This is a genomic window from Lacisediminihabitans sp. H27-G8, from assembly GCF_046156175.1.
Taxonomy (GTDB): domain Bacteria; phylum Actinomycetota; class Actinomycetes; order Actinomycetales; family Microbacteriaceae; genus Lacisediminihabitans.
Genome location: NZ_JAYLVL010000002.1, coordinates 688,498 through 744,997 on the forward strand (window position 1 = coordinate 688,498; position 56,500 = coordinate 744,997).

54 protein-coding genes and 1 pseudogene are annotated in these 56,500 nt (G+C 67.9%); 31 read left to right on the forward strand and 24 right to left on the reverse strand.

Going from position 1 to position 56,500, the window contains the following annotated elements:
* The 3 genes from VLI63_RS08075 to VLI63_RS08085 form a co-directional block, all read left to right on the forward strand.
* Positions 1-1,631: M13 family metallopeptidase (locus tag VLI63_RS08075; RefSeq protein WP_409156329.1), on the forward strand; the 1,631-nt coding region annotated here is incomplete at its 5' end.
* Positions 1,625-2,533 carry a serine hydrolase gene (locus VLI63_RS08080; protein WP_409156330.1) on the forward strand — a complete coding sequence of 303 codons (909 nt, stop codon included), beginning with the start codon at positions 1,625-1,627 and terminating at the stop codon, positions 2,531-2,533. The genes VLI63_RS08075 and VLI63_RS08080, both read left to right, overlap by 7 nt.
* Before the next feature lie 257 nt (positions 2,534-2,790).
* Positions 2,791-4,425, forward strand: a complete 1,635-nt coding sequence (locus VLI63_RS08085; RefSeq protein ID WP_409156331.1) for a hypothetical protein — start codon at positions 2,791-2,793, stop codon at positions 4,423-4,425.
* A 131-nt stretch (positions 4,426-4,556) separates the two neighbouring features.
* Here the strand turns inward: VLI63_RS08085 and VLI63_RS08090 are convergent, their stop codons facing one another.
* Positions 4,557-5,831 carry a glutamyl-tRNA reductase gene (locus tag VLI63_RS08090; protein WP_409156333.1) on the reverse strand — a complete coding sequence of 425 codons (1,275 nt, stop codon included), beginning with the start codon at positions 5,829-5,831 and terminating at the stop codon, positions 4,557-4,559.
* A 90-nt stretch (positions 5,832-5,921) separates the two neighbouring features.
* Here VLI63_RS08090 and hemE point away from each other — a divergent pair, with 90 nt between their 5' ends.
* From hemE to hemL, 11 genes are all read left to right on the forward strand, one after another.
* The gene (gene hemE / locus VLI63_RS08095) at positions 5,922-6,977 is read left to right on the forward strand and encodes a uroporphyrinogen decarboxylase (RefSeq protein ID WP_409156600.1); all 1,056 of its coding nucleotides are present in this window, start codon (positions 5,922-5,924) and stop codon (positions 6,975-6,977) included.
* Positions 6,970-8,250: a protoporphyrinogen/coproporphyrinogen oxidase gene (locus tag VLI63_RS08100; protein ID WP_409156334.1), complete on the forward strand. Its 1,281-nt coding sequence runs from the start codon at positions 6,970-6,972 to the stop codon at positions 8,248-8,250. Before hemE ends, VLI63_RS08100 begins: the two co-directional genes overlap by 8 nt.
* A gap of 71 nt (positions 8,251-8,321) precedes the next feature.
* Complete coding sequence (locus tag VLI63_RS08105; RefSeq protein ID WP_354573599.1) at positions 8,322-8,636, forward strand: YtxH domain-containing protein; 315 nt, start codon at positions 8,322-8,324, stop codon at positions 8,634-8,636.
* A 7-nt stretch (positions 8,637-8,643) separates the two neighbouring features.
* Positions 8,644-9,054, forward strand: a complete 411-nt coding sequence (locus tag VLI63_RS08110) for a phage holin family protein (RefSeq protein ID WP_409156335.1) — start codon at positions 8,644-8,646, stop codon at positions 9,052-9,054.
* On the forward strand, positions 9,051-9,290 hold the full coding sequence (locus VLI63_RS08115; RefSeq protein ID WP_409156336.1) for a DUF3618 domain-containing protein: 240 nt from the start codon (positions 9,051-9,053) through the stop codon (positions 9,288-9,290). The genes VLI63_RS08110 and VLI63_RS08115 overlap by 4 nt, the downstream gene beginning before the upstream one ends.
* A 105-nt stretch (positions 9,291-9,395) precedes the next feature.
* The gene (gene hemQ, locus VLI63_RS08120) at positions 9,396-10,112 is read left to right on the forward strand and encodes a hydrogen peroxide-dependent heme synthase (RefSeq protein ID WP_409156337.1); all 717 of its coding nucleotides are present in this window, start codon (positions 9,396-9,398) and stop codon (positions 10,110-10,112) included.
* Positions 10,109-11,341, forward strand: coding sequence for a ferrochelatase (locus VLI63_RS08125; RefSeq protein ID WP_409156339.1), 1,233 nt, complete (start codon positions 10,109-10,111; stop codon positions 11,339-11,341). Before hemQ ends, VLI63_RS08125 begins: the two co-directional genes overlap by 4 nt.
* The gene (hemC, locus tag VLI63_RS08130) at positions 11,338-12,294 is read left to right on the forward strand and encodes a hydroxymethylbilane synthase (RefSeq protein ID WP_409156341.1); all 957 of its coding nucleotides are present in this window, start codon (positions 11,338-11,340) and stop codon (positions 12,292-12,294) included. The genes VLI63_RS08125 and hemC overlap by 4 nt, the downstream gene beginning before the upstream one ends.
* Positions 12,291-13,082, forward strand: a complete 792-nt coding sequence (locus tag VLI63_RS08135; RefSeq protein ID WP_409156342.1) for a uroporphyrinogen-III synthase — start codon at positions 12,291-12,293, stop codon at positions 13,080-13,082. Before hemC ends, VLI63_RS08135 begins: the two co-directional genes overlap by 4 nt.
* On the forward strand, positions 13,079-14,053 hold the full coding sequence (gene hemB, locus VLI63_RS08140; RefSeq protein WP_409156343.1) for a porphobilinogen synthase: 975 nt from the start codon (positions 13,079-13,081) through the stop codon (positions 14,051-14,053). The genes VLI63_RS08135 and hemB overlap by 4 nt, the downstream gene beginning before the upstream one ends.
* Before the next feature lie 50 nt (positions 14,054-14,103).
* The gene (gene hemL, locus VLI63_RS08145; protein ID WP_409156344.1) at positions 14,104-15,471 is read left to right on the forward strand and encodes a glutamate-1-semialdehyde 2,1-aminomutase; all 1,368 of its coding nucleotides are present in this window, start codon (positions 14,104-14,106) and stop codon (positions 15,469-15,471) included.
* Positions 15,472-15,545: 74 nt separating this feature from the next.
* On the opposite strand, the gene VLI63_RS08150 is transcribed toward hemL, so the two are convergent.
* Both VLI63_RS08150 and VLI63_RS08155 read right to left on the reverse strand, forming a co-directional pair.
* Positions 15,546-15,947 (reverse strand): DUF1304 domain-containing protein, encoded by a 402-nt coding sequence (locus VLI63_RS08150; RefSeq protein WP_409156345.1) that lies wholly within the window; start codon positions 15,945-15,947, stop codon positions 15,546-15,548.
* A 42-nt stretch (positions 15,948-15,989) separates the two neighbouring features.
* The gene (locus tag VLI63_RS08155; RefSeq protein WP_185202120.1) at positions 15,990-17,015 is read right to left on the reverse strand and encodes a 6-phosphofructokinase; all 1,026 of its coding nucleotides are present in this window, start codon (positions 17,013-17,015) and stop codon (positions 15,990-15,992) included.
* A 118-nt stretch (positions 17,016-17,133) separates the two neighbouring features.
* On the opposite strand from VLI63_RS08155, the gene VLI63_RS08160 reads away from it, so the two are divergent.
* Positions 17,134-17,565 (forward strand): DUF4190 domain-containing protein, encoded by a 432-nt coding sequence (locus tag VLI63_RS08160; protein WP_409156346.1) that lies wholly within the window; start codon positions 17,134-17,136, stop codon positions 17,563-17,565.
* Positions 17,566-17,619: 54 nt separating this feature from the next.
* On the opposite strand, the gene VLI63_RS08165 is transcribed toward VLI63_RS08160, so the two are convergent.
* On the reverse strand, positions 17,620-18,105 hold the full coding sequence (locus VLI63_RS08165) for a pyridoxamine 5'-phosphate oxidase family protein (RefSeq protein WP_409156347.1): 486 nt from the start codon (positions 18,103-18,105) through the stop codon (positions 17,620-17,622).
* Between the two features lie 29 nt (positions 18,106-18,134).
* Positions 18,135-19,013, reverse strand: coding sequence for a rhodanese-related sulfurtransferase (locus VLI63_RS08170; protein WP_409156348.1), 879 nt, complete (start codon positions 19,011-19,013; stop codon positions 18,135-18,137).
* 59 nt (positions 19,014-19,072) lie between these two features.
* Between VLI63_RS08170 and VLI63_RS08175 the strand changes: the two genes are divergently transcribed.
* Complete coding sequence (locus tag VLI63_RS08175; protein WP_409156349.1) at positions 19,073-19,993, forward strand: DNA-3-methyladenine glycosylase family protein; 921 nt, start codon at positions 19,073-19,075, stop codon at positions 19,991-19,993.
* 9 nt (positions 19,994-20,002) lie between these two features.
* Complete coding sequence (locus tag VLI63_RS08180) at positions 20,003-20,548, forward strand: acyl-CoA thioesterase (RefSeq protein WP_409156350.1); 546 nt, start codon at positions 20,003-20,005, stop codon at positions 20,546-20,548.
* A gap of 43 nt (positions 20,549-20,591) precedes the next feature.
* Here the strand turns inward: VLI63_RS08180 and VLI63_RS08185 are convergent, their stop codons facing one another.
* From VLI63_RS08185 to VLI63_RS08195, 3 genes are all read right to left on the reverse strand, one after another.
* Positions 20,592-20,816, reverse strand: a complete 225-nt coding sequence (locus tag VLI63_RS08185) for a hypothetical protein (protein WP_409156351.1) — start codon at positions 20,814-20,816, stop codon at positions 20,592-20,594.
* An 86-nt stretch (positions 20,817-20,902) separates the two neighbouring features.
* Positions 20,903-22,453, reverse strand: coding sequence for a phytoene desaturase family protein (locus VLI63_RS08190; protein ID WP_409156352.1), 1,551 nt, complete (start codon positions 22,451-22,453; stop codon positions 20,903-20,905).
* A 262-nt stretch (positions 22,454-22,715) separates the two neighbouring features.
* Complete coding sequence (locus VLI63_RS08195; RefSeq protein WP_409156353.1) at positions 22,716-23,072, reverse strand: UBP-type zinc finger domain-containing protein; 357 nt, start codon at positions 23,070-23,072, stop codon at positions 22,716-22,718.
* Positions 23,073-23,123: 51 nt separating this feature from the next.
* Between VLI63_RS08195 and VLI63_RS08200 the strand changes: the two genes are divergently transcribed.
* The 4 genes from VLI63_RS08200 (at position 23,124) to VLI63_RS08215 (ending at position 30,121) form a co-directional block, all read left to right on the forward strand.
* Complete coding sequence (locus VLI63_RS08200; RefSeq protein ID WP_409156354.1) at positions 23,124-26,615, forward strand: bifunctional proline dehydrogenase/L-glutamate gamma-semialdehyde dehydrogenase; 3,492 nt, start codon at positions 23,124-23,126, stop codon at positions 26,613-26,615.
* A 222-nt stretch (positions 26,616-26,837) separates the two neighbouring features.
* Entirely contained in the window at positions 26,838-28,904 is a 2,067-nt protein-coding gene (locus VLI63_RS08205) for a CARDB domain-containing protein (RefSeq protein WP_409156355.1), read from the forward strand.
* A gap of 110 nt (positions 28,905-29,014) precedes the next feature.
* On the forward strand, positions 29,015-29,644 hold the full coding sequence (gene sigK / locus VLI63_RS08210) for an ECF RNA polymerase sigma factor SigK (protein ID WP_409156356.1): 630 nt from the start codon (positions 29,015-29,017) through the stop codon (positions 29,642-29,644).
* A gap of 72 nt (positions 29,645-29,716) precedes the next feature.
* Entirely contained in the window at positions 29,717-30,121 is a 405-nt protein-coding gene (locus VLI63_RS08215; RefSeq protein WP_409156357.1) for a GntR family transcriptional regulator, read from the forward strand.
* A gap of 34 nt (positions 30,122-30,155) precedes the next feature.
* On the opposite strand, the gene VLI63_RS08220 is transcribed toward VLI63_RS08215, so the two are convergent.
* Entirely contained in the window at positions 30,156-30,956 is an 801-nt protein-coding gene (locus VLI63_RS08220; protein ID WP_409156358.1) for an SDR family NAD(P)-dependent oxidoreductase, read from the reverse strand.
* Between the two features lie 48 nt (positions 30,957-31,004).
* Here VLI63_RS08220 and VLI63_RS08225 point away from each other — a divergent pair, with 48 nt between their 5' ends.
* Together VLI63_RS08225 and VLI63_RS08230 are read left to right on the forward strand one after the other, a co-directional pair.
* Positions 31,005-31,871: an SMP-30/gluconolactonase/LRE family protein gene (locus VLI63_RS08225; protein WP_409156359.1), complete on the forward strand. Its 867-nt coding sequence runs from the start codon at positions 31,005-31,007 to the stop codon at positions 31,869-31,871.
* Positions 31,868-33,673, forward strand: coding sequence for a glycoside hydrolase family 15 protein (locus VLI63_RS08230; RefSeq protein ID WP_409156360.1), 1,806 nt, complete (start codon positions 31,868-31,870; stop codon positions 33,671-33,673). Before VLI63_RS08225 ends, VLI63_RS08230 begins: the two co-directional genes overlap by 4 nt.
* Positions 33,674-33,733: 60 nt before the next feature.
* Here VLI63_RS08230 and VLI63_RS08235 read toward each other — a convergent pair whose 3' ends face one another.
* Positions 33,734-34,174: an Lrp/AsnC family transcriptional regulator gene (locus VLI63_RS08235; RefSeq protein ID WP_185202137.1), complete on the reverse strand. Its 441-nt coding sequence runs from the start codon at positions 34,172-34,174 to the stop codon at positions 33,734-33,736.
* Between the two features lie 134 nt (positions 34,175-34,308).
* Here VLI63_RS08235 and ddaH point away from each other — a divergent pair, with 134 nt between their 5' ends.
* The 4 genes from ddaH to VLI63_RS08255 all read left to right on the forward strand — a co-directional run bounded on the left by ddaH (position 34,309) and on the right by VLI63_RS08255 (position 38,763).
* A complete protein-coding gene (ddaH, locus tag VLI63_RS08240; protein WP_409156361.1) occupies positions 34,309-35,166 on the forward strand; it encodes a dimethylargininase in 858 nt (285 codons plus the stop codon).
* Positions 35,163-36,377 (forward strand): ornithine--oxo-acid transaminase, encoded by a 1,215-nt coding sequence (gene rocD / locus VLI63_RS08245; RefSeq protein WP_409156362.1) that lies wholly within the window; start codon positions 35,163-35,165, stop codon positions 36,375-36,377. Before ddaH ends, rocD begins: the two co-directional genes overlap by 4 nt.
* A 134-nt stretch (positions 36,378-36,511) precedes the next feature.
* Positions 36,512-37,738 (forward strand): low temperature requirement protein A, encoded by a 1,227-nt coding sequence (locus VLI63_RS08250; protein ID WP_409156363.1) that lies wholly within the window; start codon positions 36,512-36,514, stop codon positions 37,736-37,738.
* Positions 37,738-38,763 (forward strand): Gfo/Idh/MocA family protein, encoded by a 1,026-nt coding sequence (locus VLI63_RS08255; RefSeq protein WP_409156364.1) that lies wholly within the window; start codon positions 37,738-37,740, stop codon positions 38,761-38,763. Before VLI63_RS08250 ends, VLI63_RS08255 begins: the two co-directional genes overlap by 1 nt.
* Positions 38,764-38,842: 79 nt before the next feature.
* Here the strand turns inward: VLI63_RS08255 and VLI63_RS08260 are convergent, their stop codons facing one another.
* From VLI63_RS08260 to VLI63_RS08325, 14 genes and pseudogenes are all read right to left on the reverse strand, one after another.
* Positions 38,843-40,186, reverse strand: a complete 1,344-nt coding sequence (locus VLI63_RS08260) for an alpha-hydroxy-acid oxidizing protein (RefSeq protein ID WP_409156365.1) — start codon at positions 40,184-40,186, stop codon at positions 38,843-38,845.
* On the reverse strand, positions 40,183-41,115 hold the full coding sequence (locus VLI63_RS08265) for an NAD(P)-dependent oxidoreductase (protein WP_409156366.1): 933 nt from the start codon (positions 41,113-41,115) through the stop codon (positions 40,183-40,185). Before VLI63_RS08265 ends, VLI63_RS08260 begins: the two co-directional genes overlap by 4 nt.
* Positions 41,112-41,801, reverse strand: coding sequence for a GntR family transcriptional regulator (locus VLI63_RS08270; RefSeq protein ID WP_409156367.1), 690 nt, complete (start codon positions 41,799-41,801; stop codon positions 41,112-41,114). Before VLI63_RS08270 ends, VLI63_RS08265 begins: the two co-directional genes overlap by 4 nt.
* Before the next feature lie 72 nt (positions 41,802-41,873).
* Positions 41,874-42,179: a hypothetical protein gene (locus VLI63_RS08275; RefSeq protein ID WP_409156368.1), complete on the reverse strand. Its 306-nt coding sequence runs from the start codon at positions 42,177-42,179 to the stop codon at positions 41,874-41,876.
* Positions 42,180-42,220: 41 nt separating this feature from the next.
* Positions 42,221-42,355 (reverse strand): annotated as a pseudogene (locus VLI63_RS08280) (SDR family oxidoreductase); the annotation flags it as partial.
* 24 nt (positions 42,356-42,379) lie between these two features.
* Positions 42,380-43,219: a fumarylacetoacetate hydrolase family protein gene (locus VLI63_RS08285; protein WP_409156369.1), complete on the reverse strand. Its 840-nt coding sequence runs from the start codon at positions 43,217-43,219 to the stop codon at positions 42,380-42,382.
* A 65-nt stretch (positions 43,220-43,284) separates the two neighbouring features.
* Positions 43,285-44,703, reverse strand: coding sequence for a rhamnulokinase (locus VLI63_RS08290; protein ID WP_409156370.1), 1,419 nt, complete (start codon positions 44,701-44,703; stop codon positions 43,285-43,287).
* Positions 44,700-46,736 carry a bifunctional aldolase/short-chain dehydrogenase gene (locus tag VLI63_RS08295; protein WP_409156371.1) on the reverse strand — a complete coding sequence of 679 codons (2,037 nt, stop codon included), beginning with the start codon at positions 46,734-46,736 and terminating at the stop codon, positions 44,700-44,702. Before VLI63_RS08295 ends, VLI63_RS08290 begins: the two co-directional genes overlap by 4 nt.
* A 148-nt stretch (positions 46,737-46,884) precedes the next feature.
* Complete coding sequence (gene rhaI / locus VLI63_RS08300) at positions 46,885-48,051, reverse strand: L-rhamnose isomerase (RefSeq protein ID WP_409156373.1); 1,167 nt, start codon at positions 48,049-48,051, stop codon at positions 46,885-46,887.
* Positions 48,048-48,422, reverse strand: a complete 375-nt coding sequence (locus VLI63_RS08305; RefSeq protein ID WP_409156374.1) for an L-rhamnose mutarotase — start codon at positions 48,420-48,422, stop codon at positions 48,048-48,050. The genes rhaI and VLI63_RS08305 overlap by 4 nt, the downstream gene beginning before the upstream one ends.
* An 85-nt stretch (positions 48,423-48,507) precedes the next feature.
* Positions 48,508-49,560 carry a rhamnose ABC transporter substrate-binding protein gene (gene rhaS / locus VLI63_RS08310; protein ID WP_409156376.1) on the reverse strand — a complete coding sequence of 351 codons (1,053 nt, stop codon included), beginning with the start codon at positions 49,558-49,560 and terminating at the stop codon, positions 48,508-48,510.
* A 58-nt stretch (positions 49,561-49,618) separates the two neighbouring features.
* The gene (locus VLI63_RS08315; RefSeq protein WP_409156377.1) at positions 49,619-50,656 is read right to left on the reverse strand and encodes an ABC transporter permease; all 1,038 of its coding nucleotides are present in this window, start codon (positions 50,654-50,656) and stop codon (positions 49,619-49,621) included.
* On the reverse strand, positions 50,649-51,686 hold the full coding sequence (locus VLI63_RS08320; protein WP_409156378.1) for an ABC transporter permease: 1,038 nt from the start codon (positions 51,684-51,686) through the stop codon (positions 50,649-50,651). The genes VLI63_RS08315 and VLI63_RS08320 overlap by 8 nt, the downstream gene beginning before the upstream one ends.
* Positions 51,683-53,206 (reverse strand): sugar ABC transporter ATP-binding protein, encoded by a 1,524-nt coding sequence (locus VLI63_RS08325; RefSeq protein ID WP_409156379.1) that lies wholly within the window; start codon positions 53,204-53,206, stop codon positions 51,683-51,685. The genes VLI63_RS08320 and VLI63_RS08325 overlap by 4 nt, the downstream gene beginning before the upstream one ends.
* 194 nt (positions 53,207-53,400) lie before the next feature.
* Here VLI63_RS08325 and VLI63_RS08330 point away from each other — a divergent pair, with 194 nt between their 5' ends.
* The 4 genes from VLI63_RS08330 to VLI63_RS08345 are packed head-to-tail and all read left to right on the forward strand — an operon-like array spanning position 53,401 to position 56,248.
* Complete coding sequence (locus tag VLI63_RS08330) at positions 53,401-54,405, forward strand: LacI family DNA-binding transcriptional regulator (RefSeq protein ID WP_409156601.1); 1,005 nt, start codon at positions 53,401-53,403, stop codon at positions 54,403-54,405.
* Between the two features lie 5 nt (positions 54,406-54,410).
* Positions 54,411-55,394: a zinc-binding alcohol dehydrogenase gene (locus tag VLI63_RS08335; protein ID WP_354573641.1), complete on the forward strand. Its 984-nt coding sequence runs from the start codon at positions 54,411-54,413 to the stop codon at positions 55,392-55,394.
* Between the two features lie 2 nt (positions 55,395-55,396).
* Positions 55,397-55,837, forward strand: coding sequence for a nitroreductase family deazaflavin-dependent oxidoreductase (locus tag VLI63_RS08340; protein WP_409156380.1), 441 nt, complete (start codon positions 55,397-55,399; stop codon positions 55,835-55,837).
* A 6-nt stretch (positions 55,838-55,843) separates the two neighbouring features.
* Positions 55,844-56,248 (forward strand): hypothetical protein, encoded by a 405-nt coding sequence (locus tag VLI63_RS08345; RefSeq protein WP_409156382.1) that lies wholly within the window; start codon positions 55,844-55,846, stop codon positions 56,246-56,248.
* Positions 56,249-56,500 lie beyond the last annotated feature (252 nt).

A 56,500-nucleotide genomic window follows, 5' to 3' on the forward strand; every position in this document is an offset into this window, starting at 1 on the left:
TTCTCGAGACCCTCGGGCGCCTCGAACGTCAGGGAGTCAGCGGCTTCTTCCAGCTCTACATCGACAACGATCCGGGCAATCCGGAACGCTACATCGCGCTCTTCGAACAGGGCGGGCTCGGCCTCCCCGACGAGAGCTACTACCGCGAGGAGAAGTTCGCCGACATCCGAACCGCCTATGTCGGTTACCTGGAGAAGATGCTGTCCCTTGCCGGGCTGCAGGAGGCGCGGGATCGGGCCGGGCGCGTGCTCGCCCTCGAGACCGCAATCGCGGGGTTCCACTGGGACAATGTGACATCCCGCGACTCCGAGAAGACCTACAACCTCAGCACCTGGACGGCTCTCGTGACCACGGCCTCCGAGGCGACCGACGGCCCGGATCTCAACCGCTGGCTCGACGCGCTGGATGCCCCGGCCGGAGTCTTCGACGAGCTGGTGCTCCGGCAGCCGTCGTTCCTCGAGGGAGTCGCGTCGCTGCTCGATGCCGGCCACCTCGAGTCCTGGACCGACTGGCTGCGCTGGCAGGTCATCCGCTCCGCCGCCGCCTATCTGTCGGACGAATTCGTCGAGGCGAACTTCGACTTCTACGGGCGCACTCTCACCGGCACCCCCGAACTCCGCGACCGTTGGAAGCGGGGAGTCTCCCTCGTGGAGGGGGCGATGGGCGAGGCGGTCGGCCGCATCTACGTGGAGCGGCACTTTCCCCAGGGCGCTAAAGCCGCGATGGACGTGCTCGTCGGCAACCTGGTGGAGGCGTACCGCCAGAGCATCACCGGACTGGCCTGGATGACCGCGCCCACTCGCGTGCGGGCCATCGAGAAGCTCGACAAGTTCACGCCGAAGATCGGCTATCCCGTGAAGTGGCGCGACTACTCGTCGCTCGAGATCAGCGCCACCGATCTCATCGCGAACGTGCGGGCGACCAGCGAGTTCGAGTTCCAGCGAGAGCTCGGCAAGATCGGAACACCGCTCGATCGCGACGAGTGGTTCATGACCCCGCAGACCATCAACGCGTACTACAACCCCGGGTTCAACGAGATCGTGTTTCCCGCGGCCATCCTGCAGTACCCGTTCTTCGACGAGGCCCGAGATGCGGCAGCCAACTATGGCGCGATCGGAGCGGTGATCGGCCACGAGATCGGCCACGGATTCGACGACCAGGGCTCGAAGTACGACGGCGACGGCCGACTCACCGACTGGTGGACCGCGGCCGACCGCGACGCGTTCGAGAAGCTCACGGGTTCGCTGATCGAGCAGTACAACGAACTCGCCCCCCGCCAGGTGCCCGACCATCACGTGAATGGCGCTCTCACCATCGGCGAGAACATCGGCGACCTCGGCGGCCTGTCGATCGCGTGGAAGGCCTACCTGATCTCCCTCGACGGCGAGCAGCCCCCGGTGATCGACGGGTTGACTGGCGCGCAACGGTTCTTCCTCTCCTGGGCGCAGGCGTGGCAGCAGAAGGGGCGGGATGAGGAGGTCATCCGACTGATCTCGATCGACCCGCATTCGCCCAACGAGTTCCGCTGCAACCAGATCGTGCGCAACATCGACGGCTATTACGACACCTTCAGCGTCACCGCAACGGATGAACTCTGGCTCGACCCGGAAGACCGCGTGACCATTTGGTAGTTGGCACCCGGGATCACGAGCGCCGGGAGCGACTGCGCGCACCACGCGTCGGTCGCCACCGCGGAGTCGGCGGAGCCGAGAGCTTCTCCGGCGGCTTCACCGCGCTCGCCCAACTGGCCTACGCCGGGGCTACGGTCTCCGCCAGCGTCATCGACCTGCGCAGCGGTCTCACGCTGGTGTCGATCGACGATCGGGTCGCGATGCCCACCGCGAGCGTCGGCAAGATCCTGTTGCTCATCGAGGTCGCGGCGCGCATCACCGCCCGCGATGCGGCCGGCTTCGGCATCCTCGACAAGACGCCGGGGGATGCGGTCGGCGATTCCGGCATCTGGCAGCGGTTGCAGGCGCCCGCGCTGCCGGTGACCGACCTCGCGCTGCTCGTCGGCGCCACCAGTGACAACCTCGCGACGAATGTGCTGCTGCGGCAGGTGGGTCTCGACTCCGTGCGGGCGCGCGGCGAGCAACTCGGGCTCTCGCGCACGGCGCTACTCGATCTGGTGCGGGACCACCGCGGTCCGGATGATGCGCCGCAGTTGTCCATCGGATCCGCCGCCGAACTCTCGTGGTTGTTCTCCGCCCTCGCCCGCGGTCAGGTCGTGGACGCGGTCACGAGCAAGCGCGTACTCGGCTGGCTGTCTCACAACGCGGACCTCTCGATGGTCTCGAGCGCGTTCGGGCTCGATCCGCTCTCCCATCGCACGCCCGACTCGGGACTGCAACTGATCAATAAGACCGGCACCGACGCGGGAGTGCGGTCGGAGGCCGGTCTGCTGAGTGGATCCCGCACCGGAGTCGCCTACGCCGTCACGGTGCAATTCAGTGGTGCCGATCTCGCCGCGCGGCTCCGCGTGCTCGAGGCGATGCGCACTTTCGGATTCGATCTCCTGGAGTACGTGTTCTAGTACCCCCCGTTCGAGTGGTACTCATACGGGGCACAGTTCGTGTAACGTTCCCTGAAGAACAGCTGTCTGAACCCGAAATCCACGCTGTGCTGAAATAACAGAAGTCCCCCACCCGAAACCCATCGGTTACCCAGCCGAACTGACGCCCCCGACGTCTGCATGACAGCCTCTCGATCGCCCCCCGAAGCGTACAGAGGCAACACTGTAATGCTCCCTGCCGAAGGCCGACGTAAATCTCCATTACCCAGGAGCACGTCATGAAGAGAACCCTTGCCGCAATCACGACGATCGTGATCGCGGTCGGCCTTGCCATCACCGGAGTGTCCACCGCCAGTGCGGACGATGCTGTCCCTCCGGTCACCTCCGATGTGGCGCCGGTACCAGGTCCGGCGGCAACGGACGTCCCGGCCCCCACGCCGTCGCCATCGGTTGCGCCGACGGCCAAGACGTCCACGCCGTACCCCTCGGCATCGCCGAGCCCGAGCCCGTCGGCTTCGCCGAACCCGTATCCCACCCCTAGCCCGACGCCGACCTCCACGTCGATCCCGACCGCTGGCAATGGTCCCTGCCTCCCGGCATCCGCGGTGTCCTACACCTACGCCCCCGCCACGAACAGCGGGTCGGTGACCGTCACGGCTCAGCCGTACTTCAGCACGCTGCTGTGTGACCCCATCTTCATCACCGCCGCGAGCTGGAAGTACACGACGACGGCCTTCTGGCCACAGGTGCTCGACTCCTCGAAGACCAACAACGTGACCATCTCCAAGGTCGGCAGCTATGCGTACGGCGCCGAAGTGACCTGCGGCCAGGGTGACATCTACGCGCGCACCGGCTCCTACATCGTGCCGACACCCACCCTGGAAAGCCCTCAGGCCTGGGAGAAGTTCCTCAGCGGCATGGGTCTGAAGACGACCACTCCCGGCAACACCTACGTGCAGACGCCGGTCGGCTGCGCCGAGATCCCGACCCTTCCCCTGGTGGACCCCACGCCGGTCACCTTCGTCGACACCTGCGGCACCGAGGCTGACAGGGTGGTGATCCCCGCTCTCACCAGCGAGGACCACTTCACCTACTCGACCTCCGACGCCACGTCGGAGAGTGGCGTGCGCACGGTCACCGTCACTGCTGCGCCAGACAAGGGCTACGGCTTCAGCTTGGATGCCGTGACCTCGTGGTCCCACACCTTCAAGACCGACGCCCAGAACAACTGCGTGACGATCCCCGGTGACCCGGAGGCCGTCGGCCAGACCTGTGCCGTCTCCGCCGACGGAGTGGTCAGCGGCTACCTCACGGTCGCACCGGTCACGGGCGTGGTCTACACGATCCACCCGGTCACGCCGACCGGGGCGGACATCACGGTGACCACAGAGAAGACCAACGTGGCTCCGGGCGACTACCTGATCACCGCGGCGGCCGAACCGGGCTACATCCTCTCCGGGGTCACCGAATGGCAGCGCACGGTCGAGGACAACGCGGTGGACTGCAACCTGCCGACCGACGCCTTCCTGCCCTCATCCGTGAGCTGGGTGAACCAGACCTGCTCTGCGGGCGGAACGGTCAGCGGCTACATCGCCATCGACCCGAACGACTTCCTCAGCTACTTCGTCGGCACCACCCAGCTGGTCTCCGCTCGCACGGCGTTCGAGCCGGGAACCTACGTCGTGACGGTGGTTGCTCCTCCCGGGGACACGATCGACGGCCCCTCCAGCTACACGGCGACCATCACGAAGCCGGATACCAGCTGTGGAAACCTCGACCCGCAGAGCCTCACCACGCTGGCCTTCACCGGCTTCGACTCGGGAGCCGGCTACCTCGCGGTGGCCTCCGCATTCCTGATGCTCGGTACGGCCCTCGTGTTCAGCGCACGTCGCAAGGACAAGGCCAAGGCCTAAGCGACCAAGACGACACGCCTCGCACTGACCTCTGGTCGGTGCGGGGCGTGTTCTTTGTGCGGGGAGACCAGCGTGACGGTGCCGACTGCCCCGAAGGCGATGAAGCCAGGGCGGTGTGAACTACCGAGGGCTCAGGCCTGGAGGTCGCCGCGGGTCTCTTCTGCCGGGGTCGCAGCCGAGGTGGCGATGCCGAAGAGTGCGGTGACGGCATCGCTGAACGACTGGGCCTCTCCGGCTCGTGCGAGCTCCCTGGCGCGGACCGACGGCGTGTGCAGAAGCACCCCGGTGAGGTGACGCAGTGCCGCCTCGACCCGTCCATCCTCGTCGCCGCGAGCCCGTGCCCGCGCGATCTCGGTCTCCAGCAGGCCGAAGACGTGAGTGCGGAGCGCCACCACAGAGGGGGTGAGCTGTTGCTCGGTGATCGTCGCAGCGAATTCGGAGGCCGCGCTCGAGACGAGGGCGCGGGCATCCGTCGTCGCCGTGAGCTCTTCGAGGGGCGCATGCAGGCTGATGGTCTCGAGGTCGAGCAGCTCCGTGCCCGCCACGGTCGCGACATCGGGGTGCACGTTGCGCGGCAGCCCGAGGTCGATCACGATGCGACGTGCGTTTCCCGCAGAGGGAGACAGGTGGGCAGCGGAGACGACCGGTGCTTCGGTGGTGGTGCAGGTGATCACGACGTCTGCGGCGGCGAGGGCGGCGACGAGGTCGATGCTCGCCGTGAGCCCGAGCCGCAGCGCGAAGCGGGCAGCGCGGCCGGACGGGGAGTACACCGTGACATCCTCCGCCCCACGGTCGCGGAGCGCGGCGACGGTGGTGGCGGCGTACTGGCCGGTGCCGATGATCAGCACGCGGGTGGCCGACCAGTCCGCGATGCGACTTGAGGCGAGTTCGAGCCCGAGGCGCACGAGCGATCGGCCCGCACCGCCTATGGCGGTCTGGTTCTTCACCTCGCGCGAGGTGTTGGCCGCCTGTTGAAAGAGGCGTTCCAGCGCGGATGAGGTGGTGCCCGCCGCACGCGCCTGCTCGAGTGCTCGGCGCACCTGGCCGGAGATCTCGTCTTCGCCGACGATCACCGACTCGAGACCGGAGCTGACCGAGAAGAGATGCTCCGCGACGTCGTCGCCGCTCAACACCGTGACCGTCTCGCGCAGTGCCGCGGGGTCTATGCCGCTCGCGGCGCTGATCACCTGCACCGAGTTCTCCACCGCAACGGCCGTGGCCGCGGTGAGCGGCTCATCGATTTCGAGATAGGCCTCGAAGCGATTGCAGGTGGCGAGCACGACCGCTCCGGAGACGAAATCACCGTCATTGACCAGGATGCCCGCCGCCTGTGGTGCACCCACCGAGAGCTTTTCGAGAATCTCGAAGCTCGCGTTGCGATGGTTGGCGGTCAGACAGAGAAGCACCTCCCCAGCCTACGTCTGGTCGGGATGGTCCGGCGGCGTAAGGCACTCCCAGCCCCCTCGCCCATACTTAATCACGTGAAGCTTCCAGCCATGCATCCCCTGATCGACGGCCGCACGGCTGATTCTCCGCTCATCCGGGCCTACCGCGGGGATCGTCCATCGACCACCCCGGTCTGGTTCATGCGCCAGGCGGGACGCTCGCTGCCCGAGTATCGAGCACTCCGCGTCGGCACCAAGATGCTCGACGCCTGTCTCGATCCAGAGCTGTCGAGCGAGATCACCCTGCAGCCGGTGCGGCGCCACGGAGTGGACGCCGGCATCTTCTTCAGTGACATCGTCGTGCCGCTCAGGCTCGCCGGTGTGGATGTCGACATCGTGCCGGGTCGCGGTCCGGTGCTCGGGGCTCCCCTCCGCACCGCAGCGGATGTCGCGACCCTCCGCCCTCTCGAACCGGACGCCCTCGCCCCCATCACCGAAGGGGTCGCGCGCACGGTCGCCGAGCTCGGCAACACCCCGCTGATCGGATTCGCCGGCGCACCATTCACCCTCGCCGCTTACCTGGTCGAGGGTGGTCCTTCGAAGGACCACCTGCGTGCCCGCACCCTCATGCACGCAGACCCCGCGACCTGGGATGCCCTGCTGAGCTGGGCGGCGGATGTCACCGGGGCCTTCCTCCGCGCGCAGGTGCTCGCCGGTGCCAGCGCGGTGCAGCTGTTCGACTCCTGGGTCGGTTCTCTCTCCGTCGCCGACTACGAGAGCCGTGTCGCCCCGTTCTCCCGGCAGGCGATCGCGCACGTGTCGGATCTCGGCGTGCCCGTGGTGCACTTCGGGGTGGGCACTGGCGAGTTGCTTCGGTCGATGCACGCGATCGGAGTGGACGTGATGGGCGTCGACGATCGGCTGCCGCTCGATACGGCATCCGCTCGACTCGGCTCCGCGGTGCCGCTGCAGGGCAACATCAATCCCGCTCTTCTCGCGGCTCCGTGGCCGGTGCTCGAAGCCCACGTGCTCGACGTGATCGAGCGGGGGAGGGCCGCCAGCGCCCACGTGCTGAACCTCGGGCACGGCGTACCGCCGGAGACGGACCCCGACGTGCTCACCCGCATCGTGAGGCTCGCCCACGCGCCCGCTGCCGTCCATGCCTAGCGCGATCATTGTTGGCGGGGGCATCGCCGGGTTGGTGATGGCCCGCGAGCTCGTGCTCGGCGGTCTCGACGTGACGCTGCTGGAGGCATCAGACCACCTCGGCGGCAAGATCGCCCGGCACACCGTGGCCGGGATCGAGCTCGATGCCGGTGCCGAGAGCTTCGCGACCCGCCGCGACACCGTCGCCGGCCTCGCACGCCAGCTCGGCCTCGAGGCAGCCATCACCCCGCCGAATCCGCAGGGGGCGTGGCTGCAGACCGCACAGGGCAAGGCGTTCCCTCTGCCCAAGACCGGCATCCTCGGCATCCCGGGAACCGCGCTCGCTGCCGACGTGATCGCTGTCGTCGGCTTCTGGGGGGCCTTTCGTGCCCAGCTCGACGAACTGCTGTTCGGCTTCGCCGGGTCGAAGGAGCGAAACCTCGGGCGGCTGGTGCGCCGACGGATGGGGCGTCGCGTACTCGAACGGTTGGTGGCACCGGTGACTCTCGGCATCCATTCCCGGCATCCCGATGAACTGGACATCGACGTCGTGGCCCCTGGACTGCGCAAGGCAATGCTCGCCACCGGCTCGCTCTCGCACGCCGTGCGCTCGCTGCGGAGTTCCGCACCGGCCGGCACCGCGGTATCGGGATTGGTGGGCGGCATGTTCGGCCTGGTCGAGGTGCTGACCAGGGATCTTGAACGATTCGGCGTCTCGATTCGACTCGACTCCCCGGTTGCCGCGGTCGACGCGTCGACGGTGACCCTGGCCGATGGCGACATTCTCGAGGCCGACATCGTGGTGCTCGCGACCCCCCTCGCGTCGCCGGGTGCGCCGGCGATCGTGCTCGCTACCCTCGTCGTGGATGCCCCGGAGCTGGATGCCGCCCCCCGCGGGACAGGAATGCTGGTGGCGCGTGATCCCGCAGACCCACGGTTGCGGGCCAAAGCACTGACCCATGCGACAGCCAAGTGGGAATGGCTCGCCGCGCGCGTTCCGCCTCACCGCCATGTGCTGCGGCTTTCCTATGACGGGGTGGCAGCGGGGCAGGCAAGCGACGCCCAGCTGCGCGAATGCGCTCTCCGCGATGCGGGCGCGCTGCTCGGGGTGGGCATCGACGCGGCATCCGTCGTCGCATTCGCCCGGGTCGACTGGAGCGCTCCGGCGCGCGGTGTCGAGGCCATCGTCGGGGTGACGGTGGTGGGCGAGGGGGCAGCCGGCACCGGCCTCGCCGCCGTCGTCGCTCACGCTCGACAAGAGTCTGGACGTTTGCTGGAAGAGGTGGAGGCCTAGCCTCCGGGGGCTACTGTGGAACTGACCCCCAGACATATGCCCATTCGGGCACGCACAGGACGGAGCAAATCATGCGAGGCAAAATTCTGCTCGTCGTCGGACTGGCCGCCGGCTATGTGCTCGGCGCCAAAGCCGGACGCGGTCGTTACGAAGACATCAAGCAGGCCACGAGCAAGCTGTGGGGAGACCCGCGGGTACAGCGCCAGGTGAAGAACGTCGAAGGACGCGCCAAGGAATTCGCCAAGGACAAGGCCCCGGAGGTCGTCGACTTCCTCAGCGACGGAGCCAAGAAGGTCGTGTCGCAGGTCGGAAAGTCCGGATCGTCGAAGTCCCCGGCGTCACGCTCGGCGGCGGCGGCCAAACCGGCATCCGCGAGCGGAAAGTAGTTCGACAGTGAACGACGACACCACCTCGCGAAAGTCGCTCTTCGCCCTGATCGCGGACCTGCCGAGGCTCGTCATCGGACAGGTGAAGAACGAGATCGAGCAGTTCAAGAGCGAGTTGATCGCGAAGCTGAAGCACGCGGGCATCGGCGTCGGCCTCTTCGCCGGTGCCGGATTCGTCGCATTCTTCCTCTTCGCCGTGCTCATCGCCGCGGCGATCCTGGCCTTCGCCACGATCGTGCCGGGCTGGCTCGCGGCGCTCATCGTCGCCGCCATCCTGCTGGTGATCGTGGTCATCCTCGTGCTCGTCGGGCTGCGCCAGGTGAAGCAAGGGGTGCCGCCCGTACCCACCGAGACGATCAAGAGCGTCAAGAAAGACGTCAACACCCTCAAGGGCCTGGGAAAGCGGGAGAACCGATGAGCGACACCACACCGTCCGAATCGCTTGAGACCCGCATCAGGACCAACCGTTCTGAGCTCGAGGAGACCCTCGACGCGATCGAAGACAAACTCAATGTGCCGAAGCAGGTCGGCAAACTGACAGCTAAAGCGCAGTCCTCGTACGAGGAGAACCCCGTACCGTGGATCATCGGAGCGACCGCAGCAGTGGTCGTCATCGGCGGCATCGTGGCCTGGGCGATCTTCGGCAACGACTAGATAATTCTGACGATGTCGATTCGCTACGACCCGTAGCGAACATACTCTCGCGCAGGCGCACGGCCGCTTTTTGTTCTCGCAGCGATGCGGGGGAGGATAGACGGCATGAGCACCACCCCGATCCCGAACGGGCATCCCGTCGGAGAGCCTGCGACCACAGAAGACCACACCACGACGGGCTACACCCTCTGGGCGGTCTTCCGCCGGGATGGCACGGTGCCGGCGGGCGACGATGTCGCGTCGCTTTCGAGCGCGGTCGCCGCGGTGGAAGCAGCAGGGGTCACCGTGCGCGGGTTCTACGACGTCTCGAGCCTTCGTGCCGACGCCGACCTGATGATCTGGCTGCACGGTGGCACTCCCGAGACCCTGCAGTGGGGGCTGCGCGAACTTCGTCGCAGCACTCTTCTGCGCACCATGCTGCCGACCTGGAATGCAATGGGCGTGCACGTCGACGCCGAGTTCTCTGCCAGCCACCGCCCCGCGTTCATGCGGGACAAGGAGCCGGAGGCCTGGCTCACGGTCTATCCCTTCGTGCGCTCGTACGAGTGGTACATCCTGCCGGAGGAGGAACGCCGCGGAATGCTGGCGGACCACGGGCGCAAGGGCGGCGCCTACCCGCAGGTGCTCGCCAACACCGTGGCATCCTTCGCTCTCGGCGACTACGAGTGGATCCTGGCGCTCGAAGCGCCGCAACTCGTCGACCTCGTCGACCTGATGCGTCACCTCCGCCAGACCGAGGCGCGCCGACACGTGCGCGAAGAGGTGCCGTTCTACACGGGACGTCGCATCGCCATCTCCGAGATCGCGGAGGTGCTGCGATGACCATCACCAATGGAGAGCTGGCCGGGGAACTCGTTCGAGGAGCCACGGATGCGGCCAAGCACGGTCCGGAGCACGTGACCGAACCGACCGCCTATGACGCCATCCTGCTCGCGAGCTTCGGTGGTCCCGAGGGTCAGGGCGACGTGATCCCCTTCCTGCGCAACGTGACCCGCGGCCGGGGCATCCCCGACGAACGTCTCGAAGAAGTGGCGCACCACTATCGTGCCTTCGACGGCATCAGCCCGATCAATCAACAGAACCGCGAGCTCAAGGCCGCGCTCGAGGCAGAGCTCGAGCGTCGCGGCATCGACCTGCCGGTGCTGTGGGGCAATCGCAACTGGGCTCCGTTCATCCGCGATGCGGTCGCCGAGGCGAACGATCGCGGATTCACGAAGCTCATCGCCATCGGCACGAGCGCCTACAGCTCGTATTCCAGTTGCCGCCAGTACCGCGAGGACTACGCGGCGGCCCTCACCGACACCGGTCTCGACGGCGTGATCCAGATCGACAAGGTCCGCCAGTTCTTCGACCACCCGGGGTTCGTCACCCCGTTCGTCGACGGGCTGCGCACCGGCCTCGCCGAAGTCGCTGCTGCGGGCATCCCGCTCAGCGAGACCCATGTGCTGTTCTCCACCCATTCGATTCCGTCGACGGATGCCGCCAAGAGCGGCCCTTCGTTCCGCGGGTTCGGCGAGGGCGGCGCCTATGAGGCGCAGCACCGGGCGGTGGCGGAGGTCGTGATCGCGGCCCAGGATGAGAACGGTCCCGATGCGGCCGTTCCCGATGCGACCGCCGAGCGAGCCGCTCGATCGTCGGAGGCCTGGAGCCTCGTGTTCCAGTCGCGCAGTGGACCCCCCACCCAGCCCTGGCTCGAGCCCGACATCAACGACGCCATCCGTGATCTCGCGGCGGACGGCATCCGCGCGGTCGTGATCGTGCCCCTCGGGTTCGTGAGCGACCACATGGAAGTGAAGTGGGATCTCGACACCGAGGCGATGGAGACCTCGAATGAGCTCGGCGTGCTCGCGATCCGCGTGCCGACCCCGGGTATCCACGCGGCCTACGTCTCCGGGCTCATCGACCTCGTGCTCGAGCGCCGCGACGGCGTCCCTGTGGCGGAGCGGCCCTCCCTCACCGAACTCGGCCCCTGGTACGACGTGTGCCGATCGGGCTGCTGTGAGAACGTGCGCCTCGGATTCAAACCCGCGCTCGCGGGGCAGACTCCGTGAGTGGATCCGGAACCACCCTTCGCATCGGCACCCGCGGCAGCGCTCTCGCCCTTGCTCAGACCGGTGTGGTCGGGGCCGCCGTGGCCAAGGCATCCGGTCTCGAGGTGGAGATCGTTCCGATCGCCACCGAAGGAGACCACTCGACCGCGTCGCTTGCGACCCTCGGCGGCACCGGTGTCTTTGCGAGCGCGTTGCGCGAAGCGCTCATCGCCGAGACCTGTGACCTCGTCGTGCACTCTCTCAAGGACCTGCCGACCGAGGCCTATCCCGGACTGCGGATCGGCGCCATCCCGAAGCGGGCGGATGCTCGGGACGCCCTCTGCGCGCGCGACGACCTCACCCTCGAGGCCCTGGCGCCCGGGTCGCGAGTCGGCACGGGCTCGCCGCGTCGGGCGGCCCAGCTGCGCGGCTGGCGCCCCGACATAGAGGTCGTCGACATCCGGGGCAACGTCGATACGCGCCTGCGCAAAGTGGCCGATGGCGAGCTCGATGCGGTGGTGCTGGCGGCCGCCGGCCTCGGGCGCATCGGTCGCCTCGATGCCGTCTCCGAGTATTTCGAGCTCGGCAAGTGGGCGACGGCGCCGGGCCAGGGCGCTCTCGCCATCGAGGTGCGAGACAGCTATTCGAGCACCTTTGCCGCGATGCTGAAGGCCATCGATCATCCGTCGACCCGCCTCGCGGTGCTTGCGGAGCGGGCGGTTCTCGCCCGCCTGGAGGCCGGCTGCGCCGCCCCGATCGGGGCCGCGGGCGTCGTCGACGGCGAAATGCTCTTCCTCACCGCCACGGTGTACGCACCCGATGGCACGAGTTCGGTCACCAGTTCGCACGCCCTGGTGCTCGAGGGCAGCCCGACCGAGCGTGCCCTCCTGCCGGCGGAGCTCGGGGACCGGGTCGCCGGCGAGCTCCTCGCCCTCGGCGCCGCCGACATCGCTCCGATCGGATCCCTCACGTGAACCCCTACCGCAGCCTCAAACCCCTCTCCGGCTGGCGCGTGCTCGTGCCGCGCGGCGGCAACTGGGGTGACGGTGTCGCCGCCAACCTGCGCACCTACGGTGCCGTGCCGGTGATCGCGCCCATGATCAATTTCGCCAGCGCCGAGAACGCGATGGAGCTCTCCGATGCACTCAAGCGCCTCGAGCAGGGCCGGTTCGACTGGCTGGTGATCACGAGCGCCACGACCGTGGATGTGCTGATCAGCCAGCAGGTGACGATTCCGCCGACCACCCGCATCGCGGCCGTCGGCGAGACGACGGGAGCCGCACTCACCCTCGCCGGCTATCAGGTGGACTTCGTGCCCGAGAGTGACAACTCGGCGAGGGGGCTCGTGAAGGAGTGGCCAGCATCCGACATCGTCGGGCGAGTGCTCATCCCCCAGTCGGATATCGCCGAGCCGACCCTGGTCGCCGGCCTCGCCACCCTCGGTCTCGAGGTCGAGTACGTCTCGGCCTACCGAACCGTCGGAGTCCCGGTGTCGGAGCACGTGGCGGCGGATGTCGCGTCCGGTCGCATCCGCGCCGTGCTCATCACCTCCGGCAGCGTCGCGCGCCAGATGCAGGCCCAGCTCGCGCCCCTGCCCGAAGACACGGTGGTGGCGGCCATCGGCCCGCGCACGGCATTCGACGCCCGCGCCGCGGGGCTCACCGTGCACGTGATCGCGGAGTTCCGCTCCGCCAGCTCCCTCGTGGAGGGTCTCGCGGAGTACGTGATCGCCCACGGCGACGACCAGGGAGCCGTGTCATGACCGGGCCGAGCATCCGTCCCCGGCGCTTGCGGGCCACACCGGCGATGCGCCGGCTGGTCGCGGAGACCCGGATTCATCCGGCAGAGCTCGTACTGCCCATGTTCGTGCGCGAGGGCATCCGGAAGCCGGTACCGATCTCCTCGATGCCCGGTGTGGTCAACCATTCTCTCGATTCGCTGCGGCGTGCGGCGGTCGAGGCCGCCGAGGCGGGGGTCGGGGGTGTCATGCTGTTCGGCATCCCGGAGCACAAGGACGCCATCGGCTCCGGCGCGACGGCGGATGACGGAATCCTCAACCTCGCCACCCGTGCGGTCGTCGCCGAGGTCGGCGACGCCGTCGTGGTGCAGACGGACCTCTGCCTCGACGAGTTCACCGACCACGGCCACTGCGGGGTGCTCGCTGCGGACGGCAGCGTCGACAACGATGCCTCCCTGTTGCGGTACCGGGACATGGGCGTCGCACAGGCTGCTGCCGGATCGCAGCTCCTGGGGCTCAGCGGCATGATGGACGGCCAGGTCGCCGCGGTTCGCGACGCCCTCGACAGTAACAGCTTCGCCGGCACCGCCATCCTCGGCTATGCCGCCAAGTACGCCTCGGCGTTCTACGGGCCATTCCGGGAGGCCGTCGATTCCTCGCTCGTCGGCGACCGGCGCACGTACCAACTCGATGCCGGCAACCGCCGCGAAGGCCTCCGAGAGGTGCTGCTCGACGTCGAAGAGGGCGCCGACATCGTGATGGTGAAGCCCGCCATGAGCTTCCTCGACGTGCTGGCCGACGCCGCTGCCGTGAGCCCGGTGCCCGTGTGGGCGTATCAGGTCTCCGGCGAGTACGCGATGATCGAGGCCGCGGCGGCCAATGGCTGGATCGATCGCCGCCGCGCGGTCGAGGAGTCGGTCGTGAGCATCAAACGCGCCGGAGCCGACGCGATCCTCAGTTACTGGGCCGTCGAACTGGCGGGGTGGCTGCGCTGATGGGACTGTGCTTCTGATGGGACTGTGCTTCTGATGGGATTGTGTTTCTGATGGGCGCGAACGAGACCTACTTCACCCGGGCGAAGCTCTCTATTCCCGGCGGGGTTAATTCGCCGGTGCGGGCCTATGGTTCGGTCGGCGGAACCCCCCGATTCATGGTGTCGGCCAGAGGTGCCTACATCACGGATGCCGACGGGCGCGAATATGTGGACCTCGTCAGCTCCTGGGGGCCGGCGATTCTCGGCCACGCGCATCCGTCCGTCGTCAAGGCGGTGCAGGATGCCGCGGCTCGCGGACTGTCGTTCGGGGCGTCCACTCCCGGCGAGACCGAGCTGGCCGAACTCGTGCGCGAGCGTGTGCGCGTTGAGGAGACCAACAGTTCCGGCCAGCTGACCGGGTCGGTGCAGAAGGCGATCGAGAAGATCCGTCTCGTGTCGACCGGCACAGAGGCGACCATGACGGCCATCCGCCTCGCTCGGGGATTCACCGGGCGTGAGCTGCTCGTCAAGTTCGCCGGCCACTACCACGGGCACTCCGACGCCCTTCTCGCGGAAGCCGGATCCGGTCTCGCGACTCTCACGATGCCCGGCTCGGCCGGCGTCACTGCCGCGACCGCCGCACAGACGATCGTGCTGCCCTACAACGACCTCGACGCGGTGCGTGCGCTTTTCGCGGTGCAGGGCACCAAGATCGCTGCGGTGATCGTGGAGGCAGCATCCGCCAACATGGGGGTCGTGCCGCCGGATCGCGGATTCAACCGCGAGCTCGCGGCCATCGCTCGAGAGAACGGCGCGCTCGTGATCTTCGACGAGGTGCTCACCGGCTTCCGGGTGGGACCGGCCGGCTGGTGGGGCCTCGAGGCCGCCCGGGTCGTGCCTGACGGCGCGGGCTGGATCCCCGATCTCTTCACCTTCGGCAAGGTCATCGGGGGAGGGATGCCTCTCGCGGCGCTCGGGGGGCGGGCCGACGTGATGGACTTCCTCGCACCACTCGGCCCTGTCTACCAGGCAGGCACTCTCAGTGGCAATCCGGTGGCCGTCGCCGCCGGTATCGCCACGCTTCGAGCTGCGGATGCGTCGGTCTACGCCCGACTGGACGCCGTGGCCGACCAACTCGCCTCCGCCGTGTCGACCGCCCTCGGCGCCGAGGGCGTGGAGCACTCCGTGCAGCGCGCGGGCAACCTGTTCTCGTTCGCGTTCGCTTCCAGTAAGCCGCGAAACTATGACGAGGTGCGCGCGCAGCAGTCCTTCCGCTACCCGCCGTTCTTCCACTCGATGCTCGATGCAGGGGTGTCCCTTCCGCCCTCGGTCTTCGAGGCCTGGTTCGTCACGGCCGCGCACGACGAGGCGGCGGTGTCACGCATCCTCGAGGCGCTGCCGGCGGCGGCGAAAGCAGCGGCTGCGGCGGTGCCCGCGTAGTCTCCTTCGGCGGTAGCGGGCCGTCCGCGGGCAACCAGCGGCCAACTCGACGAGGGGGAGACCAGCGGACCAGGTCAGCCGAGAAGGCCAGACACCAGCAGGAAGAGCAGTCCGATAAACGGCGGCACGCCCTGGATGAGGGCGGACCGCCGGGTCGTCTTGGACGACAGCAGCAGTACAAGGGCCGCGAGCACCATGCTGCCGGCGCCGACGACGATCAGCGTGATCGCCACCGGCAGCGATACGGCGAGCAAGGCCACTCCGAGCCCGGCCTCCACCGCGAGGAAGAGGTTGTAGAACCCCTGGTTGAAGGCCATCGGCTTGATGGTTTCGGCATCCGCCTGGCTGCGGATGCCGAAGATCCTCCAGGTGGCGGGCTTCGTCCAGTTCACGCTCTCCAGCGTGAAGATGTACACGTGCAGGAGGGCGGCGATCGACACGAAGATCGCGCCGATGACGAGGAGCGCAGGGTTCATGTGAGCCAGTGTGCCAGATGGGCGATTGTGAAGGACGCGAGATCAGCCGAACAGGATCGCGGCCTCGTCGTAGCGGGACTGTGGCACGGTGTTGAGCTTGCCGAGGGCATCCTCGAAGGCGACGTGGGTGATGGACGTGCCACTCAGCGAGACCATCCGGCCCCAGCGGGCGTGGATCACGGAGTCGACGGCGGCCATGCCGTACCGCGTCGCGAGCACGCGGTCGTAGGCGGTCGGCGTGCCGCCGCGCTGGATGTGGCCGAGCGTGGTCGCGCGCGTCTCGATGCCCACCCGCGCCTCGATCTCCGGGGCGATGAGCTCCCCGATGCCGCCGAGGCGGGGGCGCCCGAAGGCGTCGAGTCCTCGCTCGGAGTGGGCGTCATCCATGGTGTCGAGGTGGAAGCCCTCGGCGACGACCACCAGAGGTGCACGCCCCCGGTCCACCACGGACTGCACCCACGCCACGATCTGGTCCATCGAGGTCTTCTGTTCGGGGATGAGGATGGCGTGCGCCCCGGCCGCCATGCCAGAGTGCAAAGCGATCCAGCCGACGTGCCGCCCCATCACCTCGGCGACCATGCAGCGTCCGTGCGAGTCGCCGGTGGTGCGGAGGCGGTCCATGGCATCCGTCGCGATCTGCACGGCGGTATCGAAGCCGAAGGTGTAGTCCGTCGCCGAGAGGTCGTTGTCGACCGTCTTCGGCACGCCGACGATCTTGATGCCGGCATCCGTCAGGCGCTTGGCGGCCGCGAGCGTCCCCTCGCCGCCGATCGCGATCAGGGAGTCGACCCCGAGTCGCTCCATGTTGGCGCGCACGACCTCCGCCCCGCCGTTCTCTTCGAAGGGGTTGGTGCGGGAGGTTCCGAGGATGGTTCCCCCCTGCTTGCCGATGCCCTGGATGTCTTTGCGCTCCAGGGGGATGATGTCGCCCTCGACGACACCGCGCCAGCCGTCGCGAAAGCCGACGAACTCCTGTTTGTAGATCTGTGTGCCCTTGAGAACGGCGCCGCGGATGACCGCGTTCAGCCCGGGGCAGTCTCCGCCGCTGGTGAGGATTCCAATGCTCATGTGCCCATCATTCCGTAGGTTGGTCCGCACGCCGATCACACCCGTGCCGGAGGCGCTCGCTAGAGTCGAGGAAAGCGCAGACCACGGGGGGATGCGCGCCCACGATCCAAGGAGCATCATGTCTGAACTCAACGGGGTTCCGAATCCTCATCCGTCCGACGGGCAGCCTCCGGTGACCCCTCCTCCGCCCGCGGCCCCGGATGCCTACGCCGCATCCACCCCGGTCGCGCCGGCCTACGCCCAGCCGTACCCGCAGGCCGAGGTCAACCCCGGTCGCACGCTCGGGATCGTCGGCTTCATCCTCGCCTTCTTCGTGAGTCCCGCCGGCATCATCGTGAGTGCGATCGGCCTGGTGCGCTCCCGCAAAGCCGGCCAGAAGAACGGACTGGCGCTCGCCGGCCTCATCCTGTCGATCGTCTTCCTGATTCTCACCGTCGTCCTGATCGTCGCGGTGGCGGGGGCTGCGGTCGCCCTCGTCAACCAGTGCGCGGACCTCGGGGGCGGCGTGCAGCAGATCAACGGCGTCACCGTCACCTGCCCGTCTCGCTAGTCCTCGCAGCAAGAACGGCCCCGTCACCAGACGGGGCCGTTCTTCGTGCGCCGGTTACAGGTCGACGGTCTTGTTCTCTCCGATGTCGGGCTGGCCACCGGTGACGGCGGCCTTCGCAACCTTGAAGAAGATCACGGGCTTCGGGTCGTCGGTGGACCAGTACTCCGCTGCATCCGCGTGCACCTTGATGAGAGCGATGGTGGGATCTTCCTTGCCCTCCGGGAACCAGGCCTCGACCCGCTTGCTCCACAACTCGTCGACCTTGGCGGCATCGTGCACGATCTCGGCCGTGCCGGCGATCGAGACGTAGCCCTTTCCCGATTCCAGCGAGACGTTCACCTGGGGGTTCGCGGCGATCTCCGTCGTCTTGTCGGAGGGGTCCTGGCTGAAGAACCAGAGGTCGCCATCGAACTCGACCTCCTGGACGGCGAGCGGACGGCTCGTCAGCTGTCCGTGGTCGTTGACGGTGGTGAGCAGGGCGATGCGCGAGGCCTTGATGAGCTCGGCGACTGTGGCGATTTCTTCCTGATTAGCGGTCATGCGGCGCACGGTACCCGCGAAAAGCGGGCTTAGCTACCGACCGTCAGCGGATGCTCGGCGCAGGCCGTCTCTGGGGCGTGCTGCTCGCACACCACCAACTGCACCCGGCAGGCGGGGTCGGAGCAGTTCTGCATGTGCTTCGTGGCGGCGCCGCACCGGTAGCAGCGGCCGATCACCGCGGAATCCGGGCTGAAGTCCATCGACATGCGATTGTCGAAGACGTAGAGCGAGCCCTTCCAGAGGCCGGAGTCACCATAGGCCTCGCCGTATCTCGCGATGCCGCCGTCGAGCTGGAACACGTTCTCGAAGCCGCGGCTGATCATGAGCGAACTGAGCACTTCGCAGCGGATGCCCCCGGTGCAGTAGGTCACGATCGGCTTGTCTTTGAGGTGGTCGTAGGCGCCGCTGTCGAGCTCGGCCACGAACTCGCGGGTGCTGCTCACCTGAGGCACCACGGCATTCTCGAACCTTCCGATCTGCGCCTCGAAGGAGTTGCGCCCGTCGAAGAAGACGACCTCCTCGCGGGCGACGAGTTCGTGCAGCTGCTGGGGACTGAGCCTGGTGCCGCCGCCGATCACTCCCGTTTCGTCGACCCGCAGCTCTCCCGGGGCGCCGAAGCTCACGAGCTCGTCGCGCACGCGCACGCTGAGGCCGGGGAAGTCGTTTCCGGCGCCCTCGCTCCACTTCACGTCGAGGTTCTTGAAGGCGGGGTACTCGCGCGTGGTGCGCAGGTAGGTCTTGACGTCGCTCAGTTCCCCGCCGACCGTAGCGTTGATGCCGTGTTCCGAGACGATGATGCGACCGCCCAGACCGAGGGATCGGCAGAGGTCGCGCTGCCAGAGCCGGATCGCGTCGGGGTCGGCGAGCGGGGTGAAGACATAGAACAGCAGGATCTTGGGGACGGCCACCGATCGAGTCTAATTTCTGCGGCGGTCTGCTCCCGGCGGTGCCCCGTATTCTCGAGGGCATGGAACAGGCGCCGCTTCGCAGCAGCTACAGCCCGCCGCATCCGCTCGATCTCGCCCAGACGCTGCGACCGCTCAGTCGCGGAATGGCCGACCCGACGATGCAGTGGGATGCTTCGGGCGTCTGGCGCACGATGCCGACGCCACTCGGCTCTGCGACCCTCCACCTCTCCCGTGACCGCGGCACGGTGCATGCCACGGCGTGGGGGGATGGCGCGGAGTGGGCGATCGACGCGGTGCCGGAGCTGCTCGGCGCTGGCGACGACCCGGGGGACTTCGATGTGTCGCAGAACTCGTTTCTCCACGATTCGCACCGTCGTAACCCCGGACTTCGGCTGCTGCGCACCGGTCTCGTGCTGGAGATGATGATCGCGGCGATCTTCGAGCAGAAGGTCACCGGCAAGGAGGCCCGCCGCGCCTGGTCTGCGCTCGTGCGCGCCCACGGGGAGAGTGCTCCCGGACCGGCGCCGACCGGCATGCGCGTCTTCCCCTCTGCCTACGCCTGGCGCATGATCCCCTCCTGGGAGTGGCACAGCGCGGGGGTCGACCCGCAGCGCTCCCGCACGGCCATCGCCGCGGCATCCGTCGCCGGAGGGCTCGAGCGCACGCTCGCCCTCGGTCGGGGCGGTGCCGAGGTCACGAAGCGGCTGCGGAGCGTGCCAGGAGTCGGCATCTGGACGGCGGCGGAGACGACCCAGCGCGCGCACGGCGACGCCGACTCGGTGAGCGTCGGCGACTACCACCTGCCTGCGGTGGTCGGCTGGGCCCTGATCGGCGCGCCCGTCGATGACGACGGGATGCTCGAGCTCCTCGCCCCGTGGGCCGGCCATCGACAGCGTGTGATGCGACTCATCGAGGCGAGCGGCTTCGCGAAACCCCGCTTCGGGCCACGGATGACCATCCAGGACCACCGTCGCCATTAGCGTTGTCCCGTGCACCTCATCTTTCGGACCTTCCTCGTCTGGCTGCGCCGCAACGGCCCGCGGCTCGACCCGCACGACGTCGGCCGCATGACCTTTCGCGTGCTCCCCACCGATCTCGACGTGCTCGGCCACATGAACAACGGCGTGTACCTGTCGATCATGGATCTCGGGCGCATGGATCTCCTGCAGCGCTCCGGCGTCTGGTCCCGGCTGTTGAGGGCCGGATTCTTTCCGGTGATGGCGGATGAGACGATCAGTTTTCGGCGTTCCCTGATGCCGTGGCAGCGCTTCACGCTCGAAACCCGCATTGTCGGTTACGACGCAAAGGCGGTCTACGTCGAGCAGCGCATGGTCGTCGCGGGTGAGATCTACGCGCGCGCGACCACGCGCGGCCGCTTCGTGAAGAAGTCCGGCGGCACCGTCACCACGGCAGAGGTCGCTGAGGTGGCTGGCATCGATATCAGCGGTCGTCCGCTGCCAGAGTGGGTGGCGCGCTGGGCCTCGGATGTCGCACTCCCGGCCGCGCGCGCCGCGGCTCCGAGCGAGTGGGACTAGTCTCCCGGCCGGGTGGTCTCGCCTCGGGAATGAGGAAGTCCGCTTAGACGGAGTCGGGCTGCTCGAGCACGTCAGGCTGGTCAGCCGTGTCGGGCCCTGCCGTTTCCTCCGGATGAGCGCCGAGCGGACCGCCTCCGAAATCGGCGGCGCGGGCGGCATCCGCGCTCTGGCGCAGAAGCGCATCGGCCTCGGCCTGAGCAGCAGCCGCCTCTGACTCGTCGCCCGCGGCGGCACCGCCCTGGTTCGCGAATTGGTCGAACGTTGCCATGGCGAAGCTCCTAGATCCGGCGGCATTCTCGTCCACGCCGCTTCGCACGAGTTTAACCGCCTCCGTTGCGGGAGGCAAAGGCCGGGCTAGTGGCGCTCGAGCACGGCCATCGCGGCGTTCTGTCCACCGAGGCCGCTCACGCCACCCCCGCGCTGGGCGCCGGCTCCACACAGCAGGATCCTCTCGTGCGCGGTGGCGACACCCCAGCGTTCGGCCGCAGTGCCGAGATCGGCCGAGTCTTCGGCGAAAGGCCAGGACAGCGGGGCGTGGAAGATGTTGCCGCCGGGCAGCCCGAGGGCCGCCTCGAGGTCGTGGGTGGTCTTCGTCTCGATGCAGGGACGGCCCGCGGCATCCGTCAGCAGCAGCGACTCGATGGGCTCGGCGAGCACACTGTCGAGGGAGTCGATCACGGCGCGTTCGAGAGCCGCACGCACGCTCTCGTTCGTGGTCGAGGTGACCAGTCGATGCGGAGTGTGGAGCCCGAAGACGGTGAGAGTGTGCGCGCCGGAGGCCGACAGCTCCGGGGAGAGGATGCTCGGATCGGTGAGCGAATGGCAGTAGATCTCGGCCGGAAGCGGGCTCGGGATGTCGCCGCCGGCTGCCGCCCGGAACGCGCGTTCGAGCTGGTCGTAGCCCTCGTTGATGTGGAAGGTGCCGCCGAACGCCGCGGCCGGATCGAGCGACGCATCGCGGAGGCGGGGCAGTCGGCGCAGCAACAGGTTGACCTTCACCTGGGCGCCCTCGGCCGGTTCGCCGGGCTCGCCGAGCAGTCGCGACAGCACACTCGGAGCGACGTTGGAGAGCACTGTTCCGGCGTTCACAACGCGCTCGTCATCGCCGAGGCGATAGCGCACCTCGCCATCCGGGGTGATCGAGACCACCTCGGCGCCGGTGACCATGGTCGCACCGGCCGTGCGAGCGGCACCGGCCAGGGCGCTGGTGACCGCGCCCATGCCGCCCACCGGAACGTCCCAGTCCCCGGTGCCGCCACCGATCACGTGGTAGAGGAAGCAGCGGTTGGCGGCGAGGGTCTCGTCGTTGGCGGGAGCGAAGGTGCCGATGAGGGCGTCCGTCAGCACGACTCCGCGCACGAGGTCGTCGTCGAAGCTGCGCTCGATGACCTGGCCGAGGGGGCGCTCGATGAAGTCGATCCAGTTCGTGTCATCCACCAGGCGTCGCAGCTCAGAGCGGCGAAGCAGCGGCTCGGTCATGGTGGGGAACACGGCTCGAGCGAGGGCGCCGGTTCGGCCGTAGAAGCTCTGCCAGGCGTCGAAGTCGGCTCCCAGGGACTCGAATGAGCGCCGCGTGGCCCGGGCGTCGCCGTTGTCCACGAGCAGCCCGCGGCCGGTACCGGGAAGTGGAGTGTAGGAACTGTACCGACGCCGCATGAGGCGGATGTCCAGTCCGAGATCCCGGATGATGGCCGATGGCAGCAGGCTGACAAGGTAGGAGTACCGCGAGAGCCGGGCGTCGATCCCTTCGAAGGCCTGCGCCGAGACGGCGGCGCCCCCGAGATGACCGAGTTTCTCGAGCACCGTGACCGAACGCCCGGACTGGGCGAGATAGGCCGCCGCGACGAGTCCGTTGTGGCCACCGCCGACGATGACGATGTCCTGCAGGCTCCTCGTGCTGTTCACTCGTCTGCGCCGCAGAGGCTCAGGCTGAGGGTGCTGGACGGGAGGACTGTCGACGGGTCGGCCATGAAGCCGATCCTACGAGGGCGCACCCGGGGTGCGCCTTCGAATGAGATCCGAACCTCGCCCTCGAACCGGGCGGTATCGATCTCGGACGGCCGACCCGACCGGCTCGCCGTGACGAGTCGACCTCCTTCGGTAGGGCAACCGGCCCGTGACCGGCGGCGGCCCCGGCACTCCCGCCAGGGCGCCTCATACCGATCTGCTAGCGCTGCTCCAACAGCCTTCCCTGCCAGTCCTGGGGCACCCGCTCCGCCGGGCCGGGAGTGGACTGAGCGACGGGATGACTCTCGGGGGGAGCGAGCTCCGGGCCCTCGAAGGTCTCCGAAGTCGCGTAGCTGTAGAACCAGCTCTCGCCAGGCTCGAAGGAGCGGATGACCACGTGCCCCGAGGCAGTCGCGTGCGCGGTGGCATGGCGGCCGAGCGAATCGTCGCAGCATCCGATGTGGCCGCAGGTGGCACACCGTCGGAGATGAAACCACCAGCCCTCGGATGCCTCGCACTCGACACAGCCGGTCGAGCTCGGGACCGCAGTCGTATCGATAGCACTCGTTTCGCGCATGCATTCATTGTGGACCCGCGGGCCCCGCCGCGCCCCAAGTAGTCTCGATACATGCTTTCGCCCGCTGCAGATTCGCCCGTGAGCCCCGATCCGCTCGCCGCAGAGGCCGTGGCCACCGTGCGTCGCTGGCTCGCCGAGAGCGCGGATGTCGCCCCCGACCGTTCGGCGGAGCGCCTCGCCGGGGTGCTGAAGGATCCGCGCGGACTCGACTTCACCATCGGATTCGTCGATCGTGTGGTGCGCCCAGAGGACTTGCGGGTCGCCGGCCGCAACCTCGAGAGGCTCTCCCGGGCTATCCCGGCGTTCCTGCCCTGGTACATGCGCATCGCGATTCAGCTCGGCGGGGGTTTCGCGCCGCTGATCCCGTGGCCGATCGTGCCCATCGCCCGGCGGGTGCTGCGCGGAATGGTGAGTCACCTCATCCTTGATGCAAGCCCACGGCAGCTCGACCGCAGTATGCGGCAGCTGCGCCGGTCGGGCATCCGCCTCAATCTCAACCTGCTCGGAGAAGCGGTGCTCGGTGATGACGAGGCCGATCGCCGCCTCGCCGGCACGACCGACCTGCTCGCCCGCGACGATGTGGACTATGTCTCCATCAAGGTGTCCTCCGTGTCGAGCCAGCTCTCGATGTGGTCGTTCGACGAGACGGTGTCGCGGGTCGTGAGGCGGCTCACTCCGCTCTACGAACTCGCCGCGGCGTCCCCCACCACGAAGTTCATCAACCTGGACATGGAGGAGTTCCGCGACCTCGACCTCACGATCGCGGTGTTCCGTCGCATTCTCGAACAGCCGAAGCTCACGACCCTGGAAGCCGGCATCGTGCTTCAGGCGTACCTGCCGGACGCGCTGGAGGCGATGCAGGGCCTCACCGCCTGGGCGATCGAGCGGCGGGCCGCGGGTGGAGCCGGCATCAAGGTGCGGGTCGTCAAGGGTGCGAATCTCGCCATGGAGCATGTGGATGCCGCCGTGCACGGCTGGCCGCTCGCCACCTGGGGCACGAAGAGAGACACCGACGCCAATTACAAGCGCGTGCTGGACTGGTCCTTTCTGCCGACGCGCACCGATGCGGTGCGGATCGGGATTGCCGGTCACAACCTGTTCGACATCGCCTGGGCCCGGCTGCTGGCGAAGCAGCGCAGGGTGGAGACCCGGGTGGAGTTCGAGATGCTGCTCGGCATGGCCACCGGACAGGCGGATGCCGTGAGGCGCGACGTCGGCGGCCTCCTGCTCTACACCCCGGTCGTGCACCCCGGTGAATTCGATTCGGCGATCTCGTACCTCATCCGACGTCTGGAGGAGAATGCCTCGAGCGAGAACTTCATGTCGGGAGTCTTCGAACTTGCCGGCGATCCCCAGATCTTCGACCGGGAGGCCGCGAGATTCCTCGCCTCGCTCGAACGGCTCGCGGAGGATCGGCAGTCCGGGTTCGCTCCAGCCTCCCATCGTGTGCAGGACCGTCGCCTCCCGGTGCCGATCGCGCCCGTTGACACGGCGCCCCGCGTGTTCGCCAATGAGGCCGACACCAATCCGTCGATCGCGGCCAATCGTGCGTGGGGGCGCGAGATCCTGTCCCGCGTCGCATCCTCGACCCTGGGCGAGGCGGCCGTCGCCGCGGCCCGGATCACCGGCCTGCCCGCCCTCGAGGCGGTGGTCACCGCCACCGCGCGGGCCGGCGAGAGCTGGGGCCAACGGCGGTCGGACACTCGCGCGACCGTGCTGCACAGCGCGGGGGAGGCGCTCGCGGCGGCCCGCGCCGACCTCATCGAGGTGATGGCGAGCGAGACGGGGAAGACGATCTCCGAGGGCGACGTCGAGGTGAGCGAGGCCGTGGACTTCGCGCACTATTACGCGGAACGTGCCCGCGAACTCGACAGGGTCGCCGACGCGGAATTCGAGCCGTCCCGGCTGATCGTCGTGACCCCGCCGTGGAATTTCCCCGTCGCCATCCCGGCCGGATCGGTGCTCGCGGCACTCGCCTCCGGTGCCGGCGTGATCATCAAGCCGGCCCCGCAGGCGCGCCGCAGCGCTGCCGTGATGGTCGAAGCGCTCTGGGCCGGCGGGGTTCCTCGCGACGTCCTCGCTCTTGTGGACCTCGACGAGGGCGACCTCGGTCGCGAGCTGGTGTCGCATCCCTCGGTGGATCGCGTGATCCTCACCGGCGCGTGGGAGACGGCACGGCTGTTCCGCTCCTGGCGTCCCGACCTCCCGCTGCTTGCAGAGACGAGCGGCAAGAACGCGATCATCGTGACCCCGAGCGCCGACCTCGACCTCGCGGTGGCGGATGTCGTGAAGAGCGCCTTCGGCCACGCGGGCCAGAAGTGCTCGGCCGCGTCCCTCGTGATCCTGGTCGGGTCGGTCGCCACGTCCGAGCGTTTCCGCCGGCAGCTCCTCGACTCGGTGAGCACTCTTCGCGTGGGCTATCCCCAGGAGGCCACCACCGTGATGGGGCCGATCGTCGAGCCGGCGCACGGCAAGCTCCGTGCGGCCCTCACCACGCTCGGCGCGGGCGAGTCCTGGCTGCTGGCGCCGCGTTCGCTGGATGAGAGCGGAACGCTCTGGTCGCCGGGCGTCAAGGACGGGGTGGCTGCCGGATCCGAATTCCACCTCACCGAATACTTCGGTCCGGTGCTCGGGATCATGCGGGCCGACACGCTGGAGCAGGCGATCGCCTTGCAGAATGCACCGGCGTACGGCCTCACCGCGGGCATCCATTCGCTGGATGCCGCCGAGATCGCGCTCTGGATCGACTCTGTGCAGGCGGGCAACCTCTACGTCAACCGCGGTATCACGGGAGCGGTAGTGCGCCGGCAGCCGTTCGGTGGCTGGAAGAGGTCGACGGTCGGAGCAAGCGCCAAGGCCGGCGGACCGAACTACCTGCTGACGCTCGGGGAATGGCGGCCGATGTTCGCCGAGCCGGGTCGCACGGCGATCCTCAAGGGACTCAGCGACACTGTGTCGCGCGTGATCGAGGCCGCGCAGCAGGGCATGGAGTTTCTCGAGTTCGATCGCGTGCGCGCCGGCGCCACCAGCGACCAGCAGGCCTGGGTGGACGAATACGGCACGGTCAAGGATGTCTCCGGCCTCGGTGTGGAACGAAACGTGTTCCGTTACCGTCCGGTGCCGGTGACGGTGCGCCTGGCGGAAGGGGCGTCCCCCGCGCAGCTCGTGCGAACGATCGTGGCGGCGACGCGGGCGGGCGCTTCGCTCTCGATCAGTTCCGCGGTGCCGGTGGCAGCGGCACTCGTGCGCCTGTTCGGGACGGCGGTGCCGCCGCTCACTGTGGAATCCGTGGTCGTGGAGTCTGATGCCCGCTGGCATGCCCGGCTGCAGGCGGGGGTCAGGCCGAGCCGCATCCGTCTGCTCGGCGGCGACCGTCTCACGCTCGCGACGGTGCTCGACGGTGATCCGGATGTCGCGATCTACGCCGGCCCGGTGACCACCTCCGGGCGGATCGAGCTGCTGCCGTTCCTGCACGAGCAGGCGATCAGCATGACCGCCCACCGCTTCGGCAATCCCGACCCCGCCACCTTCGTGGCGCTCTGAAAAAGCGGCGGTAGCTACCCCCCGAACTGGCGGTCTGTCCCCCATTGTGCGGACACGTCTTGTCCCCACATACTCGACGTGGGGGTGCACTAGGTGTCGCCCCGCTGCGGCCGGGTACCCGAGCACGGCCGTGGAAACTCGACCGGGTGCGTACCCGAATTGCGCATCCGGTCGGCTCGAACCCGAAACCCGAAACCCGAAACCCGAAACCCGAAAGACGATATGCGCGCCGCACTGCCCACCTTCCTGGCCCGACCAGCGGTCACCCGATCCGTCGCGATCCTCGTGGCGACCGGTCTTTCCGTAGCCACGCTCCTGGCCGGGGCGGGCATGTCGACGGCGACCACCGCTACAGCGGCCACGAGTTGCCAGAGCACCACGGCGCTGTCCGACGGTGGATTCGAAGACCCGGTGATCGCTCCGACCTCGTACCAGATCATGCCTTCGGCGAACGTTCCCGGGTGGGAGTCGACCGATCCTTCCGGCATCGAGATCTGGTCCACCGGCTTCAATGGCGTGCCGGCCAGCGTGGGGAACCAGTTCGCGGAGATCAACGCAACGCAGCCGGGAACGCTCTACCAGGATGTCGTCACTACCCCCGGACAGAGCCTCCAGTGGTCGCTCCTTCACCGCGGTCGAAGCGGCACCGACGTGATGGACGTCGTGATCGGCGCCACCGGCGGCACGCTCGCCTCGCAGGGCAATCTCTCCGACGGCACCGGGGCCTGGGGCCGACACACCGGCGTCTACGTCGTGCCCGCTGGCCAGACATCCACCCGCTTCGGGTTTCGTGCGGTCTCCACCGCGAACGGCAATGCGAGCATCGGCAACTTTCTCGACGACATCACCTTCGGCCTCGGGCCCTGCGTGGACACCACCGCCGGCGTCACGAACGTGACCGTGCCCGGCGGCGATGTCCACGTGGGCGACACCATCGAATACACCGTGACCTCGACGAACAATGGCGGAGGGGCCGCGACACTCGCTGCCCTGCAGGACTCCCTTCCGGCCGGCGTCGAACTCGTGCCGGGTTCCCTTCGCGTGATCGGCTCGAACGCCGGGGCAAAGTCGGATGCCGCGGGCGACGACCAGGCCGAATACGATGCGGCCACCCGCACCATCATCGGGCGGCTCGGCGCCGGCGCCGACGCCACCGTTGGCGGGTCGCTCGCCCCCGGGGAGTCCACCTCCCTCGTCTTCCGGGTCGTCGTGCTCTCCGCCGCCGCCTTCACCAGCCTCAGCAACCTCGGCACGCTCACCTACACCGATTCCCTCGCCGGCACCGTCCAGACCTCCGCGGCCCCGGCCGTGGTGACGCCGGTGGGCGCCACGTCCAATCTCGTCGTCACCGAGTCGCTCGACACTGCGGCTCCCGTCGCCGGCTCGTCGCGCCCCACCTACACGGTCACCGTCGCCAACTCCGGACCCCAGGCTGACACCGGGGTCGTCGCAACAGTGACCATCCCGGTTGAGCTGAGTGACGCTTCGGTCCAGCTCGCCGGCAGCCCGTGCCCGATCGCCGGGGGTGTGGCCCAGTGCGCCATCGGATCCCTCGCCGCCGGCGCGAGCTCCACGATCACGATCACCGGTGCGATCGACGGGTCCATCCCAGCCGGCACCGTCGTCACGGTATCGGCATCCGCATCCGGTGCTGTCTACGAATCGTCGACAACGGACAACGCGGCGACGGCCAGCGCCACCACGGTCAGCGTCGGGGACCTCTGGGTGACCGGAGAGGCGTCCGCCGCCACGGTGCGCGAGGGTGACGACGCCTGGTTCTCCCTCGTTGTCGGCAACACCGGACCCTCGGATGCCACGTCGATTCTGCTCACTCTCGACGCGCCCGCCGGTCTCGTTGCCACCCCCACCGCGGGAGTCTTCGACCCGACGACGAACCAATGGACGCTTCCCACCCTTGCCTCGGGAACTACCCAATCGATGCTTTTCCGCGGCTCCGCCGCCACACTCGGTCGGCTCGCCGCCCGAGTCGTCGTAGCCTCCAGCTCGGTGCAGGACGCCAATCCGGCCAACGACGCCGCGGCGGCGTCCATGCTCGTGCAGCGCATCGCACTCCTCGCCCCGCCGGCCAGCGCTGTCTCGGCCAGCGAGGTCGAGGCGCCGTCGGCGGTCGCTTCCCCATCGGGAATCGCGCTCGCCAACACCTCGGTCTCGAGCGCCGGCCTCGCGCACACCGGGGCGGACGCCCAGGGCGCGCTCTTCGCCGCGCTCGTGCTGATCCTGATCGGTTTCGTGATCGTCGCAGCGCGGCGGGCGGCCAGCCGCCGCTGATCCGGGCGTGCAGCCGGCACATCCCCAGCAGATCGGAGGCTGCGGTCGCGTCTTAGTGACGAGCTTCGGTGATCTCTTCGGGTATCCGGACCGTGCCCGATCGCGCCTCGATGAGAGCTCGGCTCCCGGCTCACCCCGAAACGGAGACGCCCCTGCCCACCGCCGACCAGGAACAGCCCCTCGCTCGGCCGGATTCCGCAGCCGCGGAAGGGCTGCTCCAGCGCATCGCGGCCGGGGACCAGGCCGCGTTCGCCGAGTTGTTCGATGAGTTCGCGCCGCGGGTCTACCGGCACATCCGTGCGGTACTGCGAGATCAGTCGCAGTCCGAGGAGGTGATGCAGGAGGTCTTTCTCGAGGTCTGGCAGCAGGCGGCTCGATTCGATCCGGGTCGGGGCACGGCCGTGGGGTGGATTCTCACCCGCGCGCACGCGCGGGCTGTCGATCGCGTGCGCTCTGCGGAGGCGGATCGTGCCCGCGACACGAAATTCGGCTTGCGGGACTTCGAACCGGGTTACGACTCAGTCGCCGAGGCGGTCGAGCTGCGCCTCGACAGTGAGCGGGTGATCCGCGCTCTCGGCCAGTTGTCGGAGCTGCAGCGCGAAGCCCTCGTGCTCGCCTTCGTCGGCAATCTCACCCACGTCGAGGTCGCTGAGCGCCTCCGGCTGCCGCTCGGCACTGTGAAGTCCCGCATCCACGACGGATTGCGGCAGATGCGTCGGATGCTCGAGGACTCCCCCTGAGCGGACGGGGTGCCGACGGGGTGCCGACGGTGACTACGCTCGACAGCAAGACCACGTCAGATCGGAGCTCCGGTGACCAGTTCCCCCCTCGGGCCGCGCTCGACCGTGATCGGCGGCCTCACGGTCACGGTCGACCCCGGGTCGTCGATACCGCCCTACGAGCAATTGCGAGTGCAGGTGATCGACGCGGTCGCCGTGCGAGCGATGGTCGCGGGAGCCAAGCTCCCGACCGTTCGCGGTCTCGCCGATGCGCTCGGAATCGCTCCGAATACGGTGGCTCGCAGCTACCGTGAGCTCGAACGGGATGCGGTGATCGAGACGCGCGGGCGCGCCGGCACGTATATCGCCGCCTCCGGCGACGCGACCCAGCGCCAGGCCCAGGATGCCGCGGCGGTCTTCGCCGCGCGCATCCGCCAGTTGCGGGTCGATCCCGCCGACGCGCTCGACCTCGCGCGGGCCGCGCTGGCGGTCGACTAGCGCGACCGTGCTCCGGTCGACTGCTACGGAAGACTCAGATCGACGCGACTGCCCCGGAGTCGACGCGGTAGTTGGCCCCGTTCACGAAACTCGCCTGCTCCGAGCAGAGGAACGCCACAACGGCGGCGACTTCCTGCGGTTCGCCCCGACGCTTGAGCGCCATGTAGGGACGTTCCTCGTCGAGGAAGCTCACGATCGCCTCGTCGACACTCGATCCGATCTTCTTCGCGCGCTTCTCCATCATCGCGTCGGTCATCGGCGTATGGATGAAGGCGGGCGAGACGCAGTTCACGAGCAGCCCTTCCTTCGCATAGGTGCGCGACAGCCCCTTCATCAGGGCGAGCACTCCGGCCTTGGCCGAGCAGTAGGGGATCTCGTCGTCGTAGGGCTGCACGCCATCCTCGGACGCCATCAGCACGATGCGACCCCAGCCGCCCTTCCGCAGGCTGGGCAGGAATGCGCTCACCAGCCGCACCGGACCCATCAGGTCCACCTCGATGGTGGTGGTCCACCCGGCGTCGTCGATCTCGTGGAAATAGCCCTGTGCGCCAGTGATCCCCGAGGACTGCACGAGGATGTCGATATCACCCACCGCGTCGAGCACCTTGTCTCGCATCTTCGCGATCGACTCCACCTTGGTGACGTCGGCGGCGAAGGCGAAGAGTCGCCCCTCGAGGGCTCCGAGGCTCGCCGCCGCGGCATCCAGGCTCTTCTGGTCGAGGTCGGTCAGCACGACGCGCACTCCCTCGCCGAGCAGGATGCGTGCTGTCTCCCATCCGATGCCCGAGTCGGCGCCGCTGATGAGGGCCGTGCGGCCGCTGATTCCGAGGTCCATGAAAGCTCCTTTATTTATGCGTTCCTCAGAGGACCGTAGGCTGGCAACATGAGAGTCGTGAGGGGGTTGCCCCGGGTTTTCCGGGATGCTAGCGCCATTCTCGCCGAGAGCATCGTCTGGGATCCGGCCGGCTTCGTGCTCTGGTGTGACATCACCGCCGGGCTTCTCTACCGCTGCCCCATCGAGGGACTGAATGACACCGTGATCGAGCTGCCCCCACCACTCGCGTCGTTCGCGCCGACGGCGGACGGCAGCGGCTATGTGGCGTCGCTCGGCGATCGCGTCGTGCGGGTGGATGCCGCCGGTGGCATCCGTGATCTCGCCCACATCGAACACGCGCACGATGGCCTGCGCCTCAACGAGGGCAAGTGCGACCCCTACGGGCGCTGGATCACCGGGTCGATGAACCTCGCGAACGGGGAGCCGGATGGCGCGCTCTACTCCGTGACGGAAGAGGGGGCGCTCCGGGTGCTGCGCGGTGGGTTCGGGGTGGCCAACGGCTTCGAGTGGAGCCTGGACGACTCCGAGATGTTCTTCACCGACACCGCCGTCAAGACCATTTACCGCGCCCCCTACAGCGAGACCGGCGACATCGGTGAAGTCACGGTCTTCCACTCCGGCGAATCGCATGATGGGCTCACTGTCGACGCCGAGGGATTCCTCTGGGGCGGAATCTACGGAGGCGGTCGAGTGGTGCGGTACAGCCCGGAGGGGATCGAAGACCTCGTGGTCGAACTGCCTGCCCCGAACATCACCTCCGTCGCCTTCGGCGGCCCCGGGATGTCAACCCTGTTCGTCGGTTCCGCGCGCGAGAACCTCACCGAGCAGCAGCTGGAGGCGCATCCGCTCTCCGGATCGATCTTCGCGATCGACACCGCGACCCACGGACGCCCCGCACGCCGGTTCGGCGCATGACCGGCACCTCACTGCAGCGCGACGGCAGCGGGCCGGCGAACCGCATCGACGGGTATGCGGACCTGCGCTCCTACGCGGCGATCGGTGACGGCCGAACCGTCGCGCTCATCGCCCTCGACGGGGCGATCGACTGGTTTCCGGCCCCCAACCTGCCGACGCCGCCCGCTTTCGCCGCCATCGTGGATGCCCCGCGCGGTGGTCGCATCGAGTTGCGACCGGTCGACGACTACACGGTCACCCGACGCTATGTTCCCGGCACCAACGTGCTGCAGACCACGTTCACGACCGCGTCGGGGCGTGTTCGCATCACCGACGCCCTGGTCACCGGAGTCGCCGGGCGACTGCCCTGGGCAGAGCTCGCCCGGCGGGTGGAGGGGCTCAAGGGATCCGTCTCGATGCGCTGGGCCGTCGCCCCGGGCACGATGCTCGGCATCGCCTCGCCGTGGGTGGAGCACACGGTGCAGGGAGCCGTGATCCGCGTCGACGGCGTGATGCTCGGAGTGCGCGGCATCGACCATGGGCCATCCGCTGCCGATGGACAGGCCATCACCGGCGCCTTCACGACCTCGGAGGGTTCGCGGCATCTCGTGGTCGTCACGGCGACCGAACGCGAGCCGCTTCGGATGGTGACCCCCGAGATCGTCGACCGCGGCATCGACCGCACCATCGCCAACTGGAAGGCGTGGTCCACCGAGTTCTCCTGGAAGGGCGAATGGTCCGACGCCGTTCTGCGCAGCGCGCTCCCGCTCAAGCTGCTCATCCACAGCCCCACCGGATCGATCGCCGCGGCTGCCACCACCTCGATCCCGGAGAGCCGCGATGGGGGCAAGAACTGGGACTATCGATTCGCCTGGGTGCGGGACCTCGCCTACACGGTGCGCGCGCTCATCCGCTTCGGGCTTCGGGAGGAGACGCATGCTGCCGTCTCCTGGCTGCTGACCACCATCCGCAACCAGGGCCCCGAACTGCACATCCTCTACGCGCTGGATGGTTCGGTTCCGGAGGGCACCTCCCATCCGGACGTGGCCGGATGGCGCGACATAGGTCCGGTCGTGGTGGGGAACGATGCGCAGGGACAGCGCCAACTCGGGGTCTACGGCGACCTCTTCGATGTTGTTCGGGCGTATGTTGACGACGGCAACCTGCTCGATGCCGAGACCGGCCGACTGCTGGCCTCGATCGCCGATCGCGCCTGCGACAACTGGCAACGCCCGGATTCCGGCATGTGGGAGCTCGAGGAGGAGCAGCACTACACCTCGTCGAAACTCGGCTGCTGGCAGGCGCTCGATTGCGCGGTGCGCCTCGCGGAGCTCGGGCAGTTGCCCGGCGACGGCGAGCGGTGGGCGGCCGAGCGGGACCGCATCCGCGACTGGGTGGAGACGAACGGATGGTCGGAGGCGCGTCAGAGCTACGTGATGTATCCGGGCAGCGAGAAGCTCGACGCATCCATTCTTCTGCACGCCGATAGCGGTTTCGATCGGAGCGAGAGAATGTCGTCCACCATCGACGCGATCGACCGTGAACTCGGCCGGGGAGCGCTGGTCTATCGCTACTCGGGGATGCAGCGGGAGGAGGGGACCTTCGTCGCCTGCGCATTCTGGGTTGCCGGAGCACTCGCCTGTGTCGGCCGCCTGGACGAAGCTCGCGCGCGCATGGCTGAGCTGGTGGCCTTGGGCAACGATGTGGGTCTGTACGCCGAGATGATGGACGCCGAGACCCATGAGTTTCTCGGCAACCTGCCGCAGGGCCTCAGCCACCTCGCACTCATCAATGCGGCGATCACGATCGAACAGCTGTCATAGACGTCGATCCCGGTGGTCGGATAGCGAGCGCCAGCGAGCGTGTCGGGGCCTCGAAGAGCGCTATCCCTCGCGGGTGCGGTGGATCAGTTTCGACAGCACGATGGCGCTGCGGGTGTGGTCCACGTTGGGCGCGACCCGCACGCGCTCCAGGGCGAGCTCGAGCGAGGGGATGTCGCGGGACCGCATGTGCACGATGGCATCCGCACTCCCGGTGACCGTTCCGGCATCCACGACCTCCGGCACGCCGGACAGGATGCGTCGCAGCTCCTCCGGCGCAACAGTCCCGCGGCAGAAGAGTTCGACATAGGCCTCTGTGCCGAGGCCGTCGACGGCGGGGTCGACCTGGATGGTGAATCCGCGGATCACCTTGTCGGCGACGAGCCGGTCGACGCGGCGTTTCACGGCAGAGGCGGAGAGTCCGATGACTTCGCCGATATCGCCGTATCCGGCGCGGGCATTCTGGCGAAGAAGGTCGATGATTCCATAGTCGAGACTGTCCATGGTCATACCCTATGGCGCTTTATTGTGCGGTCCGCACCAACTTCGGCGATTTTGTGCGCCCTACGCTGCCAAAGATCGGAAGTGTGCGTGTGAGACTGGAACGACCCCACACCCCGATCTCCAAAGGAGCCCTCGTGTCGGCCACTCTGCCTGCAACGAATGTTGCCACCGTCCGCACCCCGTCCAAGCGCACCGTCCTCATGTGCCGCCCCGAATTCTTCACAGTGGTGTACCGCATCAACCCCTGGATGGACCCACAGTTGCCCACCGACACCGCCCTCGCGGTGCGCCAGTGGGAGACGCTCTACCAGACCTACGTCGACCTCGGTTTCGAGGTGCACCTGATCGACCCCATCGAGGGCCTTCCCGACATGGTCTACGCGGCAAACGGCGGATTCGTGCTCGACAACATCGCCTACGGTGCGAGCTTCACCTATCCCGAGCGCCAGCCCGAGGGTCCCGCCTACATGGACTGGTTCCGTGAGAACGGATTCGACGTGAAGGTGCCGGAGAACATCAACGAGGGGGAGGGCGATTTCCTGCTCGTCGGCGATGTGATCCTCGCCGGCACCGGCTTCCGCAGCGCCTCCAACAGCCACCAGGAGCTCGCGGAGCTCTACGGTCGGCAGGTCATCACGCTCGAACTCGTGAACCCGAGTTTCTACCACCTCGACACCGCGATCGCGGTGCTCGACCCCCAGCCGGGATACGAAAACCCCAACATCGCCTACCTGCCGAGTGCGTTCAACGAGGAGGGCCTCGCGGTTCTCCGCGAGCGCTTCCCCGACGCGATCCTCGTGAACGAGGAGGACGCGGCCGTGCTCGGGCTCAACTCCTTCGGCGACGGCTACAACATGGTCATCGCCTCCCGTGCCACCGATTTCGAGCGGCAGCTTCGCGAGCGTGGGTACAACCCGATCGGTGTCGACCTCTCCGAGCTCCTGCTCGGCGGCGGCGGCGTCAAGTGCTGCACCCTCGAACTGCGCACATGACCTTGTCCGCGGCCGAATTCATCGCCGCCGAAGACTCCCACATCGCCCACACCTACCATCCGCTTCCGGTGGTCGTCGCGACAGCTGAGGGCGCCTGGGTGACGGATGTCGAGGGCCGACGGTACCTCGATTGCCTCGCGGCGTATTCCGCGGTGAACTTCGGCCACGGGCATCCGGCGCTCATCGCGGCGGCGAAGGCGCAGCTCGACCGCGTCACGCTCACCAGCCGGGCATTCCACAACGACCGGCTCGGTCCCTTCGTCGGTGCGCTCGCCGCACTCGCGAAGAAGGACCTCGTGATCCCCATGAACACCGGGGCCGAGGCGGTGGAATCCGGGCTCAAAGCGGCGCGAGCCTGGGGCTACCGGGTGAAGGGCGTCGCGCCCGACCGGGCGAACATCATCGTGGCCGACGGCAACTTCCACGGCCGAACCATCACGATCATCAGCTTCTCGGATGACGCAACGGCCACCACCGACTTCGGCCCGTTCACGCCGGGCTTCCGCTCCGTGCCGTACGGGGATGCCGCGGCCCTCGAAGCCGCGATCGACGGCAACACCGTCGCCGTGCTCCTCGAGCCGATCCAGGGCGAGGCGGGCATCCTCATTCCGCCAGCCGACTATCTGCCGGCCGTGCGCGACATCACCACCCGTCACAACGTGCTCTTCATCGCGGACGAGATCCAGTCGGGGCTCGGCCGCACCGGCGCCACCTTCCAGTGCGACAACCTCGGGGTCACGCCCGACCTCTACCTTCTCGGCAAGGCGCTCGGCGGTGGGATCGTGCCGGTATCCGCGGTGGTCGGCAACTCCGACATCCTCGGCGTGCTCGGCGCGGGGGAACACGGTTCGACCTTCGGCGGAAATCCGCTCGCCGCGGCCGTCGGCTCGGCGGTCGTCGCCCTGCTCGAGACCGGGGAATACCAGGAGCGCGCCCGCGTGATGGGAGCGCGCCTCGCGGCGGGACTCGAGCGGTTGATCGGCTTCGGAGTCGTGTCCGTGCGATCCGCCGGGCTGTGGGCCGGCGTCGATATCGACCCGGCGCTGGCGACCGGACGCCAGGTCTGCGAGCTACTGCTGTCGCGGGGAGTGCTCGCGAAGGACACCCACGGCTCGACCATCCGTTTCGCTCCTCCGCTCGTGATCACCGCGGAAGACGTGGATTTCGCCGTGAACCAGCTGGAGGCCGTGCTGCTGGAACTGCGCGCGTAAGAGCCGCGCCGCTCGACTGTTCTGCTTTCGACGAGGATCGGCCGGGTCGAGCGAGGCCAGCCGCCTCGATCCGGGCCAGAAAGCGCCCGGCCGGTCCGCCGATCGGCCCGGTCGCCTGCTCCTAAGCTGTGGCCATGACTTCGGCTCCGCGCATCCGGATCCGCACCCGCATGTCGGGGCGCGACATCGACGAGGAGAATCGCGTCTCGAGCTCTCTCGAGTTGCTCTTCGACCTGACATTCGTTGTCGCGGTCGCCCAGATCGCACTGCAGCTGGCGCGCACCATCACCGCGGGAACCGCTCTGACGAACGGGGTGGGCCCCTATCTCATGGTGTTCTTCGCCATCTGGTGGGCCTGGCTCAACTTCACCTGGTTCGCCTCCGCATATGACACGGACGATCTGCCCTACCGGCTCACCACGATGGTGCAGATGGCCGGTGTCCTCGTGCTGGCGGCGGGGGTGCAGAGCGCGTTCGACAAACAGCAGTATCTCGGCATCACCCTCGGGTACTTCATCATGCGCGTGGGGCTCGTGGGACAGTGGGTGCGCGCCGGCATCGAGAATCCGGATGGCCGCCGCACCGCCTTCCGGTATGCCGGTGCCATCACCCTCGTGCAGCTCGGTTGGATCGCCCGGCTGCTGTTGCCCCCCGAGCTCGGAGCGCTGTCATTCATTCTGCTCGCTCTCGCCGACGTGAGCGTTCCCCTGTGGGCCGAGCGCACCGGTCTCACGCCGTGGCACCCGCATCACATCGCCGAACGCTACGGCCTCTTCACGATCATCCTGCTCGGGGAGTCGGTGTCGGCCGTGACCATCGCCGTGCAGAAGGCGCTGGATCTCTCGGGGGTGAGTGTTTCGCTCGTCGTCGTCGCCCTCGGCGGCCTCGTTCTGCTCTTCGGGCTCTGGTGGCTCTACTTTCTCGAACCCGCCGGCGAGGGGCTCGCGAGCCACCGCTCGAGGTCGTTCCTCTGGGGCTACGGACACTACCTCCTGTTCGCGGCGATCGCGGCGATCGGGGCATCCCTCGAGGTCGCGGTCGAGGCGGGCACGTATGAGGCCGGCACGCACGGGTCCGGCACGCACGCGGCCGTTTCGCCCCTGGTCGTCGGCTATGCGCTCGCGATTCCCGTCGCGCTGTTCTTCGTGCTGCTCTTCCTGCTTCATGCCGCGATCGAGGACCACGTGGCGACGCGTCCCCTCGGCCTCGCTGTGGCGGCGGCGATGGTGCTGCTGGTGCCGCTCGGAGCGCCCGCCTACGGGGTGCCGATGACCATCGTGCTCATCGCGCTGCTGACATCCGCGCTCACCGCGACGAGTATCGTCGACAATGTACGCCGAGCGGCCAGAGGGGCCCAGTGATGAATTACTTTCCCGCGTCGACCGCGACACCCCTGAGGGGCGGCCCGACCCTGCGCTGGGGGGTGCTCGCGCCCGGTCGAATCGCCGCCGACTTCGTCGAGACGCTGCACACAAACTCCGACCAGCGAATGCATGCGGTCGCGTCGCGCTCGTTCGAGCGGGCAGCGGCGTTCGGCGCCCGGTTCGGCATCGATCGGGTCTACGACCGCTACGAGCAGCTTGTGGCCGATCCGGGCATCGACATCGTCTATGTGGCCGCTCCGCACAGTGAGCATCGTGCGCTCGCGCTCCTTGCGATCGCCGCGGGCAAGCATGTGCTCGTCGAGAAGCCGATCGCCCTCACCGCCGCCGAGGCACGGGAGATCGCGGATGCCGCGCGCGCCGCCGGCGTTTTCGCCATGGAGGCGATGTGGGCGCGGTTCCTGCCCCAGACCACCGTGATCTCGGCCCTGCTCGCCGACGGGATGCTCGGCGAGATCGGACTCGTCGCCGCCGACTACGGTTCCATCTTCGACTTCGATCCGAAGAGCCGCGCCTTCGACCCGGCGCTCGGAGGCGGCGCGCTGCTCGACCTCGGCGTGTATCCCATCTGGTTCGCGCATTTCGTGCTCGGCCGCCCCAGCCGAGTGGTGGCGAGCGGATCGATCACCTCGACCGGGGTGGACGGCCAGGCCGCCATCCTGTTCAGCACGGCGGATGGCGCGGAAGCCCAGCTGAGCACGAGCATGACCGTCTCCACTCCCGTGCGTGCCACGGTGAGCGGCTCCCTCGCGAGCGTCGACATCGACGCGCCCTTCGTCGCGCCCGGAGGGTTCACCCTGTACCGGGACGGCAACGACGAACCGCTGCGGTGGGACGACCCCACGACCCTGCGCTGGCGTGACGGACTGGTGTGGCAGGCGACCGCGGCAGCGCAGCATGTCGCGGACGGGCTCACCGAGTCCCCGCTGCATCCGCTCGACGCCTCGATCGCGGTGCTCGAGACGATCGACGAGGCGCGGCGCCAGCTCGGGTTGCTCGCGTAGCTGGCCCTCGCGAGCGTTCCGCGCTGCCGAGTGACACGTGCGCGGGAACTTTCTTGCGCACGTGTCACTCGCGATTGCGTCAGCCGGCGATCGGCGACTTGCGCGGGCCGGCCTTGGGCGGCGAGGTCCGGGGCTTGGTGGCTGAGGACTTCGCTGCCGGCCGCGGAGCTGTCGCGGCGGGGATGCTGAGGGCGCGCGGCGCGAGACGCTCGAGTTGCGTGACGTGGGCGGGCGTCAGCTCGGCGAGGGAGGTGACTCCGAGGAGGCGCATCGTGCGCGCGATCTGATCGCCGAGGATCTCGATCATGCGATCGACGCCCTCGCGTCCGCCGGCCATGAGGCCGTAGAGGTACGCCCGGCCCACCAGCGTGAAGTCCGCGCCGAGGGCGATGGCCGCGACGATGTCGGCGCCCGACATGATGCCCGTGTCGAGGTGGACCTCGAGGTCCTTGCCGACCTCGCGGGCGACATCCGGAAGCAGGTGGAACGGGATCGGCGCGCGGTCGAGCTGCCGTCCCCCGTGGTTCGACAGGATGATGCCGTCGACGCCCATGGTCGCGAGGCGCTTCGCGTCGTCGAGGTTCTGGACTCCCTTGACCACGACCTTGCCCGGCCACTGGTCCTTGATCCAGGCCAGGTCGTCGAAGGTGACGGTGGGGTCGAACATGGTGTCGAGCAGCTCTCCGACGGTGCCCGACCAGCGGTCGAGGGAGGCGAAGGCGAGCGGCTCTGTGGTGAGGAAGTTGATCCACCACTCCGGCCGCGGGATCGCGTTGACGACGGTTCCGAGGGTCAGCTGCGGCGGGATCGAGAAGCCGTTTCGCTTGTCGCGCAGTCGTGCGCCGGCGACCGGCACATCCACGGTCACGAGAAGGGTGTCGAAACCGGCCTTCGCCGCCCGGTCGACGAGCGCCATCGAGCGGTCGCGGTCCTTCCACATGTACAGCTGGAACCAGTTGCGTCCGTTCGGGTTCGCGGCCTTCACATCCTCGATGGCGGAAGTGCCCATCGTCGACAGGGAGAAGGGGATGCCCGCGGCCGCGGCCGCACTGGCACCGGCGATCTCCCCCTCCGACTGCATCATCCGGGTGAAGCCGGTTGGCGCGATACCGAAGGGCAGCGCGGTCGGGCCGCCGAGCACCGTGGAGGAGGTGTCGACCACCGAGACATCCCGCAGGATCGACGGGTTGAACTGGATGTCCTCGAAGGCCTGGCGCGCGCGAGCCAGCGAGATCTCCGCCTCGGCGGCTCCCTCGGTGTAGTCGAAGGCCGCCTTGGGGGTGCGCTTCTGAGCGATCGCCCGGAGGTCGTGGATGGTCAGCGCCTTCTGCAGCCGGCGCTTCTTCGCGTTGAGCTCCGGGGTGGCGAAGTGCATGAGCGGCGCGAGGTCACGCACCTTCGGGAAGTGTCGTTCGAGTTTCATGTTCGTATCCTTGTGTCGACAACGATGTTCAGTGGTTCGTGATGGTCGTGAAGCCGGCGAATCTGCTCGCGCACGAGCGGATCGACGCGGCTCGGCATGCTCGAGATATTGCCCCCGATGTGCGGGGTGATGATCACTCCGGGCAGCGTCCACAGCGGGTGGTCCGCGGGGAGCGGTTCCGGCTCGACGACGTCGATTGCCGCGCGGATCGCGCCGGTCCGAGCCCGCTCGGTGAGGGCATCCGTGTCGACGATCGCGCCACGGGAGACGTTGACGAGCAGCGCGCCGGTCTTCATTCGGTCGAGGAAAGGCGCGTCGACCATATTCGTCGTCTCCGCGGTGAGCGGCACGGCGATCACGACGATGTCCGCGGCCGGGAGCAGGTCGGGGAGCTCGACGAGCGAGTGGATGGCGCCGCGCTCGTCGCTGCGTGCGGTGCGCGCCACGCGCGTGATGTCGACATCGAAGGGCGCGAGGCGCTTCTCGATCGCCGCACCGACCCCACCGACACCGACGATGAGCACAGCGCTTCCGAGCAGGCCCGGGTACCAGTTGCGCTTCCAGAGGCCGGCCGGCTGCGCGCGGGCCACGACATCCAGCCCGCGCTGGCTCTCGAGGATCAGGGCGACGGCGAGCTCCGCCGTCGGACCCTCGTGCACGCCAACCGCATTGCACCAGACGAGCCCTGCAGGGAGCGAACGCTCGACGGAGTCATACCCGAGTGCCTGGCTCTGGATGACCGACACCGGAGAGTCCGCGAGCTTGGGAAGAGCGGCCGCCGAGACCGAATACGGCATCACCACCAGGTCGACGGGATGGTCGAGCGGCGGGTCATCCGTCGTCCAGACCTCCAGCACGACATCATCTCCGACGCCGGGCGTGAGGCGGTCGAGCATTGTGGCATCGGGCACCGCGACGAAGACGGTCATTCGGAGGCTTCCCTGTCGTATTTCTGGAGGAGCCGGTCACGCGCTCCCTCGATGTGTTCGCGGGTGAGGCGGCTCGCCAGTGCGCCATCCCCTGCCGCCACCGCATCGAGGATGCCCTGATGCTGGAGGGCGACATCGGATGGCCGGATGAGCTGATGGGACTGCACCTGGCCGATGCACAGCTCGATCTCGCCCATCAGCAGGCCGTGCATCTTCGCAAGCCTCGGGCTGTGCTGCGCCAGGACGAGCTGCCGGTGGAAATCGAGGTCTGTTCGGGCGAGGGCGGCGCGATCGTCGGTGCGCACGTGCTCGAGCAGCTCTCGGTGCACAGCGAGCGCGGCGACGGGAACCACAGAGTCGGCCGCGAGGTGCTGCACGGCCGCCTCTTCGAGAATGGCGCGGTTGGAGTAGAGGTCCTGGATGTCGTCGCGGCTGAGCTCCGGAACCTGCGCGGCGTGGTGGGCACGCCTCGACAAGAGTCCTTCGCTGACGAGTCGTTCGAGGGCGGCTTTCGCCGTTGGGCGCGCCACGGAGTAGCGTTCGGCCACGGCGGTCTCGGTGAGGAGGGTGCCCGGGCGATCGACCACGGTGACGATGCTCTCGCGCAGTGCGTCATAGACGGCCTCTGGCAGCGAAGTCGTCTTGAGTGGGATTGCCTGCGGGGGGCGGTGCGAGGTCGACAACATTGTTAGACAAGTGTACGAGGGTGCGCGCAAGACGCGCAAGAGCCGGGAACACGGCCCGGGCTCACCGGGCAGTCACCGCAGTCGACCGCGCAGGAACGGAAGAAAGGGAGCCGTGTAGACGACCGCGGCCGGCCCATCCCCATCGACAGAGATCTCGGCTTCACCGAACCGCCACAGCCGATTGAAGAGGAAGACACCGACAACCGTCTCGCCCTCCGCCGCCACCATCCAGGTCCCCTTACCCCACTGTGACGGGTTGCCGCGGCCGTTGAGCACGACCGTCGGCTTCGGAAACCAACCGAGCCAATGCTTCTTCAGGGTGAGTTCGAACCGGCGGGTCTCGGCGGTCCCGAACGCTGAAGAGCCGGGGGCATCCATATCGCCAGCCTACGGCCGGGAGTGTGACGGAGCGGCGACTCCGGTCGTAGCCGCAGGTTCTGCAGGCCACCATCGACGGCTAGGCAGGCCCCGGTCGTCGAACCGCAGCGAGGGCTCGCCAGATAGGCCACCGCGTCTGCCACCTCAGCGCGGTCGACCAGGCGGCCGTGAGGCCTGTGTCGGCGCTGCGATGAGGGTGCTCAGACGAACAACTGTCGCTGACGTCCGAGGCCGTCGATCTCGATCTCGCAGACGTCGCCCGCCTTCAGATAGGGAAACCGCCCGGAGAGGGCGACACCCTCGGGGGTTCCGGTAAGCACGAGGTCCCCCGGTTCGAGGGTGAGGAACTGGCTCAGGTGCCAGATGATGTGGTCGACGTCGAAGATCAGGTCTGCAGTGGACGAATCCTGGCGCGGTTCGCCGTTCACCCAGCTTCGCAGCCGCATAGCGCGATAGTCGACCTCATCGGGCGTCACGAGCCAGGGACCTGTCGGGTTGAATCCCGGAGCCGACTTGCCTTTCGACCACTGGCCGCCCGACAGTTCGAGCTGGAACTCGCGCTCTGAGAGGTCGTTGGCCACGACGAAGCCGGCGATGTGGTCGATGCTGTCGGCGGGCGAGTCGAGATAGGACGCGCGCTTCGAGATCACGACCCCCAGCTCGACCTCCCAGTCGGTCTTCACGCTCTTGCGCGGGATCGTGATGTCATCGTTGGGCCCGACGACGGTGTTCGGCGTCTTGAGGAACATGATCGGGATGGTGGGAGGGAGCGATCCGCTCTCGGCTGCATGGGCCGCGTAATTCATGCCGATGCAGACGACGGCACTCGGTCGAACGATGGGCGATCCGATGCGTTCGCTGGTGATGTCGGTCTCCGGGAGGAGTCCCGCGTCGAAGGCTTCGCGCACGCGGTCCACACCGTCCGTCTCGAGGAATTGCCCGGTGATGTCGGCGGTGACGCTGCTGATGTCGTAGTAGGCCTGGCCGATGAGCACGAAAGGCCGCTCGTGGCCGACCGCTCCGATGCGGGCGAATTTCATGGGCGACCTTCTTCGGGGTGCAGCACTGACGTCTCGAACATTCGACGATCCTAACGTCGTGGGGCTCAGCGCACGGGGTCGTAGCGCTTCGGCGAGAAGGCGGATGCCACCAGCGACCGGAGCGCCTCGAGCGACCCGGTCACGAAACCTTGTGCCCGCGCCTGAATCAGCACATTCCCGATCGCCGTCGCCTCGACGGGACCGGCGAGCACGGGAAGTCCGCTCAGGTCGGCCGTCGCCTGGCAGAGCAGCTCGTTCTGAGATCCGCCCCCGACGATATGGATGACGTCGACACGAATCCCGGACAGCTCGGCGGCCGTCCGCACGGCATCCGAGAACGCGGAGGCGAGCGACTGGATGATGCAGCGCACGAACTCCGCACGGGACTGCGGCACGGGGCGGCCGTGCTCGGTGAGCCACTCCGCGATGCGCTCCGGCATGTCACCCGGAGTGAGGAAACGCGGGTCGTTGGCGTCGAACACGGCAACTTCGCTCGACACAGCGGCGGCCTGCGCGAGGAGTGCAGCGAGATCGATCGTCTCGCCCGAGCGTTCCCAGGTGCGAACCGACTCCGAGAGCAACCAGAGGCCCATGACGTTGTGGAGGTAGCGCACACGGCCGTCGACGCCGCCCTCGTTGGTGAAGTTGGCGAGGCGAGACGCCTCAGTGAGCACCGGGTGTTCGAGCTCGACACCGACGAGCCCCCAGGTGCCGCAGCTGATGTAGGCGAAGTTCGGCGTGGTGGCCGGGATCGCGACGACGGCCGACGCCGTGTCGTGGGAACCGACCGCGATGATGCCGAGGCTCTGCCGCATCCCGAGCTCGGTCGCGATCGACGGTAGGAGTTCGCCGACGCTCGCGCCGGGGGAGATCAGCGGCGGGAACAGTCCCGCGGGCAGGTCGAGCCGCGAGATGAGGATGTCGTTCCACTCGCCTGTCGTGATGTCGACGAGCCCGGTCGTCGAAGCGTTGGTGCGCTCCGCGAAGCTCTCACCCGTGAGCCAGAAATTGATCAGGTCCGGGATGAGCAGCAGCGAGTCTGCAAAACCGAGCAGGCCGGGTGCGCGCTCGGCTTCGAGCTGGTACAGGGTGTTGAACGGCAGGAACTGCAGGCCGTTCGCTGCATACAGCTCCTCCGCTGAGACCACAGAGTGCGTGGTCTCGACGGCGCCCGCGGTGCGCTCGTCACGGTAGTGGAATGGCGCGCCGAGCATCCGTCCGCCTCGCAGCAATGCGTAGTCGACGGCCCAGGAGTCGACCCCGGCGCTCGCGAGCCCGGGTTCCTCCCGCGCCGCGGCGCCGAGCCCGGCCGTCACGTTGCGGAACAGTCCGAGGATGTTCCAGTGCAGGCCATCCGGGGTGCGGACCGGGAGGTTCGGAAAGCGCGCGACCGGTCGAACACTGAGCTCGTTGTGTCCGACGTAGCCCAGCATGACCCGCCCGCTCGTCGCCCCGAGATCGACCGCCGCGACGGCCTCGGTCATCGCAGGAACGCGGCGGCGACGCCCGCGTCGACCGGGATGTGCAGGCCCGTGGTGTGGCTGAGGTCGCTCGTGCACAGAACGAACACCGCGTTGGCCACGTTCTCGGGCAGCACCTCGCGCTTCAGCAGCGTGCGCTGCGCGTAGTACTTGCCGAGCTCTTCCTCCGGAACGCCGTAGACCGCTGCGCGCTTCGCGCCCCAGCCTCCGGCGAAGATGCCGGATCCGCGCACGACGCCGTCGGGATTGATTCCGTTCACCTTCACGCCGTATTCGCCGAGTTCGGCGGCGAGAAGCCGCACCTGGTGGGCCTGGTCGGCCTTCGTGGCCGAGTAGGCGATGTTGTTGGGGCCTGCGAAGACCGAGTTCTTCGACGAGATGTAGATGATGTCCCCGCCGAGCTTCTGGTCGATCAACACCTTCGCGGCGGCGCGGGAGACCAGGAAGGAGCCCTTGGCCATCACGTCGTGCTGCAGGTCCCAGTCGGCGACGGTGGTCTCGAGCAGGCTCTTGGAGAGCGAGAGGCCCGCGTTGTTCACGACGAGGTCGAGCCCGCCGAACGCGAGCACCGCGGCATCCACGGCGGACTGCACCTGCAGCTCATCGGTCACGTTCGCCTGCACCCCGATCGCGACGTCTGTGCTGCCGATCTCGGCGGCGGCGGCCTGCGCCTTCTCGAGGTCGAGGTCGGCGATCACGACGCAGGCGCCCTCGGCGGCGAGACGGGTGGCGATGGCCTTGCCGATGCCGGATGCCGCCCCGGTGACGAGCGCGACTCGCGTCGCGAGGGGCTTGGCCTTCGGCATCCGCTGCAGCTTCGCCTCCTCGAGTGCCCAGTACTCGATGCGGAACTTCTCCGCCTCGTCGATCGGCGCGTAGGTGGAGATCGCCTCGGCGCCGCGCATCACGTTGATGGCGTTGATGTAGAACTCGCTCGCGACGCGGGCGGTCTGCTTATTGGCGCCGTAGCTGAACATGCCGATGCCGGGGACGAGCACCACGAGGGGGTCCGCGCCGCGGATCGCCGGGCTGCCCTCGACCGCGTTGCGGTCGTAGTACGCCTGGTAGTCGGCCCGGTACTCGTCGTGGAGTTCGTGCAGGCGCGCGAGCTGGTCTTCGAGGGACGCGGTCGGCGGCAGGTCGAGCAGCATCGGCTTGACCTTGGTGCGCAGGAAGTGGTCAGGGCAGCTGGTGCCGAGGGCGGCGAGGCGGGGGTGCTCTGATTGCTCGAGGAAGTCGAGCACGACCTGGGCGTCGGTGAAGTGACCGACCTGGGCGCGGTCGGTCGAGGCGAGGCCGCGCAGCGTCGGGGCGAGCGCGGCCGCGCGGGAAAGACGCTGGTCAGAGGGCAGTGCGCCGTAACCCTCCATGATGGTTCCCAGGGGATCGGCCCGGCCATTGTCGACGATGAAGCTCTCGGCGGTCTCGATGATCCAGAGCGAGTTGGCCTCGGCCTCCGCCGAGGTATCGCCCCACGCGGTGATGCCGTGGCCGCCGAGAATGCACCCGATGGCCGTTGGGTTGGCGTCTTTGATAGCAGCGATGTCGAGCCCGAGCTGCCAGCCCGGTCGGCGCCACTGCACCCAGACGACCTTCTCGCCGAACGCCTTAGCGGTGAGTTCCTCGCCGTCGGCGGAGGTCGCGAAGGCGATGCCGGAGTCGGGGTGGAGGTGGTCCACGTGGGCGGCATCCACCAGTCCGTGCATGGCGGTGTCGATCGAAGGTGCGGCGCCCCCCTTGCCGTGCAGTGTGTAGTCGAAGGCGGCGACCATCTCGTCTTCGCGGTCGACGCCGGGGTAGACGCTCTTGAGCGCGCGCAGGCGGTCGAGGCGCAGCACCGCGAGGCCGGACTCGGTGAGGGTGCCGAGGTCGCCGCCGGAGCCCTTCACCCAGAGCAACTCGACGGGCTCACCCGTCGCGGGGTCGACATCCGTTCCCTTGGCGGAGGTGTTTCCGCCCGCGTAGTTCGTGACCCGCGGGTCTGAGCCGAGTCGGTTGCTGCGGGCGATGAGCTCTGCGGCAGCGGGGTTGGTCATGTGGTGATCCTTCGGTCTGCGGTGAACTGGTCTGCGGTGAATCGGCGGTGGCGGGGGATACGCGCTGTCGTGAAGGCCGGATGCGCTCGCGGAGGGAGGCATGGCACCCTCCGCGACGTCGTAGGGCCGCCGCGAGAAAACACGCGCGTTACGCGCCCCAGGAGGCCTGCTGGCCGCCCACGCGGTCGGCGGCGATCTTCGCCTGGTACCCGGATGCCGCGTAGGCGGCCATCGGGTCCCCGGTGAGCCCGCGGGACTCGCGCCAGGCGGCGAGGTCGGCGCGCACGTCGTTGTAGAAGGCGTCCATGAGGATGCCGTTGGCGCCGAGCACATCGCCCGCGTCCTGCGCTGCAGTGAGCGCGACGGTGTCGACGAGCAGCGCGCGCGCCGTCATCTCCTGCACATTGAGCACGGAGCGGATCTGCCCGGGGATCTTGTCCTCGACGTTATGGCACTGGTCGAGCATGAACGCGACGCCGGAGTCGGTGCCGTATCCCCCGCCACGGATGACCTCGTAGAGGATGCGGAACAGCTGGAAGGGGTCCGCCGCCCCGACGATGAGGTCGTCATCGGCGTAGAAGCGCGAGTTGAAGTCGAACGAGCCGAGCTTGCCGAGGCGCAGGAGCTGCATGACGATGAACTCGATGTTGGTGCCCGGGGCGTGGTGTCCGGTGTCGAGGCAGACCAGCGCACGGTCTCCGAGTGCGGCGACTTGGGCATACGAGGTGCCCCAGTCCGGCACATCCGTGTGATAAAAAGCGGGCTCGAAGAACTTGTATTCGAGCACCATCCGCTGGGAATCGCCGATGCGGGCGTAGATGGCGGCGAGCGAATCCGCCAGGCGGTCCTGCCGGGCACGCAGGTCCTGCTGGCCCGGGTAGTTGGTGCCGTCGGCGAGCCAGATCTTGAGGTCACGCGAGCCGGTGGCATCCATGATGTCGATGCACTCGAAGTGGTGGTCGATGGCCTTCTGGCGGATCTTCGGGTCTGAGTGCGTCAGGGAACCGAACTTGTAGTCGTCGTCCTGGAAGGTGTTGGAGTTGACGGTGCCGAGGGCGACTCCGTGGTCGTTCGCGAAGGCGCCGAGGGCCGCGTAGTCATCCACCCGGTCCCACGGGATATGCAGTGCCACCGAGGGGGACAGTGCGGTGTATCGGTTGACCTGCGCGGCGTCGGCGATCTTCTCCTGCGGCGTGCGGGGCGTGCCGGGGGTGCCGAAGACCTTGAACCGGGTGCCGGAGTTGCCGAACGCCCAGGAGGGCAGCTCGATGGACTGCTGCGCGAGCAGCGGTTCGATGTCGGAGAAGGTTGTCATGATCGGTTCCCGTTCTGGTTGACGCCGTTCGTGCGAAGACTGGTGAGCTGGTCGTCGAGGTTGAAGACCTCGTCGAGTCGGTCGAAGCCCTGATCGGGGCGAGCGCCGTCGAGGTCCTCGAAGAAGTCCCCCATCTCGCGCTCCCAGTCGGCGGCGACCGTCGAGGCGTCGAGGTAGTCCTGGCTCGCGGCCAGGTCGTCGGTCTCGAAGTAGCCGATCAGCAGGCCATCCGGCCGCAGGAAGAGGGAGTAGTTGCGGCGGCCGGATGCCGCGATCTCGCGCAACATTTCGGGCCAGACGCGAGCGTGGCGCTCCGTGTATTCGTCGAGGCGCTCTGGCTTCACCCTGAGCTGGAAACAGATCCGGTCCATCGAACCCTCCTCGAGTCGAAATGGTCGTGCGGGGTGGTGCCGGGGCCGGCGGAACTGCTCCGCCGACCCCGGGACCCGTGGGTGCCTAGAAGTTGAACTTCGCGATGTTGCTCTTGTCGAACGTGTACGGGTCACCGAGCAGTACGGTGCCCTTGGCGCCGACCTTGAAGGTGCCGAGCTTGCCGGCCTTGAAGCTGTCGCCCTCCTTGCCGGTGATGGTGCCGTCGATCAGTGCCTTCGCCGCGTAGGAGGCGAGGTAGCCGAGGTCGGCCGGGTTCCACAGCGCGAACGCCGTGACGGTTCCGTCGTTGACGTAGTCGCGCATCTGGTTCGGGGTACCGAGGCCGGTCAGTGCGACCTTGCCCTTGAAGGCCGAGGTCGACAGGTAGCGGGCAGCAGCTGCGACGCCGACCGTGGTGGGCGAGATGATGCCCTTGAGGTTGGGGTGCGTCTGCAGCAGCGCCGCGGTCTTGTCGAACGAGGTCTGGTCATCGTCGTTTCCGTAAACGACATCGACGAGCTTCACGTTCGGGTGGTCGGCCGCGAGGTCCTTCTTCATCAGGTCGATCCAGGCATTCTGGTTCGCGGCGTTCGCCGTCGCCGAGAGGATCGCGATGTCGCCGGCGTCGCCGATTTCCTTGGTGATCAGATCCACCTCGATCTTGGCGATGCCGTCGGCTGTCGCCTGGTTGACGAAGATGTCGCGGTACTTCTCGTCGGTGTCCGCGTCGTAGGTGACGACCTTGACGCCGGCAGCCTTCGCCTGGGTGAGCGCGCTCCCGAGCGCGGTCGGGTCATTCGCGGACAGCACGATCGCCCCGACATTCTGCTGGGTGAGGGTGTTGATGTAGCTGACCTGGGCATCGGCGGCGGCCGTCGCCGGTCCGACCTCCGAGTAGGTCCCCGCGAACTCCTTGATCGCTGCCGCGCCGCCCTTGTCGGAGGTGTCGAAGTAGGCGTTACCCAGCTGCTTGGGCAGGAAGGTGATCTTGTAGTTCTTGGTGCCGGACGAACTTGAGGTGCCGGATCCGCCGGTGGCCGATGAGCAGCCGGTCGCGACGAGGGCGAGGGTGATGGCTGCCGCGGTGAGGGTTAGCGCGCGCGTGACGCCGCGCTTGCTGGATGTCTGAAACAACATCGTTGTTCTTCCTTTCGTTGAGGTGGTGATGCAGGCAGCGCTCCTGTGCTGTGGGGCGCTATTTTCGTTGCCCGGCCGCCGACGGTCGAAGCCGCCGGGCCCAGGCAAGAATCCGTGGGGAGAGCACTGACAGGATGAGCAGCGCCCCGATGATGATGTTGATCGCGTCGGAACTGACGTTGGCCAGGCGGAGGGCGCTCTGCAGCACCCCGATGAGAAGCACTCCGGCGACAACGCCGTGCAATGCTCCCTTTCCGCCGAAGATCGAGACTCCGCCGAGGAGCACGGCCGCTATCACCGAGAGCTCGAGGCCGGTCGCATTGTCGCCGCGCGCGCTTCCGTACCGGAGCGTCCAGTAGATGCCGGCGAGGGCCGAGATGAGTCCGGTGAGCAGGAAGGCGATGAACTTCGCTCGGTTGACCCTGACACCAGAGAACGCGGCGGTGTCCTTGCTCAGGCCGAGCGCGAACAGCCCGCGACCGAACGGTGTGAAGTGCAGCACGAGGGCGAAGATCATGATGAGCACGATGACGAGCACCATGACCACGGGGATCCCGGTGAGGCCGAATCGGGCCTGCGCGAGGTTCTGCCAGAACGGCGGGAACGTGGTTATCGCGGTGGTGCCGAGCAGCCCGACCGCGATGCCCCGGAACAGGGCGAGGGTGCCGATCGTCACGGCGAGCGACGGCAGTCCCACGATCGTGACCAGGAACCCGTTGACCGCACCGGCGAGGAGTCCCACGATCAGGCAGATGACCATGGCGAGCCCGATGGGCATGCCGCCCTTGGTCAGCACGCCGAGCATCACGCTCGAGAGGCCGAGGGTGCTCGCGACCGAGAGGTCGATCTCCCCGGTGATGATGACGAAGGTCATCGGCAGCGCGATCATGAGGATCGGCGTCGCGTCGAGAAGCAGGAAGCCGAGCGTCGTGGTCGTGCCGAAGTAGGGCACCACGGAGGAGGCGACCACCCAGACCAGGATGACGGCCACGATAACCGCGCTCTCCCGGCTCAGGAGCCAGCGTCGCCAGAGCGGGCGACCGTAGTTCGCGATCGTCTTCGCCGCGAGGGGGGTGGGGGTCTCCAGGCTAGTCATGGGACACCTGCCGTTCCGAGGTCAGTTTGCGCAAGAGTCGAAGGGCGAGCAGCCGGTCGAGAACGATGGCGCCGATGATGAGCGCGCCGACGACGGCCTGCTGCCAGAAGTCCTGGATTCCGAGGATCGGAAGCGCCCGGTTGATCGTGAGGAGGAGCACCGCACCGATCGCCGCGCCGTAGACCGTTCCGCTTCCGCCGAAGATCGCGACGCCGCCGATCACCGCGGCGCCGACCGCCTGGAGCTCCAAACCGGTCCCGGTTTGCGAGTTCGTGGTGCCGTACCGGGCGGCGAACAGGATGCCCGCGAGGCCCGCGAGGGCACCGCTGAGCACGAAGGCGACGAGAATCCGGCGCGTCACGTTGAGGCCGTACAGTTCCGCGGCGGCCGGATCGGAACCGATGGCGTACAGCTCGCGACCGCCGCGCCGATTCCGCAGGTACCAGCCGGCAGCAAGCACGACGACGAGCGCGATGATGGTGAGGGAGGGGATGAAGAGCAGCGTCTGGGTCCCGAGGGCAAGGAACGCCTTCGGCATGTCGGAGGAGTTGATCCGGTTGCTGCCCGTCCAGAGGACGTTGATGCCGCGGTAGGCATACAGGGTTCCGAGGGTGATGACGAGGGCCGGAACCTTGCCGTAGGCCACGAGCAGTCCGTTGACGAGCCCGAGCACCGCCCCGGCGGCCATCGCGAGCAGGAGGACCACGATGATCGGTATTCCGGGCACGTCGATGAAGAGACGGCCGGCCAGATATGCCGTCAGTCCGACGACCGAACCGACCGAGAGGTCCACGCTGCGGGTGATGATCACCATCGCCTGCCCCACCGCGATGAGGATGAGAATCGACGGCGTGAGCAGCAGGTCTCGGAAACCATCCGAGCTGAACAGGAAGGTCGGGTTGACCACGGTGGTCACCGCGATGACAATGACGAGCGCGGCGAGGATCCCCGTCTCGCGAGAGCGGAAGAACTGCCCGGTGAGTCGAGCGATCGCGTTCGTCGGTGGTCGTTCTGTGCTGGTGAGAGTCATCGGACCGGCTCCTCGGCGTGGGTCGCGGCGAACATGACGGACTCGGCAGTCGCGTCCGCCCGGCTGATTTCGGCGGTGATCCGGCCCTCGCGAACCACGAGCACGCGGTCGGCCATTCCGAGCACCTCGGGGAGTTCGGAGGAGATCATGAGGATTCCGATGCCGCGGCCGGCCAGGTCGGAGAGCAGGCGATGGACTTCGGCTTTCGTGCCGACGTCGATCCCGCGGGTCGGCTCGTCGATGATGAGCACTGTCGGTTCGGTGGCGAGCCACTTTCCGAGAACGACCTTCTGCTGGTTGCCTCCGCTGAGTGTTCCCGCGAGGGTGTCCAGCGCGCTCGATTTGACCTGCAACCGGGCCGCCCAGACGAGGGCCGCCTGGTTCTCGGCGCGGGAGGTGATGAAGCCGAATCGGCTCAACTTCTTCCGGATGGCGAGCGTGGCATTGCGCGCAACGGTCGAGTCGAGGATCAGTCCCTGCTTGCGGCGATCTTCGGGCACGAGGGCCAGTCCGAGGGACATCGCGGCGGCGGGGTTGTGGCGCGGGACCCTCCGTCCGCCCAGGGTCACGGTGCCGCTGTCGTAGCCGTCGACCCCGAACACGGCGCGCGCGATCTCGCTGCGGCCCGCGCCGACCAGCCCGGCCAGGGCCACGATCTCGCCGGATCGCACCGCGAAGCTCACGTTGCTGAAGACGCCCGCCGACGAGATGTCATCGACCTGCAGCAGTACGTCACCGATCACGGCCTCCTCCTTGGGGAACAGATCCGTGATGTCGCGGCCAACCATCCGCCGGACGATCTCGTCCTCGGTGACGTCGGTGATCGCGTCCGTGGAGATGTACCGGCCGTCCCGCATGACGGTGATGGTGTCGCTCAGGGCGAAGACCTCGTCGAAGCGATGCGAGATGAAGACAATTCCGCGCCCCTCGTCGCGCAGGCTCCGGGCCACCGCGAACAGCCGGTCCACCTCGACTCCGCTGAGGGCCGCTGTCGGCTCATCCATGATGAGCACGCGAGCGTCGAGAGAAATCGCCTTGGCGATCTCGATGAGCTGCTGGTCGGCGATCGAGAGGCCTTCGGCCGGGCGGTCGAGGTCCAAGTGCACGGCGAGCCGCGCGAAGATCTGCGTCGCTTCGGCCTTCATTGCGTTGCGGTCGATCCGGCCGAACCGATCCGTCGGCTGGCGGCCCATGAAGATGTTCTCGGTGACCGACAGGTCGGGGAACAGCGTCGGTTCCTGGTAGATGACGGCTATCCCGGCTGCCTTCGCCTGGGCTGTGGAGGTGAAGTCGACCGACTCCCCACGGAGAAGGAACTCGCCTGCATCGCGCTGATAGAGACCTGCGACGATCTTGACCAGGGTGGACTTGCCCGCGCCGTTCTCACCGACGAGAGCGTGGATCGAGTTCATCTCCACGCGCAGGTTTGCAGAGGCGAGCGCGACGACGGAGCCGAAGGACTTGGCGACGCCGTCGAGTTCAAGGGCTGCAGGTGCGGGGCTATCGGGGCTCATCGTCATTGACGGCTGATCCTCCACGGTGAGGTTTATTGAATCGTTTTAAGATCGGGACGGAATGCACTCTATGGGTCGCGGTTCCTTCGCGTCAAGCCCGATGGTGAATCGTTCCAAAAACGTACCAACGCGACACGGAATGCTGGCATCATGCAATGAGCGGTGCACCGGAGCACCGCACGGGAACAGCGGAGAATCAGATGGCGGCCAGCGTGAAGGATGTCGCGGCGCTCGCCGGTGTCTCGGTGGGTACCGTCTCCAACGTGATGAACCGACCCGAGAAGGTCTCCACCGCGGTGGCGGTGCGGGTCCAGGCCGCGATCGATCAGCTCGGCTTCGTGCGCAACGATGCCGCCCGGCAGCTGCGCGCCGGGCGAAGCAGCACCATCGGGCTCGTCGTACTCGATGTGCGCAACCCCTTCTTCACCGATCTCGCTCGTGGCGCCGAGGACCGGGCGGCCGCGGACGGATTCTCGGTGATCCTCGGCAACAGCGACGAGAAGGCGGATCGGGAGGCCACCTATCTCGACCTCTTCGAGGTGCAGCGCATGCACGGCGTGCTCATCTCCCCGTTCGGCGACATCACCGGGCGCCTGCGCCAGTTGCGCGATCGGGGCATCCCCGCGGTGCTCGTGGACCGCACGAGCGCGGATGCCTCGTTCAGCTCGGTCTCGGTCGACGACATCGCCGGCGGCTCGCTCGCCGTCACGCACCTGCTCGCCCAGGGGCGCCGCCGCATCGCCTTCATCGGCGGACCCCTCGAGATCCAGCAGGTCACCGACCGGCTCGATGGCGCGCGTACGGCCATCGCGACGCAGCCGGATGCCACGCTCGAGGTCATCCTGATCGACGGGCTCACCGTGATCGCGGGCCGGGCAGCCGGGCGTGAACTCGTGGCGCGGGATCCCGCGGATCGACCCGACGCGGTGTTCGCGGCGAACGACCTCGTAGCGATGGGCGTTCTGCAGGCACTCATGATGCAGGGGGCGGATGTTCGCGTGCCCGAACAGATCGCCCTGGTCGGATACGACGACATCGACTTCGCCAGCGCCGCGGTGGTTCCGCTCTCCTCCATCCGCCAGCCGAGCGCTCTCATCGGCCAGACGGCGGTCGAGATCCTGCTCGAAGAGGCGACCGACCCGTCCCTCGTTCCCCGTCAGGTGGTCTTCCAGCCCGAACTCGTGGTGCGAGAGAGTAGTTTGTAGGGATCATGTCGACGAAGATTCCCGCCGATGCTCCCGCGCTGATCGTGCCCGAGTTCGGCCGTATTGAACTTGGCCGCCGGCCCGTGCCGCATCCCGGACCAGGGAAGGTGCTCATCCGCACCGACTTCACCGGCGTCAGCGTCGGTACCGAGATGCTGGCCGCCACCGGTGAGCGGCCGTCCTGGGGCCCCGTGCCCTTCACCCCGGGCTACCAGGGCGTCGGCCACATCGTCGCGTTCGGCGAGGGGGAAGAGCGGCACGGTCTCACTCTCGGCGAAGCGGTCGCGTGCTTCGGCGATGGCACCCACGGCGCATACTTCATCGCCGATCTCGAGCTGACCTATCCGATCGAAGAGACCGATTCGTACCACATGGCCGCGCTGTTCGTGCCGGCAGCGGTCGGTCTCAACGCCATCGACAAGGCCGGCCTGGAGAGCGGTGACACCGTGCTCGTGCTCGGCCAGGGGCTCATCGGCCAGGCCACCGCGATGCTGGCGCGCGACCGCGGCGCCTACGTGGTCGTGTCTGAGGTGTCTCCCGAGCGGCGCGCCATCTCCGATGCCCATTGCGCCGACCGGGTGATCGACGGCTCGGCCGGGTCTCCCTGGTCGCAGCTGCAATCCGACTTCCCCGATGGTTTCGACATGGTGATCGAGTCGACCGGTGTCGCGGCTCTCATCGACAGCGCGCTGGAATGCCTGCGGTTCGAGGGCACGATGGTCTTCGAGGGCGTGTATCCCGACCAGGTCTCCTTCACCTACGAGCTGGCGCACGAACGGCAGATCAACGCGGTGTTCCCGTGGTTCATCGGCACCTCGGAGGTGCGCCGCACCGTGTTGCGCCGCATCGTCTCCGGCGAGCTGGACATGGATCCGCTCATCACCAACCAGGTCAACTGGACCGAGGCGGATGCCACCTACCGACGGCTCTTCACCTCGGAGCGCGACCATCTCAACGGAATCGTCATCGACTGGCGGGGAGCGGAATAGACATGCCTCTGAACGGGGAGTACGCACCGAGCACGTCGGACTGGGCGCGCGAGCAGGCCGAGCTGTTCGAGGCTACGGATGGTGCGCAGGGCGCAGAACTGCGCGGAATGCCTGTCATCGTGCTGACGTCGGTGGGCGCCAAGTCCGGAATGCTGCGCAAGACCGCCCTCATGCGAGTCGAACACGACGGCGAGTATGCGGTGGTCGCCTCGCTCGGCGGCGCCCCGAAGCATCCGGTCTGGTATTTCAATCTCGTCAAGAACCCCGAGGTCGAGCTGCAGGATGGCGCGGAGAAGGCCGACTATGTCGCCCGTGAGGTCACCAGGGCCGAGAAGGCGGTGTGGTGGGAGCGCGCAGTGGCGGCCTATCCGCCGTACGCCGACTACCAGGAGAAGACCGAGCGGCAGATCCCGGTGTTCGTGCTGAGCCGAGTGCGGGGCTGACGAGCGATGACCGACGCCATCCCGAGCAAGCGCCCCCTCCTCGGCTGGGACATCGCGGTCTCGGTCGCCGTGCTGCTGCTCGGGGGCGGATTCCTCATCGTCGCCGCCGTGATCGACCTGTTCTCGGCCGCTCTCGTGGGCAATTGCCCGGCGCGCACCTGCTCCGCGGGAGCGGCGGTGGCCTCGCTCGGAATCTCGTGGTTCGTCATGTTCCTGCTGGTGATCATCGGCGCCGTGCTCACGATCGTCAGCCTTGCGCGCCGTCGCCAGTCGTGGTGGATCGCCCTCGTCACGCTCGTACTCGAGGTGGCGGTCTGGATCGTCGGATTCGTGCTCTACTCGCAGGCCGTGAACCACGAGCGCGTGGTGATCGACGGCGTGGTCGCGCTGGGAGCGACCCTGCTGGGGTAGTCGCCCCGGGATCGGTCGTCCGCCCGCGAGTTGCACTGTTGTGCGACCTCAGCGAGCGGCCGGGTCGCAAAAGAGTGCAATTCACGAGAGCTAGGCGCCCGACGCTGGACGGCCGGCACGGCGATGCGGTGGTCGCGGGGGTTAATCCGCCCGAGTCCGGGGACGCCGTCGAAGGCGCGGTCGGGAGAGACGATCGTGTCGATGCCGTCGGCGAGTGCGGTCGCGGCCCGCACGGCATCCCGGCCCCGGATT

Coding starts and splice junctions, on each gene's coding strand:
- VLI63_RS08220 (WP_409156358.1), bottom strand. CDS start 30,956: ATGGACCTCGGAATCAGCGGCCGCACGGCCCTCATCAGCGGCGCCGAC.
- VLI63_RS08235 (WP_185202137.1), bottom strand. CDS start 34,174: ATGGACAGTCTCGACTATGGAATCATCGACCTTCTTCGCCAGAATGCC.
- VLI63_RS08200 (WP_409156354.1), top strand. CDS start 23,124: ATGCTTTCGCCCGCTGCAGATTCGCCCGTGAGCCCCGATCCGCTCGCC.
- sigK (WP_409156356.1), top strand. CDS start 29,015: ATGAGAGCTCGGCTCCCGGCTCACCCCGAAACGGAGACGCCCCTGCCC.
- VLI63_RS08260 (WP_409156365.1), bottom strand. CDS start 40,186: ATGAAACTCGAACGACACTTCCCGAAGGTGCGTGACCTCGCGCCGCTC.
- VLI63_RS08265 (WP_409156366.1), bottom strand. CDS start 41,115: ATGACCGTCTTCGTCGCGGTGCCCGATGCCACAATGCTCGACCGCCTC.
- VLI63_RS08315 (WP_409156377.1), bottom strand. CDS start 50,656: ATGACTAGCCTGGAGACCCCCACCCCCCTCGCGGCGAAGACGATCGCG.
- VLI63_RS08345 (WP_409156382.1), top strand. CDS start 55,844: ATGACCGACGCCATCCCGAGCAAGCGCCCCCTCCTCGGCTGGGACATC.
- VLI63_RS08195 (WP_409156353.1), bottom strand. CDS start 23,072: ATGCGCGAAACGAGTGCTATCGATACGACTGCGGTCCCGAGCTCGACC.
- VLI63_RS08205 (WP_409156355.1), top strand. CDS start 26,838: ATGCGCGCCGCACTGCCCACCTTCCTGGCCCGACCAGCGGTCACCCGA.
- VLI63_RS08175 (WP_409156349.1), top strand. CDS start 19,073: ATGGAACAGGCGCCGCTTCGCAGCAGCTACAGCCCGCCGCATCCGCTC.
- VLI63_RS08085 (WP_409156331.1), top strand. CDS start 2,791: ATGAAGAGAACCCTTGCCGCAATCACGACGATCGTGATCGCGGTCGGC.
- VLI63_RS08275 (WP_409156368.1), bottom strand. CDS start 42,179: ATGGATGCCCCCGGCTCTTCAGCGTTCGGGACCGCCGAGACCCGCCGG.
- VLI63_RS08230 (WP_409156360.1), top strand. CDS start 31,868: ATGACCGGCACCTCACTGCAGCGCGACGGCAGCGGGCCGGCGAACCGC.
- VLI63_RS08250 (WP_409156363.1), top strand. CDS start 36,512: ATGACTTCGGCTCCGCGCATCCGGATCCGCACCCGCATGTCGGGGCGC.
- VLI63_RS08290 (WP_409156370.1), bottom strand. CDS start 44,703: ATGACCGAGGCCGTCGCGGCGGTCGATCTCGGGGCGACGAGCGGGCGG.
- hemB (WP_409156343.1), top strand. CDS start 13,079: ATGACCGGGCCGAGCATCCGTCCCCGGCGCTTGCGGGCCACACCGGCG.
- VLI63_RS08115 (WP_409156336.1), top strand. CDS start 9,051: ATGAGCGACACCACACCGTCCGAATCGCTTGAGACCCGCATCAGGACC.
- VLI63_RS08340 (WP_409156380.1), top strand. CDS start 55,397: ATGCCTCTGAACGGGGAGTACGCACCGAGCACGTCGGACTGGGCGCGC.
- VLI63_RS08255 (WP_409156364.1), top strand. CDS start 37,738: ATGAATTACTTTCCCGCGTCGACCGCGACACCCCTGAGGGGCGGCCCG.
- rocD (WP_409156362.1), top strand. CDS start 35,163: ATGACCTTGTCCGCGGCCGAATTCATCGCCGCCGAAGACTCCCACATC.
- VLI63_RS08320 (WP_409156378.1), bottom strand. CDS start 51,686: ATGACTCTCACCAGCACAGAACGACCACCGACGAACGCGATCGCTCGA.
- hemL (WP_409156344.1), top strand. CDS start 14,104: ATGGGCGCGAACGAGACCTACTTCACCCGGGCGAAGCTCTCTATTCCC.
- hemQ (WP_409156337.1), top strand. CDS start 9,396: ATGAGCACCACCCCGATCCCGAACGGGCATCCCGTCGGAGAGCCTGCG.
- VLI63_RS08105 (WP_354573599.1), top strand. CDS start 8,322: ATGCGAGGCAAAATTCTGCTCGTCGTCGGACTGGCCGCCGGCTATGTG.
- VLI63_RS08185 (WP_409156351.1), bottom strand. CDS start 20,816: ATGGCAACGTTCGACCAATTCGCGAACCAGGGCGGTGCCGCCGCGGGC.
- VLI63_RS08160 (WP_409156346.1), top strand. CDS start 17,134: ATGTCTGAACTCAACGGGGTTCCGAATCCTCATCCGTCCGACGGGCAG.
- VLI63_RS08285 (WP_409156369.1), bottom strand. CDS start 43,219: ATGAAATTCGCCCGCATCGGAGCGGTCGGCCACGAGCGGCCTTTCGTG.
- VLI63_RS08155 (WP_185202120.1), bottom strand. CDS start 17,015: ATGAGCATTGGAATCCTCACCAGCGGCGGAGACTGCCCCGGGCTGAAC.
- VLI63_RS08325 (WP_409156379.1), bottom strand. CDS start 53,206: ATGACGATGAGCCCCGATAGCCCCGCACCTGCAGCCCTTGAACTCGAC.
- rhaS (WP_409156376.1), bottom strand. CDS start 49,560: ATGTTGTTTCAGACATCCAGCAAGCGCGGCGTCACGCGCGCGCTAACC.
- VLI63_RS08125 (WP_409156339.1), top strand. CDS start 10,109: ATGACCATCACCAATGGAGAGCTGGCCGGGGAACTCGTTCGAGGAGCC.
- VLI63_RS08225 (WP_409156359.1), top strand. CDS start 31,005: ATGAGAGTCGTGAGGGGGTTGCCCCGGGTTTTCCGGGATGCTAGCGCC.
- VLI63_RS08100 (WP_409156334.1), top strand. CDS start 6,970: ATGCCTAGCGCGATCATTGTTGGCGGGGGCATCGCCGGGTTGGTGATG.
- VLI63_RS08330 (WP_409156601.1), top strand. CDS start 53,401: ATGGCGGCCAGCGTGAAGGATGTCGCGGCGCTCGCCGGTGTCTCGGTG.
- hemE (WP_409156600.1), top strand. CDS start 5,922: ATGCATCCCCTGATCGACGGCCGCACGGCTGATTCTCCGCTCATCCGG.
- VLI63_RS08150 (WP_409156345.1), bottom strand. CDS start 15,947: ATGAACCCTGCGCTCCTCGTCATCGGCGCGATCTTCGTGTCGATCGCC.
- VLI63_RS08305 (WP_409156374.1), bottom strand. CDS start 48,422: ATGGACCGGATCTGTTTCCAGCTCAGGGTGAAGCCAGAGCGCCTCGAC.
- VLI63_RS08335 (WP_354573641.1), top strand. CDS start 54,411: ATGTCGACGAAGATTCCCGCCGATGCTCCCGCGCTGATCGTGCCCGAG.
- VLI63_RS08270 (WP_409156367.1), bottom strand. CDS start 41,801: ATGTTGTCGACCTCGCACCGCCCCCCGCAGGCAATCCCACTCAAGACG.
- VLI63_RS08295 (WP_409156371.1), bottom strand. CDS start 46,736: ATGACCAACCCCGCTGCCGCAGAGCTCATCGCCCGCAGCAACCGACTC.
- rhaI (WP_409156373.1), bottom strand. CDS start 48,051: ATGACAACCTTCTCCGACATCGAACCGCTGCTCGCGCAGCAGTCCATC.
- VLI63_RS08165 (WP_409156347.1), bottom strand. CDS start 18,105: ATGACCGCTAATCAGGAAGAAATCGCCACAGTCGCCGAGCTCATCAAG.